General features: G+C 38.5%; 42 protein-coding genes, 1 tRNA gene, 2 rRNA genes and 1 pseudogene (1 of these 46 only partly in view). 36 read left to right on the forward strand and 10 right to left on the reverse strand.

The genetic code is table 11. The features are described 5' to 3' along the window. From CZ225_RS08950 to CZ225_RS09005, 12 genes are all read left to right on the forward strand, one after another. Nucleotides 1-74, forward strand: a tRNA-Ala gene (locus CZ225_RS08950). Nucleotides 75-238: 164 nt separating this feature from the next. Further along, nucleotides 239-3,120, forward strand: a 23S ribosomal RNA gene (locus tag CZ225_RS08955). Between the two features lie 84 nt (nucleotides 3,121-3,204). Beyond that, nucleotides 3,205-3,315 (forward strand): 5S ribosomal RNA (gene rrf, locus CZ225_RS08960). 553 nt (nucleotides 3,316-3,868) lie between these two features. Next, nucleotides 3,869-4,459, forward strand: a complete 591-nt coding sequence (locus tag CZ225_RS08965) for a V-type ATP synthase subunit E family protein (protein WP_077153840.1) — start codon at nucleotides 3,869-3,871, stop codon at nucleotides 4,457-4,459. 11 nt (nucleotides 4,460-4,470) lie between these two features. Continuing rightward, a complete protein-coding gene (locus tag CZ225_RS08970; protein ID WP_077153841.1) occupies nucleotides 4,471-5,313 on the forward strand; it encodes a DUF2764 family protein in 843 nt (280 codons plus the stop codon). Between the two features lie 17 nt (nucleotides 5,314-5,330). Further along, nucleotides 5,331-7,085, forward strand: coding sequence for a V-type ATP synthase subunit A (locus CZ225_RS08975; protein ID WP_025076428.1), 1,755 nt, complete (start codon nucleotides 5,331-5,333; stop codon nucleotides 7,083-7,085). Between the two features lie 43 nt (nucleotides 7,086-7,128). Beyond that, on the forward strand, nucleotides 7,129-8,454 hold the full coding sequence (locus tag CZ225_RS08980) for a V-type ATP synthase subunit B (protein ID WP_025076427.1): 1,326 nt from the start codon (nucleotides 7,129-7,131) through the stop codon (nucleotides 8,452-8,454). Nucleotides 8,455-8,491: 37 nt separating this feature from the next. Further along, on the forward strand, nucleotides 8,492-9,097 hold the full coding sequence (locus CZ225_RS08985) for a V-type ATP synthase subunit D (RefSeq protein WP_025076426.1): 606 nt from the start codon (nucleotides 8,492-8,494) through the stop codon (nucleotides 9,095-9,097). Then, complete coding sequence (locus CZ225_RS08990) at nucleotides 9,094-10,911, forward strand: V-type ATP synthase subunit I (RefSeq protein WP_077153842.1); 1,818 nt, start codon at nucleotides 9,094-9,096, stop codon at nucleotides 10,909-10,911. The genes CZ225_RS08985 and CZ225_RS08990 overlap by 4 nt, the downstream gene beginning before the upstream one ends. A gap of 86 nt (nucleotides 10,912-10,997) precedes the next feature. After that, nucleotides 10,998-11,459: a V-type ATP synthase subunit K gene (locus CZ225_RS08995; RefSeq protein ID WP_005675599.1), complete on the forward strand. Its 462-nt coding sequence runs from the start codon at nucleotides 10,998-11,000 to the stop codon at nucleotides 11,457-11,459. Nucleotides 11,460-11,661: 202 nt separating this feature from the next. Further along, nucleotides 11,662-13,323, forward strand: coding sequence for a glycogen/starch synthase (locus CZ225_RS09000; RefSeq protein WP_077153843.1), 1,662 nt, complete (start codon nucleotides 11,662-11,664; stop codon nucleotides 13,321-13,323). Nucleotides 13,324-13,361: 38 nt separating this feature from the next. Continuing rightward, complete coding sequence (locus tag CZ225_RS09005) at nucleotides 13,362-15,926, forward strand: glycosyltransferase family 1 protein (protein ID WP_077153844.1); 2,565 nt, start codon at nucleotides 13,362-13,364, stop codon at nucleotides 15,924-15,926. A 156-nt stretch (nucleotides 15,927-16,082) separates the two neighbouring features. Here CZ225_RS09005 and CZ225_RS09010 read toward each other — a convergent pair whose 3' ends face one another. Continuing rightward, on the reverse strand, nucleotides 16,083-17,183 hold the full coding sequence (locus CZ225_RS09010; RefSeq protein ID WP_077153845.1) for a TlpA disulfide reductase family protein: 1,101 nt from the start codon (nucleotides 17,181-17,183) through the stop codon (nucleotides 16,083-16,085). Nucleotides 17,184-17,321: 138 nt separating this feature from the next. Between CZ225_RS09010 and potA the strand changes: the two genes are divergently transcribed. The 4 genes and pseudogenes from potA (at nucleotide 17,322) to CZ225_RS09030 (ending at nucleotide 21,678) form a co-directional block, all read left to right on the forward strand. Continuing rightward, nucleotides 17,322-18,713, forward strand: a complete 1,392-nt coding sequence (gene potA / locus CZ225_RS09015) for a polyamine ABC transporter ATP-binding protein (RefSeq protein ID WP_129585774.1) — start codon at nucleotides 17,322-17,324, stop codon at nucleotides 18,711-18,713. An 11-nt stretch (nucleotides 18,714-18,724) separates the two neighbouring features. After that, nucleotides 18,725-19,522: an ABC transporter permease gene (locus CZ225_RS09020; RefSeq protein WP_077153846.1), complete on the forward strand. Its 798-nt coding sequence runs from the start codon at nucleotides 18,725-18,727 to the stop codon at nucleotides 19,520-19,522. Next, a pseudogene (locus CZ225_RS09025) lies at nucleotides 19,516-20,312 on the forward strand (ABC transporter permease). The gene CZ225_RS09020 and the pseudogene CZ225_RS09025 overlap by 7 nt, the downstream one beginning before the upstream one ends. Nucleotides 20,313-20,343: 31 nt before the next feature. Continuing rightward, a complete protein-coding gene (locus CZ225_RS09030; protein WP_077153847.1) occupies nucleotides 20,344-21,678 on the forward strand; it encodes an ABC transporter substrate-binding protein in 1,335 nt (444 codons plus the stop codon). A gap of 263 nt (nucleotides 21,679-21,941) precedes the next feature. Here the strand turns inward: CZ225_RS09030 and CZ225_RS09035 are convergent, their stop codons facing one another. From CZ225_RS09035 to CZ225_RS09055, 5 genes are all read right to left on the reverse strand, one after another. After that, on the reverse strand, nucleotides 21,942-22,637 hold the full coding sequence (locus tag CZ225_RS09035) for a DNA alkylation repair protein (protein WP_077153848.1): 696 nt from the start codon (nucleotides 22,635-22,637) through the stop codon (nucleotides 21,942-21,944). Between the two features lie 95 nt (nucleotides 22,638-22,732). Further along, nucleotides 22,733-24,043: an L-fucose:H+ symporter permease gene (gene fucP, locus CZ225_RS09040; RefSeq protein WP_077153849.1), complete on the reverse strand. Its 1,311-nt coding sequence runs from the start codon at nucleotides 24,041-24,043 to the stop codon at nucleotides 22,733-22,735. A gap of 8 nt (nucleotides 24,044-24,051) precedes the next feature. Beyond that, nucleotides 24,052-24,444 carry an L-rhamnose mutarotase gene (locus CZ225_RS09045; RefSeq protein ID WP_077153850.1) on the reverse strand — a complete coding sequence of 131 codons (393 nt, stop codon included), beginning with the start codon at nucleotides 24,442-24,444 and terminating at the stop codon, nucleotides 24,052-24,054. A gap of 161 nt (nucleotides 24,445-24,605) precedes the next feature. After that, nucleotides 24,606-25,154 (reverse strand): 30S ribosomal protein S16, encoded by a 549-nt coding sequence (locus CZ225_RS09050; protein WP_077153851.1) that lies wholly within the window; start codon nucleotides 25,152-25,154, stop codon nucleotides 24,606-24,608. Nucleotides 25,155-25,299: 145 nt separating this feature from the next. Beyond that, nucleotides 25,300-26,601, reverse strand: coding sequence for a Na+/H+ antiporter NhaC family protein (locus CZ225_RS09055; protein WP_077155767.1), 1,302 nt, complete (start codon nucleotides 26,599-26,601; stop codon nucleotides 25,300-25,302). 196 nt (nucleotides 26,602-26,797) lie between these two features. Here CZ225_RS09055 and CZ225_RS09060 point away from each other — a divergent pair, with 196 nt between their 5' ends. The 5 genes from CZ225_RS09060 to CZ225_RS09080 are packed head-to-tail and all read left to right on the forward strand — an operon-like array spanning nucleotide 26,798 to nucleotide 34,076. Continuing rightward, complete coding sequence (locus tag CZ225_RS09060) at nucleotides 26,798-27,865, forward strand: efflux RND transporter periplasmic adaptor subunit (protein ID WP_077153852.1); 1,068 nt, start codon at nucleotides 26,798-26,800, stop codon at nucleotides 27,863-27,865. 10 nt (nucleotides 27,866-27,875) lie between these two features. After that, nucleotides 27,876-30,908: an efflux RND transporter permease subunit gene (locus tag CZ225_RS09065; RefSeq protein ID WP_077153853.1), complete on the forward strand. Its 3,033-nt coding sequence runs from the start codon at nucleotides 27,876-27,878 to the stop codon at nucleotides 30,906-30,908. Between the two features lie 2 nt (nucleotides 30,909-30,910). Then, nucleotides 30,911-32,215, forward strand: coding sequence for a TolC family protein (locus CZ225_RS09070; RefSeq protein WP_077153854.1), 1,305 nt, complete (start codon nucleotides 30,911-30,913; stop codon nucleotides 32,213-32,215). Between the two features lie 35 nt (nucleotides 32,216-32,250). Continuing rightward, a complete protein-coding gene (locus CZ225_RS09075; RefSeq protein ID WP_077155768.1) occupies nucleotides 32,251-33,279 on the forward strand; it encodes a sensor histidine kinase in 1,029 nt (342 codons plus the stop codon). Continuing rightward, a complete protein-coding gene (locus tag CZ225_RS09080) occupies nucleotides 33,276-34,076 on the forward strand; it encodes a LytR/AlgR family response regulator transcription factor (RefSeq protein ID WP_077153855.1) in 801 nt (266 codons plus the stop codon). The genes CZ225_RS09075 and CZ225_RS09080 overlap by 4 nt, the downstream gene beginning before the upstream one ends. Nucleotides 34,077-34,086: 10 nt before the next feature. On the opposite strand, the gene CZ225_RS09085 is transcribed toward CZ225_RS09080, so the two are convergent. Further along, nucleotides 34,087-37,230, reverse strand: coding sequence for an ATP-binding protein (locus tag CZ225_RS09085; RefSeq protein WP_077153856.1), 3,144 nt, complete (start codon nucleotides 37,228-37,230; stop codon nucleotides 34,087-34,089). A 596-nt stretch (nucleotides 37,231-37,826) separates the two neighbouring features. Then, a complete protein-coding gene (locus CZ225_RS09090) occupies nucleotides 37,827-38,354 on the reverse strand; it encodes a DJ-1/PfpI family protein (RefSeq protein ID WP_077155769.1) in 528 nt (175 codons plus the stop codon). Nucleotides 38,355-38,521: 167 nt separating this feature from the next. On the opposite strand from CZ225_RS09090, the gene CZ225_RS09095 reads away from it, so the two are divergent. From CZ225_RS09095 to istB, 4 genes are all read left to right on the forward strand, one after another. After that, nucleotides 38,522-38,902 (forward strand): winged helix-turn-helix transcriptional regulator, encoded by a 381-nt coding sequence (locus CZ225_RS09095; RefSeq protein ID WP_077153857.1) that lies wholly within the window; start codon nucleotides 38,522-38,524, stop codon nucleotides 38,900-38,902. Further along, nucleotides 38,874-39,323 carry a GNAT family N-acetyltransferase gene (locus CZ225_RS09100; protein ID WP_077153858.1) on the forward strand — a complete coding sequence of 150 codons (450 nt, stop codon included), beginning with the start codon at nucleotides 38,874-38,876 and terminating at the stop codon, nucleotides 39,321-39,323. Before CZ225_RS09095 ends, CZ225_RS09100 begins: the two co-directional genes overlap by 29 nt. A 222-nt stretch (nucleotides 39,324-39,545) precedes the next feature. Continuing rightward, the gene (gene istA / locus CZ225_RS09105; RefSeq protein ID WP_077155672.1) at nucleotides 39,546-41,111 is read left to right on the forward strand and encodes an IS21 family transposase; all 1,566 of its coding nucleotides are present in this window, start codon (nucleotides 39,546-39,548) and stop codon (nucleotides 41,109-41,111) included. Further along, nucleotides 41,108-41,899 carry an IS21-like element helper ATPase IstB gene (gene istB, locus CZ225_RS09110; protein WP_077152941.1) on the forward strand — a complete coding sequence of 264 codons (792 nt, stop codon included), beginning with the start codon at nucleotides 41,108-41,110 and terminating at the stop codon, nucleotides 41,897-41,899. The genes istA and istB overlap by 4 nt, the downstream gene beginning before the upstream one ends. Before the next feature lie 806 nt (nucleotides 41,900-42,705). On the opposite strand, the gene CZ225_RS09120 is transcribed toward istB, so the two are convergent. Further along, nucleotides 42,706-43,770, reverse strand: a complete 1,065-nt coding sequence (locus CZ225_RS09120) for a LacI family DNA-binding transcriptional regulator (protein WP_077153860.1) — start codon at nucleotides 43,768-43,770, stop codon at nucleotides 42,706-42,708. 250 nt (nucleotides 43,771-44,020) lie between these two features. On the opposite strand from CZ225_RS09120, the gene CZ225_RS09125 reads away from it, so the two are divergent. Continuing rightward, nucleotides 44,021-45,046, forward strand: coding sequence for a sugar kinase (locus tag CZ225_RS09125; protein WP_077153861.1), 1,026 nt, complete (start codon nucleotides 44,021-44,023; stop codon nucleotides 45,044-45,046). Nucleotides 45,047-45,084: 38 nt separating this feature from the next. Next, complete coding sequence (locus CZ225_RS09130) at nucleotides 45,085-45,753, forward strand: bifunctional 4-hydroxy-2-oxoglutarate aldolase/2-dehydro-3-deoxy-phosphogluconate aldolase (protein ID WP_077153862.1); 669 nt, start codon at nucleotides 45,085-45,087, stop codon at nucleotides 45,751-45,753. 209 nt (nucleotides 45,754-45,962) lie between these two features. On the opposite strand, the gene CZ225_RS09135 is transcribed toward CZ225_RS09130, so the two are convergent. Then, nucleotides 45,963-46,223: a hypothetical protein gene (locus tag CZ225_RS09135; protein WP_077153863.1), complete on the reverse strand. Its 261-nt coding sequence runs from the start codon at nucleotides 46,221-46,223 to the stop codon at nucleotides 45,963-45,965. Nucleotides 46,224-46,473: 250 nt separating this feature from the next. Here CZ225_RS09135 and CZ225_RS09140 point away from each other — a divergent pair, with 250 nt between their 5' ends. The 9 genes from CZ225_RS09140 to CZ225_RS09175 all read left to right on the forward strand — a co-directional run. After that, nucleotides 46,474-47,373 (forward strand): cation diffusion facilitator family transporter, encoded by a 900-nt coding sequence (locus tag CZ225_RS09140; protein ID WP_077153864.1) that lies wholly within the window; start codon nucleotides 46,474-46,476, stop codon nucleotides 47,371-47,373. A gap of 49 nt (nucleotides 47,374-47,422) precedes the next feature. After that, the gene (locus CZ225_RS09145; protein WP_077153865.1) at nucleotides 47,423-49,021 is read left to right on the forward strand and encodes an aspartate:alanine exchanger family transporter; all 1,599 of its coding nucleotides are present in this window, start codon (nucleotides 47,423-47,425) and stop codon (nucleotides 49,019-49,021) included. A gap of 94 nt (nucleotides 49,022-49,115) precedes the next feature. Continuing rightward, on the forward strand, nucleotides 49,116-49,442 hold the full coding sequence (locus CZ225_RS09150) for a hypothetical protein (protein WP_394334027.1): 327 nt from the start codon (nucleotides 49,116-49,118) through the stop codon (nucleotides 49,440-49,442). Nucleotides 49,443-49,534: 92 nt separating this feature from the next. After that, complete coding sequence (locus CZ225_RS09155; RefSeq protein WP_077153867.1) at nucleotides 49,535-51,862, forward strand: TonB-dependent receptor; 2,328 nt, start codon at nucleotides 49,535-49,537, stop codon at nucleotides 51,860-51,862. A gap of 85 nt (nucleotides 51,863-51,947) precedes the next feature. Continuing rightward, a complete protein-coding gene (locus CZ225_RS23300) occupies nucleotides 51,948-52,175 on the forward strand; it encodes a hypothetical protein (RefSeq protein ID WP_129585775.1) in 228 nt (75 codons plus the stop codon). A gap of 580 nt (nucleotides 52,176-52,755) precedes the next feature. Then, a complete protein-coding gene (locus CZ225_RS09160) occupies nucleotides 52,756-54,600 on the forward strand; it encodes a glycosyltransferase family A protein (protein ID WP_077153868.1) in 1,845 nt (614 codons plus the stop codon). Between the two features lie 7 nt (nucleotides 54,601-54,607). After that, entirely contained in the window at nucleotides 54,608-55,567 is a 960-nt protein-coding gene (locus CZ225_RS09165) for a lanthionine synthetase LanC family protein (protein ID WP_077153869.1), read from the forward strand. 522 nt (nucleotides 55,568-56,089) lie between these two features. Further along, nucleotides 56,090-56,410 (forward strand): hypothetical protein, encoded by a 321-nt coding sequence (locus CZ225_RS09170; RefSeq protein ID WP_077153870.1) that lies wholly within the window; start codon nucleotides 56,090-56,092, stop codon nucleotides 56,408-56,410. Nucleotides 56,411-56,583: 173 nt separating this feature from the next. Further along, nucleotides 56,584-57,671 carry the 5' portion of a 6-bladed beta-propeller gene (locus tag CZ225_RS09175; RefSeq protein WP_077153871.1) on the forward strand. The gene runs 94 nt beyond the window's last position, so 1,088 of the gene's 1,182 nt are visible here — the first part of the coding sequence; its start codon is at nucleotides 56,584-56,586; its stop codon lies off the right edge, out of view.

Consider the following 57,671-nt stretch of genomic DNA (forward strand, 5'->3'; position numbering starts at 1 on the left):
GGGGGATTAGCTCAGCTGGCTAGAGCATCTGCCTTGCACGCAGAGGGTCAACGGTTCGAATCCGTTATTCTCCACGATCTCTGAAACAGAGAAACGATCTTTGACATGATGAAACAAAAAGTAAAATTTAGTAAAGAGCTAAAAGTATATATCGAACCGCACGTTTTAAGTACCGCGATATTGAGTATTCCGGGGTAATACCCTATACTTGATACCTGATACTTAAAGGTCAGTTTGAAAGAAAGTAAATAAGGGCGCATGGCGGATGCCTTGGCTCTCGGAGGCGATGAAGGACGTGATAAGCTGCGATAAGCTCTGGGTAGGTGCAAATAACCTTTGATCCAGAGATTTCCGAATGGGACAACCCGGCATTCTGAAGGAATGTCATCCATCCTAGATGGAAGCTAACGCAGGGAACTGAAACATCTTAGTACCTGCAGGAACAGAAAATAATAATGATTCCCCTAGTAGTGGCGAGCGAACGGGGAATAGCCCAAACCACCCATGTTACGGCATGTGTGGGGTTGTAGGACCACGATGTCGCAAGACATTTGACGAGTAGAACCCTCTGGAAAGCGGGACCATAGACGGTGATAGTCCTGTATACGAAGTCAAATTAAGCGTAGTGGTATCCTGAGTAGCGCGGGACACGAGAAATCTTGCGTGAATCCGCCGGGACCATCCGGTAAGGCTAAATACTCCCGAGAGACCGATAGCGAACCAGTACTGTGAAGGAAAGGTGAAAAGCACTTCGAACAGAAGAGTGAAATAGTCCCTGAAACCATGCGCCTACAAGCGGTCGGAGCTTTTTAAGAAGTGACGGCGTGCCTTTTGCATAATGAACCTACGAGTTACTTTTTCCGGCAAGGTTAAGCATCTTGAGATGCGCAGCCGAAGCGAAAGCGAGTCTTAACAGGGCGTCCAGTCGGAAGGAGTAGACGCGAAACCAAGTGATCTACCCTTGACCAGGTTGAAGGCTAGGTAACACTAGCTGGAGGACCGAACCAATAAGCGTTGAAAAGCTTCTGGATGAGTTGAGGGTGGGGGTGAAAGGCTAATCAAACTTGGAGATAGCTCGTACTCCCCGAAATGCATTTAGGTGCAGCCTTGTGAGTTACTAATGTGAGGTAGAGCGACTGATAAGATGCGAGGGCTTCACCGCCTATCAAGTCTTGACAAACTCCGAATGCGCATTAGTCCCATCACAGGAGTGAGGGCATGGGTGCTAAGGTCCATGTCCTAAAGGAGAAGAATCCAGACCATCAGCTAAGGTCCCCAAATAAACACTAAGTTGAACTAACGAAGTCAGATTGCTAAGACAGCTAGGATGTTGGCTTGGAAGCAGCCATTCATTTAAAGAGTGCGTAACAGCTCACTAGTCGAGGAGTTTGGCGTGGATAATAATCGGGCATCAAGTGTTTTACCGAAGCTATGGGATCAGCAATGATCGGTAGGGGAGCATTCCACTCGGCGTCGAAGGTGAAGCGTGAGCTTTGCTGGAGCGTGTGGAAAAGCAAATGTAGGTATAAGTAACGATAAAGGGGGTGAGAAACCCCCTCGCCGAAAGACTAAGGTTTCCTGATCAACGCTAATCGGATCAGGGTTAGTCGGGTCCTAAGGCTCAGCCGAACGGTGATGCCGATGGCAGAACAGGTTAATATTCCTGTACTACCTTAAGGAGTGACGTGGAGACGGAGGCGTGACAACGCCGCGGACTGACGGAATAGTCCGTTGAAGGGTGTAGATGTTGATTGTCCCAGGCAAATCCGGGACAAGAGTCGAACCTGATAGTATGGAGCGTTCTTCGGAACAATCCAATAGCGCGTGTAATCATACTCCCAAGAAAATCCGCTAAACTTCATCCTTGAGGTACCCGTACCGCAAACGGACACACGTAGTCGGGTTGAATATACTAAGGCGCTTGAGTGATTCACGGTTAAGGAACTAGGCAAATTGACCCTGTAACTTCGGGATAAAGGGTCCCAGCTGCGAGGCTGGGCGCAGAGAATAGGTCCAGGCAACTGTTTAACAAAAACACAGGGCTGTGCCAAATCGAAAGATTCCGTATACAGCCTGACACCTGCCCGGTGCTGGAAGGTTAAGAGGAGAGCTTATCGCAAGAGAAGGTTTGAATTGAAGCCCCAGTAAACGGCGGCCGTAACTATAACGGTCCTAAGGTAGCGAAATTCCTTGTCGGGTAAGTTCCGACCTGCACGAATGGTGTAATGATCTGGACACTGTCTCAACCGTGAGCTCAGTGAAATTGTAGTATCGGTGAAGATGCCGATTACCCGCGATGGGACGAAAAGACCCCGTGAACCTTTACTATAGCTTAACATTGAATTTGGGTAATTGATGTGTAGGATAGGCCGGAGACATTGAAGCGCAGACGCCAGTTTGTGCGGAGTCGCTGTTGAAATACGGCCCTTTGGTTATTTGAGTTCTAACTCGTGTATTCGAGGACACTGTTTGGTGGGTAGTTTGACTGGGGTGGTCGCCTCCAAAAGCGTAACGGAGGCTTCTAAAGGTGCCCTCAGGACGATTGGTAACCGTCCGCAGAGTGTAATGGCATAAGGGCGCTTGACTGGGAGACTAACAAGTCGATCAGGTAGGAAACTAGAGCATAGTGATCCGGTGTTTCCGTATGGAAGGGACATCGCTCAAAGGATAAAAGGTACTCCGGGGATAACAGGCTGATCCCTCCCAAGAGCTCATATCGACGGAGGGGTTTGGCACCTCGATGTCGGCTCGTCACATCCTGGGGCTGGAGAAGGTCCCAAGGGTTGGGCTGTTCGCCCATTAAAGTGGCACGCGAGCTGGGTTCAGAACGTCGTGAGACAGTTCGGTCTCTATCTATCGTGGGCGTATGAAATTTGCGTGGCTCTGACACTAGTACGAGAGGACCGTGTTGGACTGACCTCTGGTTTACCGGTTGTGCCGCCAGGTGCATTGCCGGGTATCTAAGTCGGGATTGGATAAGTGCTGAAAGCATCTAAGTACGAAGCCAGCCACAAGATTAGATTTCTTAGGGTCGTCAAAGACGATGACGTTGATAGGATGCAGGTGTACAGGTGGTAACATCTTAGCCGAGCATTACTAATTGCCCGTGTACTTTCTTTCCATTGCCGGTTGGTATATACGTTTAGCGGAATAATGTTTGCTTGATTTTTACTTTTCATCATGTCATAACCTTATTGAATTCATTCAGGTGGTTATAGCACGAGGGTTCCACCTCTTCCCATTCCGAACAGAGAAGTTAAGCCTCGTCACGCCGATGGTACTGCGTAACAGTGGGAGAGTAGGTAACCGCCGTTTTGGAAGAAGCCCCTTGAGTTTAACCACTCAAGGGGCTTTCTGTTTTTAGATGCTTCGATGAAGGGAACATAATCCTCATAATACTTATTTACCTATTAGAATGTATCGGTTAAGAATGTGCTGGAGATTTAGGAATATTGTTTAAATACTACTAATGTAGAATATATTTCCAGCATATTTTTAAGTTGTATAGCGCGAAGGCTGAAACAAGTGTTTGGAATATATTAGAAAGTAGCATTGTAAGATAGGTGTTTTTAGTACTTAATATATCCGTTTTATTCTCCTTTTTTACTGTTTCAGAGTTTATTTGTTTTTTTGTTTTCTGCCTTTTGGCTATATTTGTTCTGTTCTTTTAATTAAGGCTAATATTGTCATTTAGTAATCATAATGCGGAAAAAACGGAATAAAAATAGTGTAATTCTGTGATTTTTTAAGAAGTGAACCGTTTTCTTTTCATCTTTCTCTTTTTTATCAAATTGATTTTTGTAAATTTGGCGAGAATCTGATAAGGAACATAATTAATATAGTAATAATACTAAATACTCCTGTTTATATGGAAAACAAAATTCAAGAGTTGACCGATAAGATTTATCGTGAAGGCGTGGAAAAAGGAAACGAAGAAGCGCAAAGACTTATCGCGAATGCTCAGGAAGAAGCAAAAAAGATTATTGAGGATGCTCGTAAAGAAGCTGAATCAATTGTAGCCTCCTCTCGTAAATCTGCTGATGAACTGGCAGAGAATACAAAATCAGAGTTAAAATTATTTGCAGGTCAGTCTGTTAATGCACTCAAGTCAGAGATTGCAACTATTGTTACTGACAAGTTAGTAACTGCCTCAGTGAAGGATTTCACACAAAATAAGGATTTTCTGAATGCCTTTATTGTGGCGTTGGCATCTAAATGGAGTGCAGATGAACCGATTGTTATATCAACTACGGATGCAGACTCTTTGAAGAAGTATTTTGCAATACATGCAAAAGCTTTGTTGGATAAAAGCGTAACGATTCAGCAAGTAAATGGTATAAAGACTTTATTTACTGTTTCTCCTGCGGACGGTTCTTATAAAGTGAACTTCGGAGAAGAAGAATTCATGAATTACTTCAAAGCATTTTTGCGTCCTCAATTAGTAGAAATGCTATTTTAAAAGAGGCGACTATGAGTAGTAAATACTATTACTTAGTAGCAGGTTTACCGGAACTTTCATTAGAGGATAGTAAACTGAGTTATACAGTAGCTGATTTTAAAACAGAGATCTATCGTGGATTGTCTACTTCAGATCAAAAATTGATAGACTTATTCTATTTGAAGTTTGATAATGCTAATGTATTGAAACTTTTAAAAGATAAGGAAGCAGAAATAGACACACGAGGAAATTATTCTGCCGCTGAACTAACTGAATATATTTCTATATTGAAAGAGGGAGGAGAAATTAGTCCGAAAGATTTTCCTGCTTATCTTTCTGTCTTCATTCTTGATTATTTGAATACAACTGTAGAAAGTACGGTGTTATATGAAGATCATTTAGCTGCTCTATATTATGAGTATGCAATGAAGTGTGGAAATAAGTTTGTTTCTGCTTGGTTTGAATTCAATTTGAATATCAATAATATTCTTGTCGCTTTTACAGCTCGTAAATTTAAATGGGATATTGCTGGTAATATTGTGGGTAATACAGATGTATGTGAAGCTTTGCGTACGTCTAGTGCTCGTGATTTCGGTTTGTCTGGTGAAGTCGATTTTTGGGAATCATTGGTGAAAATCAATGAAATCACAGAATTGGTGGAACGTGAAAAGAAATTGGATGCTTTGCGGTGGAATTGGATAGAAGATGCTATTTTCTTTGATTATTTCACTATTGAACGTATTTTCGCTTTCTTGCTGAAATTGGAAATGATAGAGCGTTGGATTTCGTTGGATAAAGAGAAGGGAAATCAGTTGTTCCGCAGCATAATTGAATCACTGAAGAACGAAGTACAGATTCCCGCAGAATTTAGATAATAAATTTTAAAAAATATATGGCAACAAAAGGAACTGTTAGTGGCGTTATTGCCAACATGGTGACCCTCGTCGTTGATGGACCGGTAGCTCAGAATGAGATTTGTTATATCTCTACTGGTGGAGATAAATTAATGGCGGAGGTGATTAAGGTTGTAGGTTCTCATGTATACGTTCAGGTGTTTGAAAGTACGCGTGGATTGAAGGTGGGGGCTGAAGCCGAATTTACAGGACACATGCTCGAAGTGACTTTAGGTCCGGGTATGTTATCTAAAAATTATGATGGTCTGCAAAATGACCTTGACAAGATGGATGGTGTTTTCTTAAAAAGAGGACAGTACACTTATCCATTAGATAAAGAGCGTGTATGGCATTTTGTTCCGATGGTGAATGTTGGTGATAAGGTGCAATCTTCTGCATGGTTAGGTCAGGTAGACGAGAACTTCCAGCCATTGAAAATTATGGCTCCGTTTACTATGGAAGGTACTGCAACGGTGAAGTCAATTGTACCTGAGGGAGATTATAAGATTGAAGATGTCATAGCAATTTTGACGGATGAAGAAGGAAATGATATTTCCGTAACTATGATTCAGAAGTGGCCGGTAAAACGAGCTATGACAAATTATAAAGAGAAACCACGTCCTTTCAAATTATTGGAAACGGGTGTACGCGTAATTGATACTTTGAATCCGATTGTAGAAGGTGGTACGGGATTTATTCCCGGTCCGTTTGGTACGGGTAAAACAGTGCTACAGCATGCTATTTCAAAACAAGCGGAAGCGGATATTGTAATCATTGCAGCTTGTGGTGAACGTGCAAATGAGGTTGTGGAAATCTTTACGGAATTTCCGGAATTGGTAGACCCACATACCGGACGTAAATTGATGGAACGTACTATTATTATAGCAAATACTTCCAATATGCCTGTAGCTGCTCGTGAAGCATCTGTTTATACAGCGATGACTTTGGCTGAATATTACCGTTCTATGGGATTAAAAGTATTGTTAATGGCAGACTCTACTTCTCGTTGGGCGCAGGCTCTCCGTGAAATGTCTAACCGTATGGAAGAGTTGCCTGGACCTGATGCTTTCCCGATGGATATTTCAGCTATTATTTCCAACTTCTATGGGCGTGCCGGTTATGTGAAGTTGGCTAATGATGAAACAGGTTCCATTACATTTATCGGTACAGTATCTCCTGCCGGTGGTAACTTGAAAGAGCCTGTAACTGAGAATACCAAGAAAGTAGCTCGTTGTTTCTATGCCCTTGAACAGGATCGTGCTGATAAGAAGCGTTATCCGGCTGTGAATCCGATTGATTCTTATTCCAAATATATTGAATATCCTGAATTTGAAGAATACATCAAAGATCACATCAATGATGAGTGGATTGGTAAAGTGAATGAACTTAAAACTCGTTTGCAACGTGGTAAGGAAATCGCTGAGCAGATTAATATCTTAGGTGATGACGGTGTACCTGTGGAATATCATGTCATCTTCTGGAAGTCTGAGTTGATCGATTTCGTAATCCTGCAGCAGGATGCTTTCGATGAGATTGATGCGGTAACTCCGATGGAACGCCAGGAAGCTATTTTGAATATGATTATTGATATTTGTCATACGGAATTTGAGTTTGATAACTTCAATGAAGTTATGGACTTTTTCAAGAAGATGATTAATATCTGTAAGCAGATGAACTACTCGAAGTATCAGTCTGAACAATATGAAGGATTCAAACAACAGTTGAAGGAATTGATTGCTGAAAGAAGTGTTTGATCAGCAATCATAATTCAAAATTTATAATTCATAAATATTAAAGATGGCAACAAAAGCTTTTCAAAAGATATATACCAAAATTACTCAGATTACTAAGGCTACCTGTTCGTTGAAAGCAACAGGAGTGGGGTATGACGAGCTTGCCACTGTGAATGGTAAACTGGCACAGGTGGTAAAGATTGCCGGTGATGATGTCACTTTGCAGGTATTTGAAGGTACGGAAGGTATTCCGACCAATGCGGAAGTGGTATTTCTTGGTAAATCGCCTACATTGAAAGTGAGCGAACAATTGGCCGGACGTTTCTTTAATGCTTTCGGTGATCCGATTGACGGAGGACCGGAAATTGAAGGACAAGAAGTTGAAATCGGCGGTCCGTCAGTAAATCCGGTACGTCGTAAACAGCCTTCGGAGCTTATTGCGACAGGTATTGCAGGTATTGACCTGAATAATACCTTAGTTTCCGGTCAGAAAATCCCATTTTTTGCAGACCCTGACCAGCCTTTCAACCAAGTAATGGCGAATGTAGCATTGCGTGCGGAAACTGATAAAATTATTTTGGGTGGTATGGGTATGACTAATGATGATTACCTATATTTTAAGAATGTGTTCTCTAATGCAGGTGCTCTCGATCGTATCGTGAGTTTTATGAATACCACAGAAAATCCTCCGGTAGAACGTCTGTTAATTCCGGATATGGCACTGACTGCTGCTGAATATTTTGCTGTGAATAATAATGAGAAAGTCCTTGTATTATTGACAGATATGACTAGTTATGCCGATGCGTTAGCAATCGTGTCTAACCGTATGGATCAGATTCCGTCAAAAGACTCTATGCCGGGTTCACTTTATTCGGATTTGGCAAAGATTTACGAGAAAGCAGTACAATTCCCGTCAGGTGGTTCTATCACTATTATTGCGGTAACTACTTTGTCAGGAGGAGATATTACACACGCTGTACCCGATAATACAGGTTATATTACTGAAGGTCAATTATTCCTTCGTCGTGATAGCGATATTGGTAAAGTAATCGTCGATCCGTTCCGTTCATTGTCTCGTTTGAAACAGTTAGTAACCGGTAAGAAGACACGTAAAGACCATCCACAAGTGATGAATGCTGCCGTACGTTTGTATGCTGATGCTGCTAATGCCAAAACAAAGATGGAAAATGGTTTTGACTTGACGAATTACGACGAACGTACACTTGCTTTTGCGAAAGATTATTCTAACCAGTTGTTGGCTATTGATGTCAATCTTGATACGACAGAAATGCTTGATGTAGCTTGGGGCTTGTTTGGCAAGTATTTCCGTCCGGAAGAAGTAAATATCAAGAAAGAATTGTTAGATCAATATTGGCCCAAAGGTGAATAAAAGAGCGATTAGTAATTAATAATTAGCAATTAATAACGTGGCTATAAAGTTTCAATATAACAAAACCTCTCTTCAGCAGCTCGAAAAGCAACTGAAAGTGCGGGTACGTACACTTCCTATTATTAAGAATAAGGAAAGTGCCCTCCGCATGGAAGTGAAACGCTGTAAAACGGAAGCTGCTGATCTGGAGGATAGGCTCGAACAACAAATTCAAGCCTATGAAGCCATGTTCGCCCTTTGGAATGAATTTGATGCTTCATTGATAAAGGTGAATGATGTTCATCTTGGTGTGAAAAAGATTGCGGGTGTACGTGTACCGTTGCTTGAGAATATAGATTTCGAGATACGCCCGTACAGCTTATTCAATGCTCCCAAATGGTATGCCGATGGTATCCATTTGTTGAAAGAGCTTGCTCATACAGCTATTGAACGTGAATTTATACTCGCCAAGTTGAATCTATTAGAACATGCAAGGAAAAAGACCACTCAGAAAGTGAATCTTTTTGAGAAGGTACAGATACCGGGTTATCAGGATGCATTGCGAAAGATTAAACGATTCATGGAAGACGAAGAAAACCTGTCGAAGTCATCGCAAAAGATCATGAAATCCCATCAAGAACAAAGGAAGGAGGTAGAGGCATGATTACAAAAATGAAGAAACTTACGTTCCTGGTCTATCACAAGGAGTATGAACAATTTCTGAATAGTTTGCGTGAACTTGGTGTAGTCCACATTGTGGAAAAACAACAAGGTGCTGCTGATAATACAGAATTGCAAGAAAACATACGGCTTTCTAATCGGTTAATGTCTACTTTAAAATTGCTTCAGAATCAGAAACATGCCAAAGATGCAGTTATAGCTAAAGAAGGCGGTACGTCTGCTCGTGGATTGCAAGTGTTGGACGAAGTAGATGCATTACAAATAGAGCATGGAAAATTATCTCAACAGCTGCAAGGCTATGCAAAGGAAATAGACTCATTACAGGCTTGGGGAAACTTTGAGCCTGCAAATGTGCAGAAGTTGAAAGATGCCGGATATGTGATTGGTTTCTATACTTGTTCGGAGGGTAACTATAAAGAAGAATGGGAGACGGAATACAATGCTATGATTGTGAATCGCATTTCTTCAAAGGTATTCTTCGTAACTCTGACCAAAGCTGGGCAAGAGGTGGACCTGGATGTAGAACAGGCAAAACTTCCTGCTTATTCTCTAACGTATCTTAATACGTTGTATAATACTACTGAGCAGGCTATTGAAGAGAATGAAAAGAAATTGGTAGTACTCTCTGAAACAGAAATTCCTTCGTTGAAGAAAGCTCTGCAAGAGATACAAGGGCAGATCGAATTCTCCAAAGTTGTGCTGAATACAGAACAAACAGCTGGTGATAAACTAATGCTAATAGAAGGATGGGCACCTGCTTCCAGCAAGTTGGAAATTGAAGCTTATCTGAATGATGCACATGTTTATTATGAGATTACAGATCCTGTACCGGGAGACAATGTCCCTATTCAGTTGAATAATAAAGGATTCTTCTCTTGGTTCGAACCAATCTGTAAATTGTATATGCTTCCAAAGTATAATGAATTGGACTTGACTCCATTCTTTGCTCCATTCTTTATGATTTTCTTCGGACTTTGTTTGGGAGATTCAGGTTATGGCCTGTTCCTGTTTGTAGGAGCTACGGCATATCGATTGATTGCAAAGAAACTAAGTCCGAATATGAAATCGATTCTGTCATTAATACAGATATTGGCGACTTCAACCTTCTTCTGCGGCTTGCTGACAGGTACTTTCTTTGGAGCTAATATTTATAATCTGGACTGGCCTATTGTGCAACGTTTGAAACATGCCGTATTCATGGATAATAATGATATGTTCCGTTTATCACTGATTTTGGGGGCAATTCAAATTATATTTGGTATGGTATTGAAAGCAGTTAATCAAACAATTCAGTTTGGATTCAAATATGCGATTGCTACAATCGGATGGATTATCTTGTTGATATCCATGGCTTTTTCAGCTTTATTGCCGAAAATAATGCCGATGGGAAGCACACTGCATTTGATTATACTGGCAATCTGTGGTGTGATGATTTTCCTTTTCAACAGTCCTGGAAAGAATATTTTCCTAAATATCGGATTAGGATTATGGGATTCTTACAACATGGTTACCGGTTTGTTAGGCGATGTATTGTCTTACGTCCGTCTGTTTGCTCTTGGACTGTCCGGAGGTATTCTTGCGGGAGTATTCAATAGTTTGGCAGTAGGTATGAGTCCTGATAATGTAATTGCGGGTCCGATTGTGATGGTGCTAATTTTCGTTATTGGTCATGCAATCAATATCTTTATGAATGTGCTTGGAGCAATGGTTCATCCGATGCGTTTGACATTTGTTGAGTTCTTCAAGAACTCAGGATATGAAGGAGGAGGTAAGGAGTACAAACCCTTTAAAAATTGATAGTTGTTGGTAGTAATTGACTGCCTACTATTATAAAAGAATAAAAAAAAGAATTAGAATTAAACAATAAAAAATAGAATAAGATTATGGAAATGAATTTGTTTATTGCCTATATTGGCATCGCAGTTATGGTTGGTTTGTCAGGCATTGGTAGTGCTTACGGAGTAACTATTGCAGGTAATGCAGCTATTGGTGCATTGAAAAAGAACGATAGTGCATTTGGTAACTTCCTTGTATTAACAGCTCTTCCGGGTACACAGGGGCTTTATGGATTTGCCGGTTATTTTATGTTCCAGACTATTTTTGGTATCTTAACTCCTGAAATTACTGCCATTCAGGCATCAGCCGTTTTAGGTGCAGGTATCGCATTAGGATTGGTTGCATTATTCTCGGCAATCCGTCAGGGACAAGTTTGTGCTAATGGTATCGCGGCTATTGGACAAGGACACAATGTATTTAGTAACACGTTGATTCTTGCTGTATTTCCGGAACTTTATGCAATCGTAGCTTTGGCTGCAACCTTCTTGATTGGTAGTGCACTTGCATAATTTTTACTAAGAATATTTTTTAATAAAGAACTTTCTATCCCCTTGTGGATGCACCTTTGCATTCACAAGGGGATTATCTTTTTTATACTTTGGTTTTGTTTCTTTCTATTTTCTACTTCATATTTTTTGTATAAAGTATTATTTTTCAAAGAATAATGTGTATTTTTGCACTCGCATACTAAAAAGAGTTTTAATATATTATATGGTAAAAGATTTATTAACCCCCGATTATATCTTCGAAGCCAGCTGGGAAGTATGTAATAAAGTGGGAGGGATATATACTGTCTTGTCTACAAGGGCAAATACGTTGCAGGAGAAGTTTCGTGATAGGATATTTTTTATCGGTCCTGATGTATGGCAAGGCAAAGAGAACCCTCTGTTCGCCGAATCAGAAAATCTTTGTGCTGCATGGAAAAAACATGCACAGGAGAAAGATAATCTTTCCGTCCGTATAGGACGATGGAATATTCCAGGTGAGCCAATTGTCATTCTAGTCGATTTCCAACCTTTATTTGAGAAGAAAAACGAAATATACACAGAAATGTGGAATCGTTTTCAAGTAGATTCGTTACACGCTTATGGCGATTATGACGAAGCTTCTATGTTCTCTTATGCAGCAGGTAGAGTAGTGGAGAGTTTCTATCGCTATAATCTGACTGAAACAGATAAAGTGGTATATCAGGCACATGAGTGGATGACAGGAATGGGAGCACTTTATGTACAGGAAGCTGTGCCGGAGATTGGTACTATTTTTACGACCCATGCTACTTCTATCGGACGTTCGATAGCTGGTAACAACAAGCCGTTGTATGACTATCTGTTTGCTTATAATGGCGATCAGATGGCTGAAGAACTGAACATGCAATCCAAACATTCTATAGAAAAGCAGACGGCTCATTATGTGGACTGTTTTACTACCGTTAGCGAAATTACAAATAACGAGTGTAGAGAGCTACTTGATAAACCGGCAGATGTCATTCTGATGAATGGTTTTGAAGATGATTTTGTGCCCAAAGGTTCTACGTTTACGGGTAAACGCAAACGTGCACGCGCTTTGTTGTTGAATGTAGCCAATAAATTATTGGGAACAGATCTGGATAACGATACGCTAATTGTCGGAACCAGTGGGCGATATGAATTCAAAAATAAAGGTATTGATGTATTTCTGGAGTCATTGAACCGTTTAAATCGTGATAAGAACTTGCATAGGAATGTATTGGCATATGTAAATGTTCCAGGTTGGGTGGGAGAACCTCGTGAAGACTTACAAGCTCGTTTGAAGAGTAAGGATCAGTTTGACACTCCCCTTGAAGTTCCTTTCATTACTCATTGGCTGCATAATATGACTCATGACCAGGTATTGGATATGCTGAAATATCTAGGAATGGGTAATCGTCCGGAGGACAAGGTAAAAGTTATTTTCGTACCTTGTTATTTGAATGGATGGGATGGAATAATGAACAAAGACTATTATGATTTGTTGCTGGGACAGGATATGAGCATTTATGCTTCTTATTATGAACCTTGGGGATATACTCCATTGGAGAGTGCAGCATTCCATGTTCCAACCATTACTACCGATCTGGCAGGATTTGGTCTATGGGTGAATAGCCTGAAAAAACAACATGGCATTAATGATGGAGTAGAGGTACTACATCGCTCAGACTATAATTATTCGGAAGTAGCAGATGGTATTAAAGATACAATCACCCTCTTTGCGAATAAGACAGATAAAGAAGTGAAGGAAATTCGCAAGCGCGCTGCTGAAGTAGCAGAACAGGCTTTGTGGAAGCACTTTATACAATACTATTATGAGGCTTATGACATTGCATTGCGCAATGCTTTGAAGCGTCAGCTCAGTTAAAAAACAATTTATTCATCAATAAGTAAATTAAAAACATTATGAAAATTCAAGTAAGTAATGTGAACACTCCTAACTGGAAAGAGGTTACTGTTAAATCTCGTATCCCTGTAGAGTTGGAGAAGTTATCTGAGATTGCACGTAATATTTGGTGGGCGTGGAACTTTGAGGCGACAGAACTTTTTAGAGATTTAGATCCGGAACTTTGGAAGGAATGTGGACAGAATCCAGTGCTATTGTTAGAGCGTATGAGCTATGAAAAGTTAGAAGCTCTTGCAAAAGACAAAGTGATTCTGAGAAGAATGAATGATGTATATACGAAATTTAGAGACTACATGGATGTGAAGCCGGATGATCAACGTCCGTCTATAGCCTATTTCAGTATGGAATATGGTTTGAGCCATGTATTGAAAATATATTCTGGTGGTCTGGGCGTGTTAGCTGGTGACTATTTAAAAGAAGCTTCTGACAGTAATGTAGATTTATGTGCGGTAGGTTTTCTTTATCGTTACGGATATTTTACACAGACGTTGTCAATGGATGGACAGCAGATTGCAAATTATGAAGCTCAAAATTTCGGGCAACTTCCTATTGATCGTGTATTGGATGCTGAAGGTAAACCATTGGTTGTAGATGTTCCTTATTTAGATTATTACGTTCATGCAAATGTGTGGCGTGTAAATGTAGGACGTATTTCCTTGTATCTGTTGGATACAGATAATGAAATGAATAGCGAGTTTGATCGTCCGATCACTTATCAGTTATATGGTGGTGATTGGGAAAACCGTTTGAAACAGGAAATTCTGTTAGGTATCGGTGGTATTCTGACTCTGAAGGCATTAGGCATTCAAAAAAATATTTATCATTGTAATGAAGGACATGCTGCATTAATTAATGTTCAACGTATCTGTGATTATGTAGCTACTGGATTAACTTATGATCAAGCTATTGAATTGGTGCGTGCATCATCGCTCTATACAGTTCATACTCCGGTTCCGGCTGGTCATGATTACTTTGACGAAGGTTTATTCGGTAAGTACATGGGTGGATATCCTGCAAAAATGGGCATCAGTTGGGATGATTTGATGGATCTTGGCCGTAATAATCCAGGTGACAAAGGCGAACGCTTTTGTATGTCTGTATTTGCTTGTAATACTTCTCAGGAAGTAAATGGTGTAAGTTGGTTACATGGCAAGGTTTCTCAGGAGATGTTCTCTTCTATCTGGAAAGGTTACTTCCCTGAAGAAAATCATGTTGGGTATGTAACTAACGGTGTTCACTTCCCGACTTGGAGTGCAACAGAATGGAAACAATTGTACTTTAAATATTTTAATGAGAGCTTTTGGTACGATCAATCCAATCCGAAGATTTGGGAAGCAATCTACAATGTGCCCGATGAAGAGATTTGGAAGACTCGTATGACAATGAAGAATAAATTGGTAGATTTCATTCGTAAGTCATTCCGTGATACTTGGTTGAAGAACCAAGGAGACCCTTCACGCATCGTATCATTAATGGATAAAATTAATCCGAATGCATTGTTGATTGGTTTCGGACGTCGTTTTGCCACTTACAAACGTGCACATTTGCTGTTTACTGATTTGGAACGTCTCTCTAAGATCGTAAATAATCCTGATTATCCGGTACAATTCCTGTTTACAGGAAAAGCTCACCCACACGATGGAGCAGGACAAGGATTGATCAAACGTATTATTGAGATATCTCGTCGCCCGGAATTCTTAGGCAAGATTATCTTCCTTGAAAATTATGATATGCAGTTGGCTCGTCGTCTGGTTTCGGGTGTAGATATTTGGTTGAATACTCCGACACGTCCTTTAGAGGCATCTGGTACATCTGGCGAAAAAGCATTGATGAATGGTGTTGTGAATTTCTCAGTGTTAGACGGATGGTGGTTGGAAGGCTATCGCGAAGGTGCTGGTTGGGCATTGACTGAAAAACGTACTTACCAGAACCAAGAACATCAGGATCAGCTGGATGCTGCTACCATTTATAGTATTCTCGAAACTGAGATTCTGCCGTTATATTATGCTCGTAATAAGAAAGGATATTCTGAAGGTTGGATCAAAGTTGTGAAAAACTCTATCGCTCAGATAGCTCCTCATTATACAATGAAACGTCAGTTGGATGATTACTTCAATAAGTTCTATTGCAAACAGGCTAAACGTTTCCAAGCTTTGGCTGCCAATAACAATGCAAAGGCAAAAGAAATTGCAGCATGGAAAGAAGAAGTTGTTGCGAAGTGGGATTCTATTGAAATTGTTTCTTGTGACAAAGTAGAGGAACTTGAAATAGGAGATATTGAAAGTGGAAAAGAATATACTATTACTTTCGTAATTGATGAAAAAGGTTTGAATGACGCAGTAGGACTAGAATTAGTTACTACTTATACAACTGCGGACGGGAAACAACATATTTACTCGGTAGAACCATTTAGTGTAATTAAGAAAGACGGTGATTTATATACATTCCAGGCTAAACATAGCTTGTCTAATGCGGGCAGCTTTAAGGTTTCTTATCGTATGTTCCCGAAAAATCAGGATCTTCCACATCGTCAAGATTTCTGTTACGTGCGTTGGTTTGTTTAATTATTTGATGAAAGGTAAGGAAGCATGTTTCGCCCATGACTTTCTTATATAAAATTAGCCTCTGTAATTTTGAATTGCAGGGGCTAAAATTTTATAATTTAATTGTAAGTTTTTAAGCGAATAATAACAACTTGTTATCTCTTTATAAATTCTGAGTTATTTCACAAACTCAGCAATTTTAGTTTGAAGTTCTTCACCATGAAGACCACGAGCAACAATTGTTCCGTCCGCATCGATCAAAATAGTATGAGGAATACTGTTTACAGCATACAACTGTCCACCTTCGCTTTGCCAGAATTTCAGATCGGACATTTGTGGCCAAGTCATATTCAGATTTTTAATAGCTTCTTTCCATGCAGCTTCATCCTGATCTAATGATACACCAACGATTTCGAAGTTTTTATTTTTGTATTTAGCATAAGTCTCTACCAGATTAGGCATTTCACGACGGCAAGGACCACACCAGCTTGCCCAGAAATCAACCAGTACCACTTTACCTTTACCTACATAGTCGGAGAGTTTTACTGTTTTTCCTTCTGGATTTTGCATTTCAAAATCAATAAATTTAGTACCTACAGCAGTCTTTTTTTGCTTATCTATGAGCTCTCTGATTTGAACAATTGCAGCGTCATTTTGGTAATTAACCGGAATTTGTTGTAATAGTGCATCATTTTCTGCAGTTGTATTTTCCATAAAAGTCTGTTTAAACATGAAGATACCAACAGGGTTCGTGATGTTTTTCTCTATTCCTTCTTTGATAACTTTGTTAAATTCTTCTTCAATTTGTGCTCCTTCTTCTTGTTTAGCTGCTTTTTGTTCGTTGCTGAGAGTAGTGTCCCCCATAGCTTCATATATAGCCTTCATTTTTGCATTAAGTTCATCAATCTTATTTTTGATTTCCTGATATGCATCATTATTCGAAGTACCGGTGGCAGTACTTCTTTCACTTCCTAATGTAATGTTGATTTTTCCATTTTCAAGGAAGAAATCGACCATTAAAGGTTCAGCACCATTTTTATATGTTACATAACGATTGATTGCAGAATCCTGTACACCTTCGAATGTGAATTTTCCATTAGAGATAATAGCTGTGTCAAGTTTGGCCAGACTTCTACCGGTTCTTTCCTGAAGATAAACAGTATCCCCATCAGCAGCTCCCTCTGCTGTACCGGTAATGATATATCCGGCTTTTTGACCAGTACAAGCTACCATGCTTAATGCAGCTGTAGCAATAACTAAATAAGTAAACTTTTTCATGCTTTTGTAAGATTAGTGAATAAATATTTATGCAAAGATAAATTTTTTTTCTTTTCAACACTGAAAAACACTGTTATATTAGATTAACCTTAGGAAGAAATCGTAGAAATACGTACCTTTGCAATCCAAACTTTTAGTATGAATATGCAAGAAGAGAAATCCATCATTGAAGTTAGTCATGTATCGAAGTTTTTTGGCGAGAAAACAGCGTTGGATGATGTGACTTTGAACGTGAAAAAGGGAGAGTTTGTTACCATACTTGGTCCTTCCGGTTGTGGAAAGACTACGTTATTGCGTCTCATTGCCGGTTTTCAGACAGCTTCGGAGGGTGTAATCCGAATCTCTGGTAAGGAAATAACTCAAACTCCACCTCATAAACGTCCTGTGAATACCGTATTTCAGAAATATGCTTTATTCCCGCATTTGAATGTGTACGATAATATTGCATTTGGCTTGAAGCTAAAGAAGATACAGAAACAGATTATTGAAAAGAAGGTGAAGGCTGCTTTGAGAATGGTGGGTATGACAGACTATGAGTATCGTGATGTCGATTCTCTTTCCGGAGGGCAACAACAGCGCGTAGCTATTGCACGTGCTATTGTTAATGAACCGGAAGTATTATTGTTAGATGAGCCATTAGCAGCACTTGATCTGAAAATGCGTAAGGATATGCAGATGGAGTTGAAGGAAATGCACAAATCTTTGGGGATTACTTTCGTGTATGTAACTCATGATCAAGAAGAGGCACTGACATTGAGCGATACGATTGTTGTAATGAGTGAAGGCAAGATTCAGCAGATAGGTACTCCGATTGATATTTATAATGAACCGATAAATTCTTTTGTTGCAGATTTTATTGGTGAAAGTAATATTCTGAATGGTACAATGGTTCGTGATAAATTGGTTTATTTCTGTGGTACTGAATTTGAATGTGTGGATGAAGGTTTTGGTGAAAACACACCGGTAGATGTTGTGATTCGCCCGGAAGATCTTTATATTTTTCCCGTTTCGGATATGGCTCAGTTAGTAGGAGTGGTGCAGACTTCTATTTTCAAGGGTGTACATTATGAGATGACAGTACTATGTGGTGGTTATGAATTCCTAGTACAGGATTATCATCACTTCGAAGTCGGAGCAGAAGTAGGACTATTAGTTAAGCCGTTTGATATCCACATTATGAAGAAAGAACGTGTATGTAATACGTTTGAAGGAAAATTGCTGGATACTACTCATGTGGAGTTTTTAGGTTGTTCATTTGAATGTACTCCGATTGAGGATATAAAACCCAATGAGGAAATCAAAGTTGAAGTTGATTTTGATAAAGTAATTTTGCAGGATAACGAAGAAGACGGCACATTAACCGGTGAAGTGAAATTTATTCTTTATAAGGGAGATCATTATCATCTGACTGTATTGTCCGATTGGGACGAGAATGTATTTGTAGATACGAACGATGTATGGGATGATGGTGATCGTGTAGGTATTACCATCCCTCCGGATGCGATTCGTATAATTAAAATAACCGATTAACAGGAAAGGAAGTGAATAAGAGGTTTTTAGTCTTTTTGTCATCACGTAAGAGTTGGACTCTGCCATACATTATTTTTTCGGTGATTTTCGTAATCATACCGTTAATTCTGATTGTTGTGTATGCTTTTACCGACGATAATGGTCATTTGACCCTAGCTAATTTTCAGAAGTTCTTTGAACATCCCGAAGCAATCAATACTTTTGTATATTCGATAGGCATTGCCATTATTACTACTCTTGTTTGTATCCTGCTGGGATACCCTGCGGCTTGGATACTTAGTAACAGTAAACTGAATCGTTCAAAAGCATTAGTCGTACTTTTTATTCTGCCTATGTGGGTGAATATTTTGGTCCGTACGTTGGCAACTGTTGCTTTATTCGATTTCTTCAGTATTCCTTTAGGTGAAGGTGCATTAATATTTGGTATGGTGTACAACTTCATTCCTTTTATGATTTATCCGATTTATAACACTCTTCAGAAGATGGATCATAGTTACATTGAAGCTGCACAGGATTTGGGGGCCAATCCTCTACAAGTCTTTTTTAAAGCAGTACTTCCTCTTTCTATGCCGGGCGTGATGAGCGGTATTATGATGGTATTTATGCCGACTATTTCTACTTTTGCCATTGCCGAACTATTGACGATGAACAATATCAAACTTTTTGGTACAACCATTCAGGAGAATATCAATAATAGTATGTGGAATTATGGAGCTGCTCTTTCATTGATTATGTTGTTGTTGATTGCTGCTACTTCATTGTTTAGCACTGATGATAAGGATAATAACGAAGGAGGTGGATTATGGTAAAGAAGATTTTTGCTCAGACCTACTTATGGATATTGCTTTTATTGCTTTATTCACCGATTGTGATTATTGTTATTTATTCATTTACTGAAGCAAAAGTATTGGGGAACTGGACCGGTTTCTCTACAAAACTTTACTCCTCTTTATTTACTACCGGTACTCACCATTCTTTGATGAATGCACTGGTAAACACCATAACAATAGCTTTATTGGCAGCTACAGCTTCTACTTTACTGGGTAGTATAGCTGCTATTGGTATATTCAATCTTAAAGCCCGTTCACGGAAAGTAATTGGCTTTGTGAATAGCATTCCCATTTTAAATGGAGATATTATTACCGGTATCTCTCTTTTCTTTTGTTTGTTTCCGTAGGTATAACTCAAGGATATACAACAGTCGTGTTAGCGCATATTACTTTCTGTACGCCATACGTTGTATTAAGCGTTTTACCACGTTTGAAGCAGATGAATCCGAATATTTATGAAGCTGCTCTCGATTTAGGGGCTACACCTATGCAAGCATTGTGGAAAGTAATTATTCCGGAGATTCGTCCGGGGATGATCAGTGGCTTCATGCTTGCTCTAACTTTGTCTATTGATGATTTTGCTGTAACAGTGTTTACTATTGGTAATCAAGGTTTGGAAACACTCTCGACTTATATTTATGCAGATGCTCGTAAAGGAGGTTTGACTCCTGAACTTCGTCCGTTGTCTGCTATTATCTTTGTTGTGGTATTGGCTTTGTTAATTGTACTTAATTACCGGGCCGATAAAGCAAAGAAGAAATATGAATAGATTATTTAATGTGCTCTAGGTGAAGAATAAAATGAAAAGAATAATACCTGTTATTTTATTATTACTGTCTTTGGCAGGTTGCTATAATTCAGGGGAACCGCGTGAAAGGGTCCTTAAAATCTATAATTGGGCAGATTATATAGGTGATAGTGTGCTTGAAGATTTCCAGGCTTATTATAAAGAGCAGACCGGCGAAAATATCCGTATCGTTTATCAGACGTTTGATATCAATGAAATCATGCTGACAAAAATAGAAAAAGGGCATGAGGATTTTGATGTTGTTTGTCCTTCAGAATATATCATCGAACGAATGTTGAAGAAACATTTGTTGTTGCCTATTGATACTAATTTTGCTCATTCGCCGAATTATATGAAGAATGTATCCCCTTTTATTCGTGAACAAATTGATAAATTGAGCCAGCCGGGTGAAGTGGCTAGTCGTTATGCAGTTTGCTATATGTGGGGAACAGCCGGTATACTTTATAATCGTGCTTATGTTCCCGATTCGGATGCGCTATCATGGGATTGCCTGTGGAATAAGAAATATGCTGGTAAAATATTGATGAAAGATAGCTATCGTGATGCTTATGGTACAGCTATCATTTATGCTCATGCTAAAGATTTGGAAGAAGGGAAGGTTACTGTAGAAAGATTGATGAATGATTATTCTCCGAGTGCCATGGAATTGGCAGAGAAGTATCTGAAGGCTTTGAAACCGAATATTGCCGGTTGGGAAGCTGATTTCGGGAAGGAAATGATGACAAAAAATAAGGCTTATCTGAATATGACATGGAGCGGTGATGCTATTTGGGCAATTGAAGAGGCAAATGCTGTGGGAGTAGACCTTGATTATGTAGTGCCTAAAGAAGGAAGTAATATATGGTATGATGGCTGGGTTATTCCTAAGTATGCGAAGAACCCGAAGGCTGCCAGCTACTTTATAAATTTTATGTGCCGTCCTGATATCGCTTTGCGCAATATGGATTTTTGTGGATATGTCAGTTCGATTGCTACTCCTGAAATAATGGAGGAGAAGATAGATAGTACACTTAATTATTTTGCGGATTTAAGTTATTTCTTTGGTCCTGGAGCTGATAGTATTCAGATTGATAAAATACAATATCCGGATCATAAAGTAGTAGAACGCTGTGCAATGATTCGAGATTTCGGAGATCAAACAAAAGAAGTGCTGGATATTTGGTCTCGTATTAAAGGAGATAATTTAGGAGTTGGAATTACTATTTTGATTTTCGTTGTAGTGGGACTGATGAGTGGCTGGATGATTTATAAAAGATGGCAACGCTATAATCGTCAGAAACTACAAAGACGTAGAAGTCGGAGGAAGAATAAGCGAATGAAACAATAATAGTTTCAACTTCCACAAATGAGTTTTAGCCATATATTGACCTGAGATCTAGGATATTAATAGTTCAGAAATGAATCGTTAATGTTTGATAATTCGCAAAATAAGAGTCTTTTGATCTCTCTGGAAACAGTTTTTTATAGTTGAAGATATCTAAAAAACATCCCAATGTTTGAATTCAGTCTTCCCAATGACTGATTTCAAACATTGGGGTGATTTAAAAAAACATTAGGATGTTTTTTCTGTACTTTTGTATAGTTCATTTTTTATAGTTTTCGCTTCATGCTCTTGATAAGTAGTTTGGTCTCTTTATCTATACGAAATGATTCTATTGTTTTTTGTAACGCTTTGTTATAGGTCCAAGTATCTAATTTACTTTGTTTCAGATATTCCATTGTTTTATCCGGGAATTTCACAAAACAAGTAGATATTACCCATGCCATAGCCATACGTGCATAGTATGCTTCATGTTCAAATTGATCTGCATATTTTAATAATCTATCAATATATTCTTCATCAATATAATGTAAAAGCATAACAATTCCGAAACGTTTTTCAAATTCCTTGTCAGAATATAGATAAGGTTGAATAAATAGCCAGACTTCCCCTTTTCCTTTTTTTACGAAAGTCTTTAGCTCGCCACAAAAAATGTCACAAACTGCCCAATTGTCTATACGGGGAATAAACATCTTTACATAATTCATTTGTTCCTCAAAATTTATTTTAGCCAATCCGATAATCATTCCTTGCAGCATAGTCTCTTCATAATAATTTGACTCTGTTGCGTTTATAAAATGATGCCAATCGTTTTCTTTGGCTATTTTTTTTGCCATAATGCGTAATTGAGGAATACGTACTCCTAACACATTATCAATGCCTGGAAGTAGGGAGGAATGGAACTCTTTATATTTAGTGTCAGCTAAAGTTTTCAGTTCCTTGCGGATATCTTCTGATGTTACCATGGTGATTCTTATAATCAATAATTGGCAAAAATATAAAAAAATAGATATATCTCAATAAGGTGGCATCATCCTATTGCAACTTTTGAATAGTAGATCTACCATTCTTTTTTAATAGTCCGATATCCATAACTGACGATTACCAGAAAACAAATAAAAGGAAGGATAAAAGATACATTGACAGCAGGGAAGATACCTATTTCTTTCAAATCAATAATACTTGCTTGCATTGGAGGAAGGACAGAGCCGCCCCAAATAGCCATAATTAATCCCGCAGCTCCGAACTTGGCATCATTTCCCAAACCTTTCAGAGCAATACCATAAATCGTAGGAAACATAAGTGACATACAAGCGGAGATGGCAACTAAACAATACAATCCATAGATATTCTGGAAGAAGATTGTCCCTAATGTAAATAAAGCTCCAAAAACAGCCAGAATCATCAAAAGTTTTCCGGCCTTCAGATAACGAAGGATGAAAGTACAAATGAAACGACTGATGCAGAAAATAACCATTGCTACAATGTTATATTGTTGAGATAAAATCTCTGCACTTTTCTCATCCATGCCTTGTGACATAAATAATCGTGTACCATATTGAATAATAAATGTCCAGCACATAATTTGTACCCCTACATAAAAGAATTGTGCTATCACTCCTTCTCGATAACGGGTTTGAGAGAAAATACGTTTCAATGTAGGGAAAAAGTCGATATGGTGATTTTCTTCTCCTTTTTTAGGCATTTTCACTATACGTATCAGTATTAACATGATTAGAATTAATACTCCGATAGCAAGATAAGGAGCGATCAGTACCCCGAGATCACTATCTTTAATAGTCTGGAATTCATTTTCGCAGAGTTGTGAACGGTCAATACTGGACATTGGATTCAGCTTAGCCTGAATAAAATTCATAGCTACATACATTCCGAGCAGTGATCCCATAGGGTTAAAAGATTGGGCGAGGTTTAACCGTCGTGTGGCAGTTTCTTCCGTTCCCATAGAGAGAATATATGGATTGCAGCTCGTTTCCAAAAAAGAGAGTCCGCAGGTTAGTATAAAATAAGCAATTAGAAACGGATAATATTCTCCAGTTAGTTTGGCGGGGAAGAATAGGAAAGCTCCGAAAGCATATAGACTCAGTCCCAACAAAATACCGGCTTTATAGGAATATTTCCGGATAAAGATAGCGGCAGGAAAAGCCATAGCAAAGTAACCGCCATAGAAAGCTACTTGAACTAATGCTCCGTCAGTGGCACTCATCCGAAATATCTTAGAAAATGCTTTTACCATCGGATTGGTGATGTCGTTTGCAAATCCCCACAGAGCAAAACAGGAAGTAATTAGAATGAAAGGGATAAGATAATTAATTCCATTTTTTGACAGGATAGACTGTTTATTGTGTTTCATAGTCGTTTTTAAATATTATATAGATGGAACATTCTTTCCATAGGTTTCCATTTTTCTGCCGAACTCATGCCAGGAGTTGTTTGTTGAAAGATTGACATATATTCTTCCCATTCCTGTTGTCGGGGAAGAGTGTTTAGCCGTTCCATTGCTGAATTCCAGTCAAAGTCAAGAGGAGTTTCGATAATCATAAACAGCCGAGTGCCGAGAATATAAATTTCCATTTCCAGAATGCCAACTTCCCGAATGCCTTCTAGAATTTCGGTCCATGCTTCTTCTTGGCTATGTCTTTTTCTGTACTCTGTAATTAGTTCAGGAGAATCACGCAAATTAAGAGTTTGGCAATATCGTTTGACTGGAATATTGTAAGATTTTACTTTATAACCGGTTTTAGGTGTTTCCATATAGTATTTATATTGAATTATATTTATGTAAAGGAAAGCAATTTATTCTGAAATAGAAAAGTCTATCCCTATGTTCTGTAGCATAAAACAAAAATCCTCTCCAGTGAACCAGAGAGGATTTATAGCTTTTTCCAAATTTCTTGTTAGGAATCTACCGAAAATTATTCAGCAGCAGCTTCTGTTGCGGGAGCTTCTTCAGCTGGAGCAGCTTCTTCTGCAGGTGCTTCAGCAGCAACTTTTGCAGCTTCTTCAGCAGCTTTCTTTTCAGCAAGTGCTTTAGCTTTTGCTTCGTTGATTTTCTTTTCTGCGTCTAAACGTGCTTTAGCTTCAGCTTTCTTAGTTTCGTCTTCTTTAGCTTTCAAAGCAGCCAAACCTGACTGTTTGTTATTCTTCCAAGCTTCGAATTTAGCGTCTGCTTCTGCTTCACCGAATGCACCTTTAGCTACACCGCCCAAAAGGTGTTTCTTCATGTAAACACCTTCGCGAGAAAGGATATTACGTACAGTGTCACTTGGTTGAGCACCTTTCAGTACCCATGCCAATGCAGCGTCGAAATTCAAATCTACTGTAGCAGGATTGGTGTTTGGGTTGTAAGTACCAATCTTCTCAATAAATTTACCATCACGTGGTGCTCTGCTGTCTGCAATTACAATTGAATAGAACGCGTAACTTTTACGTCCGTGTCTCTGCAATCTGATTCTAGTTGCCATTTTACTAATTGTTTTTAATGATTGATTTGAATTATGCCATTAACTCGTAATAGCGGGTGCAAAGATACGGCTTTTCTTTTGATTGACAAATATTTCTATTCTTTTTCTTTGATTTATAATCATCTATCCAAGATTAATATCAGTTTTACGAGTATCTCCTTGGATAACGAAACAGGATAGCCAGCAATGCGCATATTCCCATTGTGAATGGATAATAAAGGTTGCCGATGATACTGATAGGAGAAATATTTGCTAGCCCCGCGGCAATCAGCATTTGTGCTCCATAGGGGATAATTCCTTGTATCAGGCAGGAGAAAGTATCGAGAATACTGGCTGTTTTTCTACGGTCAAGGTGAAATTTTTGGGCAATATCTTTGGCAATCGGTCCCGTTGTGATGATAGCAATAGTGTTGTTAGCAGTACATAAGTTAGCTATACTTACCAGAGCGGCAATACTAAGCTCTGCGCCTCTTTTCCCATTAACGTGTCGGGTCAGTTTCTTAATAATGAAATCAATACCGCCATTGTAACGGATTGTTTCAAGCATACCTCCCGCTAATAGAGTGATGATGATTAATTCTCCCATTCCCGTAATACCAGTTCCCATTGCTCCGAACCAGTCGAAGACACCGAAACTACCGGTAGATATACCAATAATTCCACTTGTCAGGATGCCTATAATTAATACAAGCATGACATTCATTCCTGCGATCGCTGTTCCTAATACTATTATATAAGGTATAACTTTAATCCATTCGATGTTTTGTACCTGAGCGGGAGCAGTTATGGACAGTCCTTGAAAGATGTAAATGCCCAATACTATGATTGCAGCTGGAACCACAATCATGGAGTTTACCCTGAACTTATCACGCATCACACATTCCTGAGTTTTTGTTGAAGCAATGGTGGTATCGGAAATAAAAGATAAATTATCTCCAAAGAATGAACCACCGACTACTATGGCTACCATGAAAGGAAGAGCTATTTCTGTTTTTTCTGCTAGTCCTACAGCAACAGGGGTGAGAGCAACTATGGTTCCAACACTTGTTCCGATAGACAGGGAAATGAAACAGGCGGCAATGAATATTCCTGCCAATAATAAGTTATCCGGAAGAATATGCAATGTCAGATTAACGGTGGCGTCAATGGCTCCCATTTGTTTGGCACTTTGTGCAAAAGCACCGGCAAGGATGAATATCCAGATCATAAGCAGGATGTTCTTATTGGCGGCACCTACAGAAAATTGATAAATCCGTTGATCCAGTTTAAGCCCTCGAGTAATAGCGATAGCATAACAGGAAGAAACAAGGAAAGCTACGGTGATAGGTACTTTATAAAAGTCATTAACCAAAATGGAAGTTACCAGATAAAGGCAGAGAAATACGAGCAACGGGCTAAGTGCCCACCAACTGCCGGAACGGTTCTTATGAATTTTTTCTTCAGTCATAATTAGATATTGTGGCTTTTGTTTACGATTTGCAAAGATAGTAAGGAAACACATAAGTAAGACAAAAGGTCTGAAATTTCATCTTTTCTTTTTCTGTTTGAGCTTCTTCTTTTTCCGTCTCGGAAATTAAATTCCGGATGGTTTTGTCTTTTTCATCTATTTTCGTGCTGTTGATAACTTAATAACTTATAGCAGAATGACAATGATTAAATTTTCAATGTGCATTTTCTGTCTTTGCCTACTTACGGCGTGCGGGCAAGAGGAGAAGAAGTCAGAAGAACCGGTAAGGATTAAAGTGGTGAAGGCAGAAACTTTGTTGCCTTCTTCCAATCGTGAATTCTCATTTATTTCAAAACCCTTTAAAGAGACAGAACTTTCTTTTCGGGTAGGTGGTCCGATTGATCGTTTTGAGGTATATGCTGGTAATTTTTATCATCGGGGAGACATCATTGCTGAAATAGATTCGCGTGATTTTCATATTCGTAAAGAGAAAGCGGAAGCTGTATATAAACAAGCAAAAGCAGAGTTTGAACGAATAAAAGTACTGTTTGAAAAAGATAATATCTCTGCCAGTGCTTACGAAAAAGCACATGCTGATTATACTTCGGCAAAAACAGCTTTTGAAACTGCTGCTAACGATTTGGAGGATACTCATTTAGTAGCCCCTTTTGATGGATATGTGGGAGAGGTGTACATTGAAAAGTATCAAGATGTAAAAGCTACTCAGCCTGTCATTTCATTCATTGATATTACTCAACTAAAGATAGAAGCTTATGTTACACAAGATATCGCATTTCAGTCTGGGCAGATTAAAGATGTAGGAGTTCGTTTTGATGTCCGACCGAATACAGTATATTCAGCCAAAGTAGTGGATGTTTCAAAAAGCACCACTCGTAATAACCTTTCTTTTTTGATGACGGCTTTATTACCTAATAAGAAAGGAGAATGGCCGGCTGGTATTTCAGGAAAAGTATTGCTCGATCTACCTGCTTCGTCGGCTGGGATAGTAACAGTTCCGCAAACTGCTCTTAGCCATCGTTCCACTGAGGGTGATTATGTTTGGACAGTGGATGATACTACCGGAAAAGTATCAAAGAGAAAAGTTATTTTAGGAGAATTACTTCCTGATGGGAAAGTAGAGGTTAAAGGAGGATTACAAGCAGGTGAAACAGTAGCTATTAGCAAATTACGTTTTCTATCCGAAGGAATGCCCGTAGAAGTAGTATCTCAGAAACAAGTAATGCCAGCCACAGCTCAAAAGTAAGACAGAATATATGAAGTTTGTAAAATATTTCCTGCAGAAACGGTCAGTGACCATTCTGCTGTTGATACTGATATTAGGAGGTGGGTTGTTGGCGTATGTCAAAATGGGAAAGTTGGAAGACGCACCATTTACTATCAAACAGGCATTGGTAATGACTCCTTATCCGGGTGCTTCCCCTTCCGAAGTTCAATCTCAAGTAACAGATGTACTGGAAGAATCCATCCAGTCGTTGGGTGAATTATATTATTTAAAGACAGAAAATCGTGCAGGACTTTCTAAAATCACAGTTTATGTGAAAAAAGAAATTCGTGCAGATGAGATGCAACAATTGTGGGATAAACTTCGGCGTAAGGTCAATGATGTGCAGTCTAAACTACCTGCCGGAGCTGGTCCATCCGTAGTAAACGATGATTTTGGAGATGTACTAGGAGTTTTTTATGGATTGACCGGAGAAAACTACTCTTACCGGGAGTTAGAAGACCAAGCCAAACTTATTAAAAATGAGCTGCTTAAAGTGAAGGATGTAGCGAAAGTCGAAATATACGGAGTACAGTCTCCGACGATTGATGTTATTCTTAGCCCTTCCGTTATGGCAAGAAGCGGTATTACTACCGCAGATATATCTCGTGCATTTGATGCTCAGAACAGAGTGGTAGATGCCGGAGGAATGGATGCAGGTACGAACAGAATACGAATTGAATCTACCGGAAATTTTTATTCATTGGATGATATCCGGAATATGACGATTGTGTCGCGTACAGGTGAACATTTCCGTTTGGCAGATATTGCTGAGGTGAAAGAGAGTTATCAGACACCACCTAGTAATAAAATGCGAATTGATGGAAAACCGGCAATAGGTATAGCCATATCCACTGTTCCTACCGGTAATGTGGTAGACATGGCTGAAGCTGTAAAAGTCAGGATTGATCAGTTTGCAGAGATAATGCCCGAAGGCTATGAGCTACAAACAATTTATGATCAAGGCTATGAATCAGCGGTTGCAAATCAAGGATTTATCTGGAACTTGATTATCTCGGTAGTGACAGTAATTGCAATTCTATTGTTTTTTATAGGGTTCAAAAATGGTATACTGATTGGCAGCGGTTTGGTATTCTCTATTTTTGCTACTTTGATCGTCATGCTCTCTCAGGGAATTGCTTTGCAACGTATGTCACTTGCGGCGATTATCATTGCAATGGGAATGCTTGTCGATAATGCTATTGTAGTATCTGATTCGGCATTGGTCAATATGCAAAGAGGAATGCGTAAACGAGTGGCTATTTTGAGAGCCTGTTCTTCGACTGCCTTGCCACTGTTGGCTGCCACTGTTATTGCGATTCTAACTTTTTTGCCTATATATTATTCGCCACATATTACTGGTGAATTACTGTCATCCTTAGTTGTAGTGATCGGCGTTTCGCTGATGTTCAGTTGGGTCTTTGCGCTGACACAGACTCCTTTCTTCATTCAGGAGTTTGTCCGTCGCCCTAGGCCCAACGAACTTAAAGCGGCACTTTTTGCAGGTAAATATTATGATAAGTTCAGGGCTGTTTTACGGTGGGTAATTCGTCGCCGTTATGCAACAGTCGGTTGTATGGCCGTCCTGCTTATGCTGTCAGCTTGGAGTTTTAAATTTATTCCGAAGGTTTTCGTTCCTGCATTAGATAAGCAATATTTTACGTTAGATATGTGGTTACCCGAAGGGACAAAAATTGAAGAAACAGACAAAATGGCTATGGAAATGGCTACCTATATTCAAGATCAGGAAGAGACTGAGATGGTATCCACCTACATTGGTCGTACACCCCCACGTTATTATTTGTCTAATGTGTCTTTTGGACCTCAGTCCAATTATGCGCAAATATTGGTGAAGTGCAAGACCTCGAAACTTTCCCGTCAGCTGCATGCCCGTTTGCAAGATTCGATTTCAGTGAGATATCCGGAACCGTTGATTAAAGTAAATAAGTTCGAATTAAGTCCGCTGACAGAGGCAGTCATTGAAGCTCGTTTTTTAGGACCGGATCCCGCGGTACTCGATTCATTAGTAGGGCAGGCTATTGAAATCATGCGTCGAAATCCCAAAGTTGCGGATGCACGTAATGAATGGGGAAATATGTCGATGATGATCCGTCCGGTATATGATCCGGTCAAAGCCGGTGCATTGGGAATTACAAAAGCCTCTATGATGGAGTCTGTAAAGTCGATAAATGACGGCCTACCTGTCGGAGTCTATCGGGATGACGAAAAGAAAGTGCCTGTTTTGCTGAAATCCGGCAATGTAGATATTGTGGATGTTAATTCTTTGGGCGATTTTTCAATTTGGAACGGTGAGAAATCAGCTCCACTTTCGCAAGTGACAGAACAAATTGAAACGACATGGGAATTTCCACAGATAAGAACTTATAATCGGCAATTGTCTATGGCCGCTATGTGTGGTGTGAAGTCCGGACATACAATGGCAGAAGTACATGGAGAAATAAGGAAAGAGATTGAAAAGATTCAATTGCCTGAAGGTTATTCCTTCTTCTGGGATGCCCAGTATAAAGATCAGGGTGAAGCGATGCAGGCTATTGCTAAATATTTCCCATTAGCATTTCTTGCATTAGTAGTGATTCTGGTAGCTTTATTCGGTAATTTTCGTGAACCGATTATAATTATATGCGTCTTGCCTTTGTCGCTGATAGGCATTGCAGTGGGGCTGTTATTGACAGGTTTCGATTTCGGTTTTTTCCCGATAGCCGGTTGGCTGGGATTACTTGGTATGATTATAAAAAATGTCATTGTGTTGATTGATGAGATTAATATACAACATCGAAGTGGAATAGATTTATATACATCGATTATTGAGGCAACAGTTTCTCGAACCCGCCCGGTATTGATGGCGGCTACAACTACTATTTTTGGTATGGTACCATTATTGTTTGACGTAGCATTTGGAGGTATGGCTGCCACCATTATTTTCGGACTGACATTTGCTACAGGACTAACATTATTTGTGACTCCTGCATTGTATTCTATGTTTTATAAAGTAAGAGGAAGGTGAAGATGAAAAAAATAATAATTTGTTTGTTGTGTTGTGGAAGTGTTTGTATGTCCATGCCTATATCAGCCCAGCAGAGTCTCTTGTTAGAGAAATATCGGGCTATGGCATTGGACTACAATCACGACCTGAAAGCTGCAGAGAAGAATATTGCTGCGAGTATAGAAGTTGAGAAGTCTGCGCGTGCGGATTTAAAGCCAAAACTTTCCGGTGTTGCCAATTTTCAATATACGGGAAATCCATTGGAATTGTCGTTGGATATTCCGACTTTAGGATTGTCGAAAACGGTGGAAGGAAAGCAGTTGAAATATGGCGGCTCTCTTTCTTTATTACAGCCAGTTTATACAGGTGGCCGTTTGTTAGAATCCATTCGGATGGCACAGCACCAACAATCTTTAGCAAGTAACCAGTCAAAAGTTTTGAATGATGTAGTTTGCTATCAGACGGATATTCAATATTGGAGTGCCGTTGCTCGTATGGAAATAGTATCAGTAGCAGAAGACTTTCGAAATTCGATGGCAACTTTGGTGAAAACAATCAAAGAACGAGTAGATGTTGGTTTTGTTGATCCACAAGATTTGTTGATGGCAGAAGTGAAATTGAATGAAGCAGAATATCAGTTACTTCAGGCACAAAATAACTTTGAAACAGGCAGGATGGCGTTGAACTCTATAATTGGGATTCAGCTAGATCACTCTACTGAGTTGGACTTGCAAATACCGATGGTAGTAATTAATGATTCGTTATGGCTGGCTACAGGCATGGGGCGTCCGGAAATAGATATGGCTTATGATCATATCCGAATAGCCGAGAGTACAAAGAAACTGAATGATTCGCAATTCAAACCTCAATTTTATGTAGGAATAGATGGAAGTTATTCATCACCCGGATATAATTTTAAAAAAGACCTGGACCCTAATTATGCAGTTTATGCCAAAGTTTCCGTACCCATCTTTGAATGGGGAAAACGGCGAAGTGAGAAACGTGTTTCTTCACTTCGCATTGGCATGGCTGAAGACAATTTGAATAAAGTGTCTGATCAGGTAGAACTTGAAGTGGGTGTGGCACGTAAAGCCTTGTCCCAAGCCATCGAGCGGGTACGATTAAGTGAAAGCTCGCTTGCAAAAGCAGAAGAGAATGAAGCGAAGGCAATGGAACGTTACAATGAAGGCAAAGTATCTGTGGTAGAAGTGATCGATGCTCAGACTTACCGGCAAACATCACAAGTAAATTATGTGCAAGCTAAAGCTGCGGCACAAGGACATTATTCCGAATTAATAAAAGCTCTTCATGGCTATAATTGTCGGTAAAAACACTAACTTTGTCTGAAAAGAATCGTATGAATATAAAACTGAATCATATACTCTATACTGGATTATTCTCATGCTTGGGTGTGTTTTCTTTCTTTCTGCTGACTAATTATGCAGGATTCTCTAATACAGTATCGGATGCACTCTATTCAGTAGGGACTTTGCTGTTTTTTATCATAGCTTTCAATCTGCTGGGATATTCTACTATTCGTTTGAGTACCTGGATTGACAATCAATATTCAGCGAATCTTCATCGTCGCTGGAAGCTGATTTCTGTTTATACGATGGTCATGCTGATGTTTTTTCTACTCAATTACGGCTTGTTGGTAACAGCTAAATTCTTGGTTGGTGCTTCCCGGCCGTTTGTGTTTCCTCATGGCGGATGGCGTATATTAATCATTGTTTGGTTAGCGGAACTTGTTATTTTAGGTCTGCTGTTGGCCAACCGCTCCATGCAGCATACGCTAAAACTACAAAAGCAAGCAGCAGCATTACAGGAAGAGAATAATACAGCCCGTTATACAGCTTTGCAAAATCAGTTGAATCCTCATTTTTTATTCAATAGCTTGAATACACTGATCTCTGAGATTAGATACAATCCTAAGAATGCGGAATTATTCACACAGCACCTTTCTGATGTATATCGTTATATTCTTCAATGTCAGAACCAACGTTTGGCAACATTGAATGATGAATTGGGATTTCTCGATTCCTATATCTTTCTTCATCAGGTTCGTTTGGGAGACTGCATTCGTGTGCACAACTATATTCCGGAAGAATGGAAAGAAATGAAACTGCCTCCTTTAACTCTTCAATTATTGGTGGAGAACGTCATTAAGCATAATGTGATTCATTCAGGAAAACCGATGGTTATTGAACTGATCAGTATTGAAGAACCTCCGGGGCTGATTATCAGTAACCCGATTCGCCCTAAAAAATGCGGAGGAACTTCGGGAATGGGATTGAAAAATCTTTCAGCACGTTACAGACTCTTGAGCAATCAAGACATTGTGATAAAAATCGATTCGGATAAGTTTACTATAAAAATACCTTTATTTCAATGAGTAAGATAATTGCAGCTATTATAGAAGATGAAGTACCGGCAGCGCGTTTGTTGCATGAGATGATACAGGCATTACGACCTGACTGGGAAGTACGGATATTGCCGGGTACTATTGAAGAATCTGTTGAATGGTTCCGTTCCAATCCTCATCCGGATATCATATTTTTAGATATCCAGTTGACTGATGGTAACTCGTTTATGTTTATTGAACAGGTACAACCAAATAGTATGATTGTTTTTACAACTGCATATGACGAATATGCAGTGCGGGCTTTTACTGTTAATAGTATTGATTATCTGCTTAAACCTATTCATCAGGAACGTTTATTGCAAACTATTGAACGCTTTGAAAGCTTAACGGAAAGATATATACGTGATTTTAATCGTGAGAACCGGATACTGGAAGTTTTGGAGAGTTTATCCGATACCCAAGGAGTCATGTCCTCAGAAAGTAAAAGATATCGTACCCGTTTTCTTATTTCTTCCAGCAATAAGCTTTTTACATTGGCAGTAAGCGAGGTTGCCTATTTCTATTCGGAGAACAAGTTCACTTTTGTAGTAACTAAGAATAATAAGGAATATGTTCTTGACTTTGCCCTGGATAAACTTTGTGAGCAATTAGATCCGGATGTTTTCTTTCGGACTAATCGTCAAACATTAGTTTGTATAGATGCAATCCAGCGAATTGAACCTTATTTTTTGGGAAAGGCGGTAGTACATGTGATACCACCTTTTAAAAATAAAATTATTGTGAGCAAAGATAAAATCTCGGCATTCAAAGTTTGGTTGAATTATTAATACTTAAGCATTATAACAGGATGATACGTTTTTGCATAATGTCCGTCAATTGAGCTTTTAGTTGACGTGCATTGATTGGTTTGGGCATGTATCCGTCGAAACCACTTTCCATGACTTTTTGTTCATCAGAAGCGTATGCAAAGGCTGTGACGGCAATAATCGGTACTTTTGCCGAATATTTGCGGATTTCCCGGGTTGCTTCATATCCATCCATTACAGGCATATTAATGTCCATCAAAATCATCTGTGGATTATATTTTTTGAACATTTCTACAGCTTCTTCTCCGTCCCAAGCATGAATTAGTTGATATTCTCCTTTGAGTATTGAAGCAAATAACTTGTAATTGCTTTCATTGTCCTCAGCGATCAGAATAGTAAATTTATTTTTTTCAATAGTGATGGGTTGGATATCTATTTTTTTGGTGCTATCATCGGTCATATTTACAGGTTTGTAAGGGAGTGTAAACCAGAATGTAGAGCCTTTTCCTTCTTCAGATTCAACTCCGATGCTACCTCCCATATTCTTTACTAAAGTTTGGCAGATAGATAATCCTAAACCTGTACCCTGTGCAAAATTATTCAACTTAACAAAGCGGCCAAAAATACTTTTTTGTTTGTCTTTCGCAATGCCACATCCGGTATCAGTTACATAAAAATAAATATCTTTATCACGAAGTTCATAACCGAAATTAATGTTTCCTTCCTGAGTGAATTTGATTGCATTAGTTATCAAATTGATGAGTAATTGTGATAGTCTGTTTCTTTCAGTATGGATAAAACAAAAATCCATACTAGGAGTAAAGTTTAATTGAACTTTATCCGATTTGAGTTTAAAGCGGAGAGAATTAGCCAACTCATTCATAGTCTTGTTCAGATCAATGTTGGAATAATGGAATTCCAGTGTTCCTGCTTCGATTTTTGATAAATCGAGAATATCACTGATGAGTTGTAACAATAATGTGTTGTTATTCTCAATGATACTTACATATTCTTGTTTTTCTTGTTCTTCGTCCGTAGATGCCAATATGCCTGAGAAACCGACAATTGCATTTAAAGGAGTACGTATTTCATGGCTCATATTTGCTAGGAATGCAGACTTTAGACGGTTTGACTCTTCTGCGCGGTCTCTTGCCGTAGTCAGCTCCATTTCCATCTTTTTCCTTTGGGTAATGACTAGGGAAGAACCTACTAAAGTAAGTGGTTTTCCATTTTCGTCACGCGTCTCTACAGCCGCTTGCGCCTCTACCCATTCTATTCTGTGGATGTGGTTGTTTACGGTGACAACGCGATATTCTTCTTTTACTTTGTCCGAACGACCTTCTACTAAGTCTTCGTATGCTTTTTCTACACGTTCCCGGTCTTCTTTGAAGATCTTGGCAAAATACTGAGAATCGGGAACCGCCAATTGTTCCTCGTTTACATTAGTACCTTGAACGCTTAGTTCTATGGGGTTGTTGATGTCACAAAGTATAGTTTTACTCAATAAATCCCATTTCCATGGCACAATGTTTGCTACGTCCAATGCCATGGCAAGTTTATTGTTGGTAGCACTCAATTTTTGTTGCGCTTTATGAAGCTCAGTACTGTTTACACAGAATATATCAATGATGTTATTCTTGTGTGTGCCTTTTAGTACTACATCATAAAAAGTATCTATTTGTTTAAAATAATATGGGAAAGTGATTGCTCTGTTTTCATCCAATGACATTTTGGTGAAATGCAAAAATTCCACCATTGATTCGGGGAAAAACTCACTTGCAGTCTTGCCGATTACTTTTTCTTTAGAGAAAAAGTTTTTCTCAAAATGAGAGTTTACATTTCTGTATATTAAGTCCACAGGTTCACCTTTTTCATTGGTAACCAATTCTTCTTGCATATAAAGTATCGGCATATTATTGATCAGATTTCTATATGTCGTCATGATTTCAATCTCTTTCATTTGAGCTTTTTTGAGATTGTTCAAATGGCGGATACGATATTGAAAGAATAAAATGAGTAGGATGATACATACGATAGCTCCCAGAATAAAATAGTTATATTGTTCCCAAAATGTAGGTGGCTTGTTGAAGAAAATCGTTCCTTTGGGGCAAAAATCAAGAGATAAACCTTTACGGCTTAGTGCTTCGTAATTAATAATTGGAGCACCGTCTGAAGGCAGATAAAAAGGAATATCACGAGCTTGTTTACCATCTAATATTTCTTTTATAATTTGTATAATCTTTGCGTTATAGGCCTCCTGATCATAAGAATATCCGCCTATCATTCCCCCTCTATAATCCTTGAGAGTGATCAGCCCCACTGAAAACAAAGGTGCTGAAGTAGTTGCAATAATATTGTGGGAGTTGGTGAATAACGAAGTGTTACCTGCAAATGTTTGTTTAAAGAACCAGGATGAATAAAGTACTCCCGTCGTTTTAGGATCGATAGCGTAGAGGGAATCCAATAATTGATTGAGTGTAATTTTTTCCGGAGAAAGATATTGGTAAATGATGTCCGGATGCTTCTTTGCAAGCTCTTCTTGAATGATTAGATCATTTGTTTGATTGATTTGTCGATTATCTCCAATAAAGATGAATTTTTCCATGTGTGGAATCATTTGGCAAACCAATTCTATATTTTCCTGTACAAATAGATTTGAATATAAGAATACTAAATTATAGGGCTTTGCCAGTTCGATAAGTGGAATCCGGTCGGATAAAGGGATCGGTTCTTTTTTTAGATATGCTTCTTTGGGACCAAAGTAATCTTCTTCTCCGCAAAGCATAATCGGTACATCTCCCCATTCTTTTTTGAGATCATCTTTAAGGATAAGTGTAGAGTTTCCTAGTAAAAGTATCATGCGGGGAGAATGGTGCTTGTATTTTGTAAATATTGTGTCTTTGAATTCTTGCAAAATAGTATCATTATCCATCATGAGCATATTCATGTGCTCAGTGTAAAGTGCTACTTGAGGAAGATTTTGGGTATATTCCGTTACAGCTGAAATCATTCTCAAACTCCAAGGGGCGGCCTCTGTATACGAATTGATGATTAGAATATAATTATTCACATTTACGGAATCCTTTTGCGCAAAGAGTGGATTAACGTAGAATAAACATAGGTAAAGAGGAAATAAGACTTTAACTATCCGTTTGTAAAAAGCAATTTTTGTCATAAAATTATTCAAGCAATCTTGCAACTTTGTTTATGTATCTTGCAAAAATACTAATAATAAATGAATTAAATGTCTTTTTAATGATGAAAAGCTAATAATACTTGAAATTATTTTATAGACGAGGAATGTTCTGTTTTTAAGATTTTAATCGAATGTAGAAAAGTTGAAGAGAAGAAAATAGGGAAAAAATAGTCTAATGATTGGCAATAATATGCAGTTTGTGAGTGCTTTTGTATTTTGGGGCTTGAAATATACACTTTAGGAGATCATGAAATGACTAGTTCCTTTTAAACCAACCTCTCTTTCCTTTTAAAGGAACTTGAAATGAAGCTTTGAAAAGGGGAGTTTAGGTCTGGTTTATCTTTTTCTTTAGATGTCCTGAAATAATCAGAATCAATTATATTTGAAAAAGAAATATATAATGAATACTTTTATTCGTTTAAATGTAGCAATATGTTTGAATTGAAATGCTAATTTAATCAATCGGATATGTGTAAATGAAGAATCCCAAGACTTTTTCTTACATAACGTAAAATGTCTTGGGATAATTGTAATCAGAAGAATTGAAATATTCTTTTTTCAGATCAGTCAATTTTTCATTTTAATGCTTTTATAATTTGCGGCATCATGCTCCAAATTGTATTTTCGTCTTGTGCTGTGAAGAAGTTTCCGTCTATTTCAGATTTTTCATCAGTAGCTGTACCATTTTGAATAGCTGGTTTAGCTAACGGGTGAACTGCTACTTTTTTTCCTTTCGTTACTCCTGCGAAATCAAACATCATTGCTCCGGCACAATGTCCGATCATTATTTTCCCTTTTTCTCCGAAGGTTTTAATTACTTGCATTAAATCTACGTTGTAAGGTTGTTGTGCATTTTGACTAAATACAGGTACGGCATCTCCGCATGAGAATACAACTGCATCAAACTCGTCCTCGTGCCCTTTCAGATTGGCTATTACATCATCTACTATCAAGCTGATTCCTGAATTAGTCTTGATTTCTTTTTTATCCGATACGGCAAATACCTTATAAGAAATTCCATTTTCGAAGAATGCTTCCAGATATTGAAACAGACCACAACCATTTACCGGATTCACTGCTAAAACTGCTACTTTCTTTGCCATAATCATAAATTTTTAAAATGAAACAATAGTTATTTTTAGTAAGTTTATTACTTTTGTGATGCAAATGTATCTTTCTTCTTTGTTATAAACAAGAACGTACCTAAGAATAAGGAAGTTACATAGAAGTAACTATTGTTGAAATTCAATAAAATACAAAAAGTTAAAGAATGAAAAACTTTCATCCAACAGGAAATTGTCCCGTAAGGGATGTGATTAGCCGCTTAGGAGATAAGTGGTCTATGCTAGTGCTTATTACATTAAATGCGAATGGTACAATGCGTTTCAGTGATATACATAAAACGATTAATGATATTTCTCAGCGAATGCTGACCGTCACATTGCGCACTCTTGAGGCGGATGGACTAGTGGAACGTAAAGTTTATGCGGAAGTTCCCCCACGTGTGGAGTATTACCTAACTGATACGGGAAGTAGTTTGATTCCTCATATTGAAGGATTGGTTGGATGGGCTTTAAAAAATATGGATGTTATTCTAGAACATAGACAAATAGATCAGGATTATGGAAATAAAAGAAATAACCTCAAATAAGAAACAGTTTATCGAATTGTTGCTATTGGCAGACGAGCAAGAAAGTATGATTGACAGATACTTGGAGCGTGGCGAGATGTTCGCTTTGTACGATGACGGGCTAAAAGCTATTTGTGTTGTAACTTCCGAAGGCGAGGGAGTTCGTGAAATCAAGAATATCGCAACTGCTCCGGCTTTTCAGCGTAAAGGTTATGGAAGGAGGTTGATTGATTTTCTGTTTGAGCATTATCATGACAAGTGCTCTGTAATGTTGGTTGGTACGGGTGATGTCCCGTCTGCTATTTCCTTTTATGAGCATTGTGGCTTTTCTGTTTCTCATCGATTAAAGAATTTTTTTACGGACAATTATGATCATCCTATATATGAAGATGGCAGACTGTTAGTGGATATGATATATCTGAAGAAAATATTTAATAGATAGCTTTTAAGTGCCGCGAGAAGTTGTGGTTAATAGCGGTATGGGCTGGCTGTGGTAAAGATGATTTTCCTGCATTGGTTTTTAATATAATTATGGCTGAAACAGAATAGCATGATATCGTTGTAATCGGTAACTTTGTATCGTCAAAAATCGGAAAAGTAAAATCGACATGATTAGAAAAAATAGCATTGTAATTTTGTGGTGCTAACTACTAATTACAATGCTATGACCGAGACTTCCCAATTAAAGAAGTATCTGATGTGGTACAAAGTTAAAGAATTATTTTCAACTGGCCTAAACAAGACCCAAATAGGTCAATCCTTAGGTCTCCACCGTCAAACGGTGGCCAAGTATCTGTCCATGACAGAAGAAGAGTTCATTTCCAGCCAGAGCTATGACCGTCATTACGGTCATAAACTTGACGGCTATGAATCTTATGTAGTCAATGAGTTGCGCAAGTGGCCTTTTTTGTCCGCTCCGCAGCTCCATGACCGCTTGAAGGAGCATTTTTCGGATCTTCCGTGCGTGACTCCCAAAACGGTCTTCAACTTCGTCAACCGGTTGCGTTTAACGCACGATCTTCCCAAGGAGGTTGAGAAAGGTTACCGCCCCTATGAGAAACAGCCCGAGACGGCCTATGGCGAATACGCCCAATGCGACTTCGGTGAACGGTGGATGAAGACACCTCCGGGACAGTCTTTAAAAGTGTATTTCTTTGCGATGTGCCTGAGCCGCAGCAGGTATAAGTTCGTCTTCTTTAGCCGTACACCGTTTACCACCGCTCTTGCGGTTTATGCCCATGAACTGGCTTTCGAGTTCTTCGGGGGAGTACCCCGAAAAATAGTTTATGACCAGGACAAGGTGTTTCTTGTCAATGAAAACCTTGGTGACCTGGTGCTTACCCGCGGTTTCCGCACTCTTGTCCGTGAACATGGCTTTGAGCCCGTGTTCTGTCGCAAATCCGATCCCCAGAGCAAAGGCAAGATAGAGAACGTCGTCAAATATGTGAAGTACAACTTCCTTCGCGGCCGCGAGTTGGTTGACATAGGCCTGCTCAACAAGGAGGCCCTTGGCTGGTTGGAACGCACGGCCAACGGCACGGAACACCACGGCATACGTCGTGTCCCGTCTGAGGAGTTCGAGACGGAGAAAGCACACCTCACGCCTTATAAGGGAGTTCCGACAGTCCCTTGCGAAACCCTCTTGCCGCATCACGTGCGCAAGGACAACGTGATAACCTACAGGGGCAACTATTACAGCGTTCCCACAGGCACCTACCGCGGCCATCAGACACTGGTCTATATCGAAGAAAAGGAAGGCCGGCTATATATCTACAGCCATGAGACAGGCAAAACCCTTGCCGTTCACAAAATAAGCGGAGATAAGGGACGTCTGGTAAGCAACACCTCCCACCGGCGTGACCGCGAAGCCCCGCTGGACGATTATGAGGCTTTTGTACGCAAAGAACTTCCCGTAAGCACGGTGATTGATACATATTTGTCACAACTACGTGTGCATAAGGCCCGTAATTACCGCGACAACCTCCAGTTTATAGTGCGGCGCCACGCGGCATACTCGGACATCACGCTTACCGAAGCTTTTGCCGAGTGCCTCAAGGCAGGTGTCTTCAACGGATGCAGCCTGATGGAGGTAGCCGAGACCCTCAGGATCCGTAAGGGAGAAGCCCCCATCGAGGTCCGGACGGAAACCGGGCCGGTTCCCGGAGCCGACACATCCGCCATGATCCCCGAGAAAACAGACATATCCACCTTTAACACCCTTTTCGTATGATAACGAACGAACAAATCAAGAACCTGTGCTCGCGTCTGCGCCTGTACGCCCTGCCACGCCTGCTGGAATCTGAAGCTCATCTGGCGCAGGAGCAGGGAAAAACCCATGTCGAGTTCCTGCATGACCTGCTCTCCCGCGAGGTTCAGGAAAGAGACAGCAAGGACTTCCAACGGCGGCTGAAAGCGGCGGCTCTGCCGGCAAGACACGACCTCGACCTTTTCGACCACAACTACTCGCAAGGTATAACCGCACCAAGACTGCGTGAACTGCGCCGGCTGGGGTGGCTCGAACAGAACTACAACCTGATACTCATGGGACCTTCCGGAACAGGCAAGACCTTTATCGCCGCAGGACTCGTGTACGAGGCTGTGGGGCAAGGATACAAGGCTTACATGGTCACGATGGAGGATGTCATAAACACCATCAAGATGAAAACGCTGATGCCTTCGGCCATGAGTGCATACAACCGTCTGCTCAAAGCTGATCTGGTGGCCATCGATGATATAATGCTCTTCCCGGTGAAAAAAGAGGATGCCGCAGGATTCTTCAATCTGATCAACACGCTTCATGAGAAAGCCTCACTGATAATTACCACGAACAAGGCACCCACCGAATGGGCCAAAACGCTGGATGACGAAGTGCTGGCTTCAGCAATTCTGGACAGGCTGTTATATCACTGCGAGGTCATAAAACTCGCCGGGCAAAGCTACCGCATGGGAAACCGAAAATCCATTTTTGAAGAGGAAAAAGACGCATCTTTGGCTGGGGGTACCCCCAGCCAAAGATGACCAACATTAAAATGTAATCAATAGTATAAACTGGTAGTCTCAATTATTAAATGGTGATTTAACTTTACCGAAAAATGACGATTTAAAATTTGCTTATTACAATCGGTTGTGCATGAAGTAATATATGGATAAAAATGATTATGTATCGTTATATTACTAATGTTTTTTATTGAAATTGTATTTTTTACGATTAAACGGATTGGCTATTTGTAATTCGTTCCAGTTTAAATGCAGTTTTATAATAAATATCAATTTAGTTTATGAATAAATATAGTGCACGTTTATGCATAAACTGTGGTCGAGTTTATTAATAAACTATTTTGAGAGCTTATCGGCGAATAATAAAGCAATTTATGATGAAATAGAAATGAAATAGGACACTAATCAACCGATTAATGTCCTATAAATGTTTTTCTCAATACATAAGAAGTATTGTATATTTTAATATTATGGGTATTCATTTTTTTATTGTTCATGTTTTATATTCTTTTTCTTTTCTCAACGGTACATTAAAAAACTCTTTTGTCAAGTGCTTTATGATAAAATGGATTGTTTATTGAATTACCTGTTCAAATCATGCACTGAATTAGGATGAAGATATAAACAATAAAAGGTATATTCAGAATAAAAGCTATAGAGGACCATTGAATAAATAACTTATCTTTTTTGTAAATTCCAAAGCAAATTCCAAATATCGAACTTAAAAGAATGCCTATGGGGATTCCGAAGAATCCTAGTAGGGAAATTCCTACAAGCATGACTATGCCTATAATGGTTAATATTGTACTTCTGTTCATAGGAGCATGCTATTTACTATGGTAATATTCAATCGTTTCTGCAGTTAGTAAATCAATAGGCATATAATTGATACGAGTAACGTCTTTTTTGAAAATGAGATGGTCACATAGAGCTTTAATTCCATTGAAACCCTGCAACTCCGGTTGTTGGGCGATAAGGAAAGAAATGCTACCTTCTTTCAGGCAGGAGACATTCCGTTCCAAAAGGTCATAGCCTATCAAGTTGAAATTTTCTTTCTTACGCGTTTGCATATATTCGCCTATGATATAAACTTTGGAGTTGAATGTTATTCCTGTATTTACATTAGGATGGGTGCGGAAGAAATCATCCAACATTTCATTGTCTTCATCATTACGTTCTGCATGTAAGTCTAGTTCCAATATCTTACATGACGGATGATGTTCCTTCATATATTGTTTGAATCCGATTTCACGACTTTCTTGTTGGTTAGAACCAACAATTCCTTCATGTATCTTTTTAAAAATAACAATTTCTTTTTCCTCTCTGGCAAGTAACATCAGCATCTTGGCTGCGAAATATCCGCTTTGACGTGAATTCTGTCCGAAAAAGGCTAGGGGAGGTGTATCTTCTATTTTTGAATCTATAAATATATAAGGTATATCTAACATTTTCAATTGGGTGGTGAAACCTTTCGTATATTGAGGAGCAGTTGGGGCTACCATAACTCCGTCTGGTTCTTCTGCCAGAATAGCTTTGCTGGCACTAACAAACGAATGGTAATCATAAGGATCATAATAGTTGATTTTAACCGAAGTGTTGAAATCCGAATAGGTAGTAATTGCTTCGTGGATTCCTGTTTCAATGGCAGTCCAATATTCTCCTTCCAGATGTTGGGGTAGAAGACAGATGAAAGAGTATTTCTTATTAGAAGCAAGTGCACTAGCATACATATTGGGTTGGTAATCCAACTGTTTTAGTATTTCTTCTACTCGCTTTTTACTGGCTTCTGAAACTCCACTGCGACCATGAATTACGCGGTCTACTGTTCCTACTGACACATTAGCTAAATGTGCTATGTCTTTTATTCTAATTCTATCGGGCAATTTATTCATACAATCCCTTATTTATATAATTTATGTGTTCGAACACAATAATAATCTAAATATTATCGTCACAAATATATAACAATTTTTGTAATTACGAAAATTATTGTATCTTTGTGCCCGCACACGAAAGGTTTATAACCTTTGTTTATAAATAAATTAATATTCATGCTATCAGTGTATTATCTCTTTTTGTAGACGAAAATTGATAATTTGAAACTTTATAATACTAATAAATTAGAATTTAAAACATAAAATTATGGGAAAGAAAGTAGTTACATTAGGTGAAATCATGCTTAGATTATCAACTCCGGGTAATACTCGCTTCGTACAATCCGACTCTTTTGATGTAGTGTATGGTGGTGGAGAGGCAAATGTTGCTGTGAGTTGCGCCAACTACGGACATGATGCCTATTTTGTAACCAAATTGCCGGAACATGAGATCGGACAGGCTGCTGTAAATGCTTTGCGCAAATATGGGGTTAAAGCAGACTTTATCGCTCGTGGTGGTGATCGTGTAGGTATCTATTATTTGGAGACTGGTGCTTCTATGCGTCCTAGTAAGGTAATCTATGACCGTGCCCACTCTGCTATTGCCGAAGCGGCTGCTGCTGACTTCGATTTTGATACTATAATGGAAGGTGCTGATTGGTTCCACTGGTCTGGTATTACTCCTGCTATTTCAGATAAAGCTGCTGAATTGACTCGTTTGGCTTGTGAAGCGGCAAAACGTCATGGTGTAACTATTTCTGTAGACTTGAATTTCCGTAAAAAACTGTGGACTAAAGAAAAGGCACAGTCCATTATGAAACCTTTGATGAAGTATGTCGATGTGTGCATTGGCAATGAGGAAGACGCTGAACTTTGTCTGGGTTTCAAACCGGATGCAGATGTTGAAGGTGGGCATACGGATGCTGAAGGTTATAAAGGAATCTTCCAGCAGATGATGAAAGAATTTGGATTTAAATATGTGATATCCACTCTTCGTGAATCTTTTTCTGCTACACACAATGGTTGGAAAGCAATGATTTATGACGGAAAAGAGTTCTATACTTCAAAACGTTATGATATTGATCCCATTATCGATCGTGTAGGTGGTGGCGATTCATTCTCAGGTGGTATTATTCATGGTTTATTGACAAAAGATACTCAGGGTGAGGCTTTAGAATTTGCAGTAGCTGCATCCGCTTTGAAGCATACTATTAATGGCGATTTTAATTTGGTTTCTATAGAGGAAGTAGAGGCATTGGCCGGCGGTGACGCAAGCGGTCGTGTACAACGCTAATTTCTCATTTTTAATTTTTCATTCATAATTTAATAAAGATGGCAAAATTCGATAAAATAGCCGTATTGAATAAGATCGGCTCTACAGGTATGGTGCCTGTATTCTATCACAAAGATGCAGAAGTTGCAAAGAAAGTAGTGAAAGCCTGTTATGATGGTGGTGTTCGTGCTTTTGAATTCACTAATCGTGGTGATTTTGCACAAGAAGTATTTGCTGAAATCGTAAAGTTTGCAGCAAAAGAGTGTCCTGAAATGGCAATTGGTATAGGTTCCATCGTCGATCCTGCTACTGCTGCTATGTACTTGCAGTTAGGTGCAAACTTTGTTGTAGGTCCCTTATTCAATCCTGAAATAGCTAAAATTTGCAATCGTCGTTTAGTAGCTTATACGCCTGGTTGCGGTTCAGTGTCAGAAGTAGGGTTCGCACAGGAAGTAGGTTGCGATCTTTGCAAGGTATTCCCGGGTGATGTATATGGAACTAATTTTGTGAAAGGCTTAATGGCTCCTATGCCATGGTCAAAACTAATGGTTACTGGTGGAGTAGAACCCACTCAAGAAAACTTGACTGGATGGATTAAAGCAGGTGTATTCTGTGTTGGCATGGGCTCTAAACTATTCCCGAAAGACAAAGTGGTAGCAGAAGATTGGGCTTATGTAACAGAAAAATGTAAAGAAGCTCTTGGATATATTGCTGAGGCTCGTAAATAAGACTTTTTAAATATATGGTTTGGTAAATAGAAGCAGAGGCTGGTGGTGACCAGCCTCCTTGAAATATGTCTCTATTGGTTAGTTAGTTCTGTTAGTAACGAGGCATATTTTCATTTTGTTTAAAGGTGTTTAAAAAGGGATAAACCATCGGAATGAGTGATCATTTTGGTGGTTTTTCTATGTTTTTGATTGAACTGTATTATAGCACATCAAGAGTTATGTAATATTCTGGTTCTGATGATTCGTCCGATTACGAGAGTCAAAATATAAAATATGGCAAAACCTATTATAGAAAAAACAAATGGGCGTTGTTCGTCGAAGCTCCGACGTGGAGGTATCACTTTATAGGCCTTGGTCGTAATTGTATTCTGTGCTTTTAGAACAGAATCTGTTGTCTGTGGTACAATTGCAGTTGTTGATATTAGACTACTATCTGTTACTGCTATATTGGGAGCTATTTCTGTAGACATTTTCTTTATCTTTTTAGTTGAACATATTAATTATTGGTTACAACATAGTAACAGACTGAGTTTAAAAAGTTTTTTCAAAAAACGGAGGCAAAGGTAACTAAAAAATTAGTTGGCAGTATGAGGGAACCCGATTCTTTTTAAAGGATTTGATTTAAGTCAATTTCTTAGTTTTAAAACGGTAATAACTTTAATAAATGGCATGAACTAATTTTAAGCATAAGATGTTTTTCATAAATAAAAATAATATGATATGGAAACTCATCACCACGAACATAATCATCAGCTGACTTCACTCAATAAAGCTTTTGTTATAGGAATAGTGCTTAATGTAGCTTTTGTTATTGTAGAATTTAGTGTTGGCTTTTACTACAATTCACTTGGGTTACTTTCGGATGCCGGACATAATTTAGGGGATGTGGCTAGTCTGGTATTGGCTATGCTCGCTTTCCGTTTGCAAAGAGTAAGCCCCAATAGCCGTTATACCTATGGATACAAAAAGAGTACAATCCTTGTTTCTTTGCTGAATGCAGTTATTCTACTGGTGGCAGTCGGGATTATTGTTGCTGAAAGTATTGATAAACTATTTCATCCAGTGGCGGTTGATGGCTCTGCCATTGCTTGGACCGCCGGAGTAGGAGTAATTATCAATGCTGTTACAGCATGGCTATTTCTTAAAGATAAGGAGAAAGATTTAAATGTAAAAGGTGCTTATTTGCACATGGCAGCAGATACATTAGTGTCTGTTGGAGTAGTTGTTTCAGGACTTGTTATAGCTTATACGGGTTGGAGTATTGTCGATCCTATCATCGGATTGATGATTGCAGTTATTATTGTCATTTCTACATGGGGGTTACTCCATGATAGTCTCCGTTTATCATTAGATGGCGTTCCAGTAGGTATCGATTCTCAAAAGATAGTACAACTTATCTTAGAACAGCCGGGAGTGAAAAGTTGCCATCACGTTCATATTTGGGCTTTAAGTACGACCGAAACTGCATTAACTGCTCATCTGGTTATTAATGATATCGCTAAAATGGAGCAAGTGAAATGTTCTGTAAAAACGGCCTTGGAGCAAGCAGGTATCTATCATGCTACTTTGGAAATAGAAGATGAGAGAACTACTTGTGATACGGAATGTTGTAAGGATTGAAATAAATCCGTACCTTTGCCGCCCTAACACTAACTAACCTTTTTACAATATGTTGATTGACTTGTTGCAGTCCTCTTATTTTTCTCTCTTCCTGATTGTTGCATTAGGTTTTATGCTGGGAAGAATTAAGATTAAGGGGCTATCGCTTGATGTGTCGGCGGTGATCTTTATTGCTCTTCTTTTCGGGCATTTTGGCGTTATTATTCCCAAAGAACTGGGAAATTTTGGTTTGGTACTTTTCATTTTTACCATTGGAATTCAGGCGGGTCCCGGTTTCTTTGATTCTTTTCGCAGTAAAGGAAAGACGCTGATTCTCATTACTATGCTTATTATAAGTTCTGCCTGCCTGACCGCAGTTGGATTGAAGTATGCATTCAATATTGACACACCGAGTATTGTTGGGTTAATTGCGGGAGCACTTACCAGTACGCCAGGATTAGCTGTAGCTATCGATAGTACCAATTCGCCATTGGCATCTATTGCCTATGGTATAGCCTATCCCTTTGGGGTTATTGGGGTTATTTTGTTTGTGAAGTTGCTCCCTAAAGTGATGAAGGTCGATTTGGACAAGGAAGCACGTCGTTTGGAAATAGAACGTCGTGGACAATTCCCCGAATTGAAAACCTGTATTTATCGTATAACTAACTCAAATGTATTTAATCGCAGCTTGATCCAAATTAATGCTCGAGCCATGACAGGAGCTGTTATTTCACGTCTTAAACATAAAGATGAAATCTCGATTCCTACAGCATACACAGTATTGCATGAAGGAGATTATATTCAGGCTGTAGGTAGTGAGGAGTCATTGAATCAACTGGCATTGCTGGTTGGAGAGCGTGAAGAAGGTGAGCTTCCATTAGATAAGACTCAGGAGATAGAGTCTTTATTGCTCACAAAAAAAGATATGATTAACAAGCAGCTAGGGGATTTGAATCTGCAAAAAAACTTTGGCTGTACAGTAACTCGTGTTCGTCGAAGTGGCATTGATTTATCTCCTTCTCCGGATTTGGCATTGAAGTTTGGTGATAAACTGATGGTCGTTGGTGAAAAGGAGGGAATCAAGGGAATAGCTCGTTTGTTAGGTAATGATGTGAAAAAACTTTCTGATACGGATTTCTTTCCAATTGCAATGGGTATTGTACTAGGCGTATTATTCGGTAAATTGAATATATCTTTCTCAGATAGTCTGTCATTTTCTCCGGGATTGACCGGAGGCGTATTGATGGTAGCACTTTTCCTGAGCGCTATTGGTAAAACAGGTCCTATTCTTTGGTCTATGTCTGGCCCTGCCAATCAGTTACTACGGCAGTTAGGTTTGTTACTTTTCCTTGCGGAAGTTGGTACTTCTGCCGGAAAGAATCTGGTGGCTACTTTCCAAGAGAGTGGATTATTAATGTTCGGAGTAGGAGCTGCTATCACACTGATTCCTATGTTAGTTGCTGCCATTGTAGGTCGTCTGGTATTTAAGATTAACCTTCTTGATTTATTGGGGACGATCACTGGTGGTATGACTAGTACGCCGGGTTTGGCTGCTGCCGATTCAATGGTAGACAGTAACATTCCTAGTGTAGCTTATGCAACCGTATATCCGATTGCTATGGTATTTCTTATTTTATTTATCCAGGTGATCGCTTCTGCAGTATATTAAAATCATTATAAATAAGGATTGGTGGTAAGAAGAATAGTTTCTATCTTTGCCACCTTTAAATAAAGAAGAAGTGAAACGATTGTTACTCCATATAATGCGTTACTTTCTGCCAGTACTATTTATTTCGTACATGGCAAGCATTACATTCTTTGCCCACATGCATGTGGTCAATGGGGTAACGATTGTCCATTCACATCCTTTTAAGAAAGGGGCAGCGCATAGCCATACATCTGTTGAATTTTTATCCATTCATCTTTTATCTCATTTGGTAACTGATGGTGCTGCTACTCTTTTCTTAGTTCCTTTTTCTATTCCCTTTTTATTGTGTTTGTTGCTGAAACGTCCGCTACTGACACATCATCATGCACCTTATCATGGGGTGGTAGCACTTAGGGCACCACCAGTTGTTCGTTCCTTTTGATATAAAAGATGACAATACCTGTTTTTTGCACAGGTTACTAATCATCTATACTTTCATGTCAATATTCAACGAAAACGAACAACGAACGAAAAATGAAAAAATACATCTTTTCGCTTGTCTGTCTGTGCTGTGCATTATTGCCTGCCCTTGAAGGACAAGCTGCTCATCATGAGCATCCTGAATATCCCGAATTGCGAAAATCGGATGCTAATATTATCGGTCATATTCTTGATAAGAATACAAAAGAACATTTACCCTACATCACGATTACATTAAAAGGGACAACTATTGGAACAGTTACTGATGTAACTGGGCACTATTTTTTGAAAAATCTTCCTGAAGGAAACTTTGTACTTGAAGTAAGTTCTGTTGGTTATAAAACAGTCACTAGGAACGTAACATTAAAGAAAGGTCATACTTTGGAAGAAGATTTTGAAATAGAAGAGGATGCGGTAGCGTTAGATGGTGTGGTTGTATCTGCTAATCGCAATGAAACTACCCGTCGTTTAGCTCCCACATTAGTAAATGTAATTGATTTGAAAATCTTTGAGAATACAAATTCTACTACGTTAGCACAGGGATTAAGTTTCCAGCCGGGTGTACGTGTTGAATCGAATTGTCAAAACTGTGGATTTCAACAAGTACGTATTAATGGTTTGGATGGTCCATATACACAAATTTTGCTGGATTCTCGTCCTATATTTAGCGCTCTCTCCGGTGTATATGGCATTGAACAGATTCCGGCTAGCATGATAGAACGTGTAGAAGTAATGCGTGGAGGAGGTTCAGCTCTGTTTGGTTCATCAGCAATTGCAGGTACTATTAATATTATTACCAAAGAACCAATACGTAACTCAGGTATGCTGTCGCATACAATTACTGGTATCGGAGATGGCGATGCTTTTGACAATAGCACTGCTCTGAATGCTTCACTTGTAACGGACGATCAACGTGCCGGATTGTACATCTTCGGACAGAATCGTCATCGTTCAGCCTATGATCATGATGGTGACGGTTATTCGGAGATTCCCAAACTGCATGGGCAAACAGTTGGATTTCGTTCCTTCCTGAAAACCAGTATTTACTCAAAACTAACATTTGAGTATCACCATATGGAAGAATTTCGTAGAGGAGGAGATTTGCTAAATCGTCCCCCTCATGAAGCAAATGTTGCAGAGCAGACCGAACATTCTATTAATGGTGGTGGATTAAAATATGATTATTTCTCTCCGAATGAGAAACATCGTTTCAATGTTTTCGCTTCGGCTCAGCATATCGATCGGGATAGCTATTATGGAGGCAAACAAGATTTAGATGCTTATGGAAATACTACAGACTTAAATTGGATGGCAGGTTCTCAATATATTTATACGTTTGATAAATGCCTTTTTATGCCTTCTGACTTAACAGCGGGAGTTGAATTTAATCAGGATCGTTTGGAGGATCGTATGTGGGGATACAACAGGTATACTAAACAGAACGTAGATATCTATAGTGCTTTCTTGCAGAATGAATGGAAAAACGATCATTGGGGAATCTTAATTGGCGGGCGTTTTGACAAACATAATCTGATTGATCATCTAATTTTCAGTCCTCGTGCTAATTTACGTTTCAATCCGACGAAGGATATAAATTTTCGTGTAAGTTACTCTTCTGGTTTCCGGGCACCTCAGGCGTTTGATGAGGATTTACATATTGAGAATGTAGGTGGCAATGTAGCGATGATTGAGCTGGCAGATAACCTGAAAGAAGAAAGATCCAATAGTTTGAGTGCTTCAGCTGATATTTACCATCGTTTCGGAGCTTTTCAGATGAATTTTTTGATAGAAGGATTCTATACAAAGTTATTAGATGTTTTTGCCTTGACAGATGGAGAAGTAGTAGATGGAATCCTAAAACGTACACGTTATAATGCTCCCGGTGCACAAGTAATGGGAATGACTTTGGAGGGAAAAATGGCTTATCTGAATAAATTTCAGATTCAGGCTGGAGTAACTTTGCAGCAAAGTCATTATGATGAACCGCACGAGTGGAATAAGGAAGCGTCGAAAGTAAGAAAAATGATGCGTACACCAAATACCTATGGCTATTTCACTGCTATTTATACTCCAATAAAGCCTTTGTCTATTGCATTCTCAGGAACTTATACCGGTTCTATGCTGATTCCTCACGAGGCAGTCCCGGGTTTTCTGGATGCTCCGATTACAGTTGATACCAAAGATTTCTTTGATATTAGTTTGAAAGCTGCTTATGATTTCAAGCTTTATAAATCAATGGATTTACAAGTAAATGCCGGTATACAGAATATCTTTAATTCTTATCAGAATGATTTCGATAAGGGGCCTGACAGGGATTCTGGTTACATTTATGGTCCTTCGTTGCCCAGAAGTTTCTTTTTAGGGGTGAAAATCAGCTATTAATAAATTAATTTAAGTAGCATGAAATAAAATGTCCAGCCTTCACAGGTCAGACATTTTATTTTGAATATTTGTAAATACTCCACACATGAGCGAGTTGATTAGATTTGTAAATCACTACATCGTATATCTCTTCACTGGTCAGACCAAAGATGTTTGCTATAGCTATGCTTACTTCTTATATCGCTCCCCATCTCCTTTCAGTAATCGTGAGTTCCAACGGTTCCTTAGTTGCTTGTTCAAAGAGTTTCTCCATTGTCTCATAGGTATTGAACCGCTTTATAACGGATGGCAGATTATATTGGAGAACGATTAAGGATGAGCTGGCAATTTGCTCATGGAATATTCATTGATACGTTCTTGGACAGCCGCTTCCTCACCCTGTTTTTTAGTGAAGGGATGTTCAAGTTCCTTTTCATTCATATCTAATTACCTTTCTTTCTTTTATCACCAAGAAGCGTAAAGTCAAGAAGTATCTAGCTTGTACCACCGGTTATACCCATAAACTAGGCTTTGAAATCAAGAACAGATTTATGCTCCACATGGAAATGGACACGCCTGATGTACTCCATACACTTTCCCGTCTTTTTATAATCCGTATCATCAACCATCATGTTATTGCCTCTCTATGGTCGCCGTGACTCGGGTATTTATCTATGACGGACAGCTAGCTGATGTTATTCTAAGAATTATATCGAACTTACGTTAAAGAAGACAGTTTAAGCACATGGCTTAAATTGTAAAAATGTATATTGCTATTGTTTACTATAAAACCTATTGTAGGGTTGTTATAATAATCTTATTATAACGTTTTATTGTCAAATATTTAATTGTTTATCTTTGGATTATCTAATTTATTTTTTTATATTTGCTCGTGTTGCAATAAATTTAATACTATGGAAACTTCTTTTTCTATAATAATGCCTACTTATAATCAGGCTTCATTTATTCGGAGAGCGATTCAGAGTTTATATAGACAAACCTATCAGAACTGGGAGCTAATTATAATAAATGATGGTTGTACCGATGAAACTGAAATGTTTATTTCAGATTTATTGGTTGATACTCGTATCGTATATATAAAAAACGATAGTAATCTAGGTTTGGGGTGCGCTTTGAATCAAGGTCTTAATGCCGCTAAACATGAATATATTGCTTATCTTCCTTCGGACGATTTTTATTACGAGAATCACTTGGAAAGTATCAAGAAGAAATTTGAGGAATATGATGATATGATTTTAGTGTATACGGGGATGAGATATGATTTTCCTGACACTTTACATTTTACTTTCGATACGGAAAGTAAAGGAGTTAGAAAAGGGTATTGTTTGCAATTAGTACAAACTTCCCACAAAAGAACAGAAGAGCGCTGGGTAGAAAGAAGTGAGTGGGTAACAGAGGACCTCTATTCAATGTTTTGGTATAAATTGATTGGAGAAGGGACCTTTGGCATGACCAATGAAGTTTCTTGCTCCTGGGTTTCTCATCCAGCTCAACGCCATCGTTTTGTTAGTGAAAAATATGGAGGAGGGCTTAATCAATATAGAAACTACTATCAGGTGAAGTCTCCTGTTAAAATGAGAGTTTCCGAGTATAAATTTATCGACGAAGAGAAGCTTTATTCGAATTTTCGGGAAAAACAATCATTTTGTGAATCTTCCCTTAAGATAGTTCTGTTAGGAGAATTGGCTTATAATCCAGAACGTATATACGCATTGGAGGAGGCGGGACATCAACTTTATGGTTTATGGCTCCCCACACCGGTATTTAGTTTCTCAGCGGTGGGACCTTTACCATTCGGGCACATCGAAGATATCCCTTTAGGTTCTTGGAAAGATAGGTTTGCTGAGATTCACCCCGATGTCATTTATGGTATGTTGAACTTTGGTTCGGTTGCTTTTGCCTATGATGTGATGAGAGCATGTCCTGATATCCCTTTTGTTTGGCATTTTAAAGAGGGACCCTCCGTTTGTCTTCGTAATGGTGTCTGGGATAAATTGATTTATTTGTATACTCATGCTGCAGGTAAAATCTTTTTGAATGATACGGTAAAAGAATGGTTTAAACAATTCCTTCCTCCGACTTCTGGTCTTTCGTTAGTTATGGATGGTGATTTACCTAAAATGGATAATTTTAAAGATGATTTTTCGCCTAAACTATCTGCTCAGGATGGCGAAATACATACCGTAATTGCTGGAAGAATGATAGGTATATCTGATACGGATTTGAAGGTATTTGTGAATAATAATATTCATATTCATTTGTATACAGAGAACTATTATAATGATCGGGCAAGGGAGAATATCCAGCGTTTTCGGACAGCTCCTAATCATTTTCATGTTCATCCTCATGTATCAGCTGACAATTGGACAAAAGAACTTTCACAATATGATGCAGGATGGTTGCATTGCTTGAAAAGTAATAATAGTGGAGATCAGCTGAAAATGCTTTGGGATGATATGAATATACCTGCCAGGATTAGTACATATGCGTCAGCAGGCCTACCGGTTATACTTTATAACAACACTGGGCATATAGTAGCTACGCAAGATATTGCGACTAAATTGGATATCGGAATATTTTTTAAAGATGCCCAAGAACTATCAACTAAATTGAAAGACAGAATTAGGATGCAACAATTGACAGATAATATGTTACATAATAGAAAGCTGTTTAGCTTTGATTATTATGTGCCACAGCTTATTCAATTATTCAGGGATATTATAAAAATGAAAATATAAATATACTATGAACAAAACACTTCGGAACATTGCAAATACAATTGTTGCTAACTTGGCTAACTCAGAACCTGCAGGTTTGTTTGATGGTAAAATGGGGATTTGTCTCTTTCTGTATAAATATTCTCGCTATTCGGGTTTTGAAATTTATGATGAGATAGCTTCCAATTTGCTGGACGAAATTTTCGATCAGCTAACACCGGGTATGTCCTCCAGTGCAATGGATGGACTTGCAGGTATTGGTTTTGGATTAGTAGAACTTTTAAAAGATGGTTTTTTAGAGAGTGATTCCGATGATAATATTCTTAAAAACATGGATGATATTCTTCTCCGTGGTGTCAGAAATACCTTGATGAGGGAAGCACCGTTTTCAATAACTTTGTATTCTTCAGGCATATACTTATTGTCTCGGATGTCTTTCCGTAGAAACGAAATGGAAAGTGAATGGATTGTTGATGTAATAGGGCAAGCTATTTGGTTGATTGAGGACTTCAAAAAAAGGACTCAGAAAGTTCCCGAATTGTCTTTACTTAATTCAATGCTATATGTATTTGCTCGGTTATTTGCTATTTTAGAAACCGATAAGAATAAAATTCAATGTATATTAATGGATATTTTGCATTTTTCTTCCCTGTCTATCCAGCAACATAATTATAATGAAATTGATATTTTATTGTTTCGGCAGAATGTAGAGTATCTTTCTGAAGTGTTAGATATTGAAAAATTTCCAATAATAGGCGTATTGAGAGAAATGACTAATTATTCTGAAGAAGTCAATATGGATATGTTGTATAATAATATGTGGTGGTGGCTTCTATATGACTTGTACCCTATTGAAAATATTTCATCTGAATTAATAGAGAACTATGTTGATAAGAAGTTGCGAGCGTCTTATTATGATGAATTGGCTGTAAATAGTAAATTAGCTGCCCTAGGATGTTGGATTATGTCAAGAAATGGTTGTAAATAATGGGATTAAGTAAATTTATTGATTTTTCTTAATGATATAAAATGTTATATATAATAGCGATTTTAATTTAAATACTTAGTAATTAGTGTGTAAATAAGTAGTAATTATAGGGGTTAAAAAATGCGAATTAACTTATTTGTTTTGTTTTATGTGTTATTTTTATAAAAAAATGATAAAGTTTATGTTGAATTGGAATGTTTGCATATTTGAAGTAAATTTTTGTTTCTTCGTAATAGATAAAATGAAGGAGATAGTTATGCGCTTTAAATTTCTATTATTGGGGATTTGTTTTACTACATATATATACTCAAGAGTTTTAAATAGGCAATGTCGATTATTACATCGGCTGTTATATTTTATCAGGGCAGTTGTGATACCCATTCTGGTAGGCTTCCAGCATTCCTCCAGAATGGGAGAAATTATAAGATGAGGAAAATGTCAGTTCTTAAAATAGAATATTATGTTGGGGGGGGTAGAAAGAGACAATCACTGGGTCTATAATAAAGTAAAATAGTATTTTGTATGAAAAAATTAGATAAGTCGGTGTTGAATAAGCTGAATATTAGTGAAGATAATATACTTCAGAAAAGTGAGTTGAAAAAAATTATAGGTGGGTATGGTACTGGAGGATACGGCACAGATATCGGAGGGGATGGTTCCGATGGATATGGTGCTGGAGGATATGGATCAGAACCTAAATTTGCTTGTAGTCATGAGTATCATGACTCTGACGGTAGTTTACTAGCTAGGACGACAGAATGTTATATGGGGCTTGAACTAGCAATTTCATTTTGTCAAATGTGGACTGCGGGTGGATTGCGTTGTAATTGTCATCAGTGTTGATCATGAATAAAAGGAAGTGGTTGTGAAGTTCCCTAATATTAATGTAGAACTGACTACAGATTAAGTATTGGAATCCAATAAAAATGTAGTCAGTTTTATATATTTTCCTAGTTATGGATTGATGTAATAATATTTTCTCATTAAAGGGTTATTAATATATAATTGAAAATTCCATGAAAATATTGCTAACTATAATAATTTCATTTACGATATTTCTCACTTCAAGTGCTCAAAATGTAACAAGTGTGGATTTGACAAAATCAAAATTTAAAGAGACTAATGCCGAAGAAATATTTAAAGATGTCAAAATAATACCTTTGGAAACGCACAAAGATGGACTTCTCGAAAAGCATTGTACTTATTATTTGACTGATAAATATATCATTGCGGTAGGCTTTTTGCAAAGAGCCTATATGTTTGATAGAGAAACTGGAGCCTTTATTCGGGAAGTAAGTTCTTTGGGGCAGGGTCCTGACGAATATACTGGCTTTATTTATCATAAATGTGGCTTCGATGAAAAAAATGGGATTCTATTTGCAAGTATTGGGGCGTATACATCAAAATGGTGGAGATGTATTAATATAGAAACAAATAAAATGGAATCAAATTTGAAAAAGCCTTTATCTGAAAATAGTTCTGAATTTCTTTCTGTATGTGCTCCTTGGTTTATAAAAAATGATACTTATGCAAGTTTTTGTAGTAATAGGACAGGAAAGGATAAGGTTCGATTAGTCGTATATAGAAAAGATGGAACTGTTATTAAGAAGTATCCAAATTATCTTGAATACGAAAAACATATGAATTCCTTTTCAATTGAAAATGGAATTTTTTACTATTATAACAACTTGACTTATTTTAAGGAACCAGATTTTAATGATACTGTTTTTTGTGTAAATGAAAAAAAGATGACTCCTCACCTTGTCTTTAAATTAGGAGATAAGCAACCTTCTTATTATCATCAAGAGGTATCAGGTTATAACAAAGGGAAGTATTTTATAAACTTTGTATACGAATCTAACTTATATGTATTGTTTAATTTTTCCTATTTAAAGAAGGGAGCAGAGTCTTCGGTAAAGTCAGCAAGATTCCCTTACTGTGGATATTATGATAAAAAGAGCAAGCAAGTTTATATATCTTCGATTCCTGATTATAAAACACGAGGGTATATAATAACAGGCATTCCACTTCGTTTTTTTCCAGTTTCCATAAATAAGAACAAAGAGATGATTGCGTATATTGATCCTGAAGAGTTGATAAAATA

The sequence above is a fragment of the Bacteroides bouchesdurhonensis genome (assembly GCF_900155865.1).
Lineage (GTDB): Bacteria > Bacteroidota > Bacteroidia > Bacteroidales > Bacteroidaceae > Bacteroides > Bacteroides bouchesdurhonensis.

Bases quoted from the DNA above. Each gene is read 5' to 3' on its own strand.
- CZ225_RS08965 (WP_077153840.1), top strand. From the start codon at position 3,869: ATGGAAAACAAAATTCAAGAGTTGACCGATAAGATTTATCGTGAAGGC.
- CZ225_RS08970 (WP_077153841.1), top strand. From the start codon at position 4,471: ATGAGTAGTAAATACTATTACTTAGTAGCAGGTTTACCGGAACTTTCA.
- CZ225_RS08975 (WP_025076428.1), top strand. From the start codon at position 5,331: ATGGCAACAAAAGGAACTGTTAGTGGCGTTATTGCCAACATGGTGACC.
- CZ225_RS08980 (WP_025076427.1), top strand. From the start codon at position 7,129: ATGGCAACAAAAGCTTTTCAAAAGATATATACCAAAATTACTCAGATT.
- CZ225_RS08990 (WP_077153842.1), top strand. From the start codon at position 9,094: ATGATTACAAAAATGAAGAAACTTACGTTCCTGGTCTATCACAAGGAG.
- CZ225_RS08995 (WP_005675599.1), top strand. From the start codon at position 10,998: ATGGAAATGAATTTGTTTATTGCCTATATTGGCATCGCAGTTATGGTT.
- CZ225_RS09000 (WP_077153843.1), top strand. From the start codon at position 11,662: ATGGTAAAAGATTTATTAACCCCCGATTATATCTTCGAAGCCAGCTGG.
- CZ225_RS09005 (WP_077153844.1), top strand. From the start codon at position 13,362: ATGAAAATTCAAGTAAGTAATGTGAACACTCCTAACTGGAAAGAGGTT.
- CZ225_RS09010 (WP_077153845.1), bottom strand. From the start codon at position 17,183: ATGAAAAAGTTTACTTATTTAGTTATTGCTACAGCTGCATTAAGCATG.
- potA (WP_129585774.1), top strand. From the start codon at position 17,322: ATGAATATGCAAGAAGAGAAATCCATCATTGAAGTTAGTCATGTATCG.
- CZ225_RS09030 (WP_077153847.1), top strand. From the start codon at position 20,344: ATGAAAAGAATAATACCTGTTATTTTATTATTACTGTCTTTGGCAGGT.
- CZ225_RS09035 (WP_077153848.1), bottom strand. From the start codon at position 22,637: ATGGTAACATCAGAAGATATCCGCAAGGAACTGAAAACTTTAGCTGAC.
- fucP (WP_077153849.1), bottom strand. From the start codon at position 24,043: ATGAAACACAATAAACAGTCTATCCTGTCAAAAAATGGAATTAATTAT.
- CZ225_RS09045 (WP_077153850.1), bottom strand. From the start codon at position 24,444: ATGGAAACACCTAAAACCGGTTATAAAGTAAAATCTTACAATATTCCA.
- CZ225_RS09050 (WP_077153851.1), bottom strand. From the start codon at position 25,154: ATGGCAACTAGAATCAGATTGCAGAGACACGGACGTAAAAGTTACGCG.
- CZ225_RS09055 (WP_077155767.1), bottom strand. From the start codon at position 26,601: ATGACTGAAGAAAAAATTCATAAGAACCGTTCCGGCAGTTGGTGGGCA.
- CZ225_RS09060 (WP_077153852.1), top strand. From the start codon at position 26,798: ATGACAATGATTAAATTTTCAATGTGCATTTTCTGTCTTTGCCTACTT.
- CZ225_RS09065 (WP_077153853.1), top strand. From the start codon at position 27,876: ATGAAGTTTGTAAAATATTTCCTGCAGAAACGGTCAGTGACCATTCTG.
- CZ225_RS09070 (WP_077153854.1), top strand. From the start codon at position 30,911: ATGAAAAAAATAATAATTTGTTTGTTGTGTTGTGGAAGTGTTTGTATG.
- CZ225_RS09080 (WP_077153855.1), top strand. From the start codon at position 33,276: ATGAGTAAGATAATTGCAGCTATTATAGAAGATGAAGTACCGGCAGCG.
- CZ225_RS09085 (WP_077153856.1), bottom strand. From the start codon at position 37,230: ATGACAAAAATTGCTTTTTACAAACGGATAGTTAAAGTCTTATTTCCT.
- CZ225_RS09090 (WP_077155769.1), bottom strand. From the start codon at position 38,354: ATGGCAAAGAAAGTAGCAGTTTTAGCAGTGAATCCGGTAAATGGTTGT.
- CZ225_RS09095 (WP_077153857.1), top strand. From the start codon at position 38,522: ATGAAAAACTTTCATCCAACAGGAAATTGTCCCGTAAGGGATGTGATT.
- CZ225_RS09100 (WP_077153858.1), top strand. From the start codon at position 38,874: ATGGAAATAAAAGAAATAACCTCAAATAAGAAACAGTTTATCGAATTG.
- istA (WP_077155672.1), top strand. From the start codon at position 39,546: ATGACCGAGACTTCCCAATTAAAGAAGTATCTGATGTGGTACAAAGTT.
- istB (WP_077152941.1), top strand. From the start codon at position 41,108: ATGATAACGAACGAACAAATCAAGAACCTGTGCTCGCGTCTGCGCCTG.
- CZ225_RS09120 (WP_077153860.1), bottom strand. From the start codon at position 43,770: ATGAATAAATTGCCCGATAGAATTAGAATAAAAGACATAGCACATTTA.
- CZ225_RS09125 (WP_077153861.1), top strand. From the start codon at position 44,021: ATGGGAAAGAAAGTAGTTACATTAGGTGAAATCATGCTTAGATTATCA.
- CZ225_RS09130 (WP_077153862.1), top strand. From the start codon at position 45,085: ATGGCAAAATTCGATAAAATAGCCGTATTGAATAAGATCGGCTCTACA.
- CZ225_RS09135 (WP_077153863.1), bottom strand. From the start codon at position 46,223: ATGTCTACAGAAATAGCTCCCAATATAGCAGTAACAGATAGTAGTCTA.
- CZ225_RS09140 (WP_077153864.1), top strand. From the start codon at position 46,474: ATGGAAACTCATCACCACGAACATAATCATCAGCTGACTTCACTCAAT.
- CZ225_RS09145 (WP_077153865.1), top strand. From the start codon at position 47,423: ATGTTGATTGACTTGTTGCAGTCCTCTTATTTTTCTCTCTTCCTGATT.
- CZ225_RS09150 (WP_394334027.1), top strand. From the start codon at position 49,116: ATGCGTTACTTTCTGCCAGTACTATTTATTTCGTACATGGCAAGCATT.
- CZ225_RS09155 (WP_077153867.1), top strand. From the start codon at position 49,535: ATGAAAAAATACATCTTTTCGCTTGTCTGTCTGTGCTGTGCATTATTG.
- CZ225_RS23300 (WP_129585775.1), top strand. From the start codon at position 51,948: ATGAGCGAGTTGATTAGATTTGTAAATCACTACATCGTATATCTCTTC.
- CZ225_RS09160 (WP_077153868.1), top strand. From the start codon at position 52,756: ATGGAAACTTCTTTTTCTATAATAATGCCTACTTATAATCAGGCTTCA.
- CZ225_RS09165 (WP_077153869.1), top strand. From the start codon at position 54,608: ATGAACAAAACACTTCGGAACATTGCAAATACAATTGTTGCTAACTTG.
- CZ225_RS09170 (WP_077153870.1), top strand. From the start codon at position 56,090: ATGAAAAAATTAGATAAGTCGGTGTTGAATAAGCTGAATATTAGTGAA.